Below are 57671 nucleotides of genomic sequence, written 5' to 3'. Positions count from 1 at the left end.
TTGTGAAGATCTTTTAATTTGTTGTTTAAAAAGTGGTACTACACTTCCACTCGTTCCTAAAACATTTCCACCACGAACACAAATGAATTTTGTTTTCTTCGTTTGTATATTCGCATGAACCATTAATTTTTCACCAATTGCTTTTGTCATCCCATACGTATTTGATGGATCGGCTGCTTTATCCGTTGAAACATATATAACTTTTTCAACTTGCATCTGTATAGAGGCTTCAATTACATTTTGCGTACCATGTATATTGGTTTTTATAGCTTCATAAGGATAATACTCACATACTGGAACATGTTTTAAAGCTGCAAGATGGAACACATAATGTACACCTTGGCAAGCATAGACTAGTTGATCTTTATCACGAATATCTCCAATAATAAATTTTAACCTATCATCATTTATATACTTTTGCTGCATTTCAAACTGAACCGTTTCATTTCTTGAAAAAATTCTAATTTCTTTCGGTGATTTTTCTAATAGTTGTTTTATAAGTTCATGCCCCCACGAACCTGTCCCACCAGTAATTAAAATTATTTTATTTAACATTCTTTTTCCTCCTACGAAACATCTCAATTTAAATAATATTTATTGAATTATTTTCAATTGATTCAAATCATAATCGTCGTTTGTTACATTTAATTGACAAAATAAAAAAACAGAAACTATTAAACATAGTTTCTGTTTTTCATTTCACCTCACAACAGTAAGATTTTTTATACTGTTTGCATGATAAATAAATTCCTTGTAAAAAAACACCGCTCATTTATTTCTTATACTCGTAATAAAATAAATAGAATGATTCATAGCCAATAATCATGTTTAAATTTATGAAAAAGGGAGGTAACGGAATGGACCGAAGCAATTCAAATCATACATATAACGGACCTTCCAAAGCACTGCCTCTCTCCCTATTCGACGTAAAAAATGAATTAAAACAAAAAAGCAAGCTTATTCCTTCTGACACCATGTATAAATTAACGAAAGAAGAACAACTCATCATCAACAAAATAAAAATACAAACAGAACAGCTAAATAAAAATAATGTTACAAGAACACGCGCATACTACCAATTTTACATTCAATATCCAGAAATACATTGGGCACTGCTTGGACATATGGTATCACGTAACGGCGGTTGGAATATGACTGATTTAAAGGGGGATTTATATACGAGAATTTTATCAGAGAAAGATCAATTCATATTTTTTTCTTTTTTAGAAAGAGGGAATTGGCTTATTTTCCAAGATGTATACCCTCAATTTTTACTTTACGAACAAAGTGTAAAGAGATCACAAAAGTTATTTCACCTTCTTTCTCACCTAAATGTTTCTACATTTATGGAAACGATGTGGAACCATTTTTGGAAAACAGGTAACAAAAAAACTTTAGCGATTGCAACTATTATTAATGAACAAAACTACTTAGAAAAAAGAGTGATTCAAAATGTACAATTTAAAAAGACTGTACTAAATAGTATTGGATTTAAACTCTTTGATTTCTTTCAGTTTAATCATATTCTTTTCCCATTCTACGAAAATGATAAGAAACAAAAAGTATTACTATTTGGTGATACAATGAAACATTTCACTTCCTTACATGAACGGATATTAATCGGAAAAAGATTGTACTCATTATTATTTCGAGATACACATGTTTTATCTCAAATAATAAGCTGGGCTCAACACCATCCACATACAGGATCAAGGAAAGATTACTGGCCCCATTTATTTTCAAGTGTAAATGAATCTTTTTCCCGTGAGTTTTATAAGCGCCGAATAAAGAAATGCCAGTTACGAAATGGCGCTTATCGCATATACAGCCCTGCACTCATCTATGCATGGCGAGATATGAAGCATGACGAAGTTGACAGTGAAGATTGGTTTACCGATTGGCAAGTTGTAAATTACTTAGTTGATAAGGAGGAAAATATAAATGGACAAATTACAGAAGACTACTGCAAAACACTCGAAAAAATTGAACTCGCCATTCTCGCAAAGAAAAATGTCCTCCTCCGAGAAGAAGAATGAGTTTCTAGCATTAGTAGTTACAATCTTTCTCTCTTCTATTATTGGAACTTGCTTAGATGCCTTTTTTGTTCATAAACAAATATATTCCTTTCCGGCTAGGCCCTTCTCATCCACATTTTCGGTTAATATAGCTTTTACATTGTTCGTACTGCCGATTTTAACAGTTATCTTTATACACATTTCAAAAAAATTATCTAAAGTTTCTAGAATTTTATTTATTATTTCAATCGGTATTTGTGCTAGCCTTTTTGAACAGGTTGCTGAAAGTTTAGGTTTATTTGTACATAGCGCGAATTGGAACCATACATATTCTTTATTTGGTTATATGATTTTTCATTCTTTTATTTGGAACGTATATAATTGGATAAAAAAATAAAGAGACCATTATAGGTCCCTTCTTAAGCATACTCTTCCGTTATTGCTACTGGTGCCAATGTTTGAAGGCTTTTAGAGCGTAAACGATAGGCAACGACTTTCTTCTTATATTGCTTAATGACATCAACATGTTCCTCATAGCTATATAGAGAAAATCTAATCTCTTTATTCCCTTTCTTCGTATCAATGACTATTGGTGTCCCTTCTCCTTGCGGCGGGAAATAATGTTTATCTAAAAACAAAGCCTCATTAAATTCATGAATAACTTGTAGTTTCATTTCTCCCTCTATATTTTTTCCATCTATCGATATAGAAGTATTTTCCGCCTCAAGCTTTTGATGCAATTCAAATCTACTAATAATTGATTCTACAACAGAAGTGGGCATACTAGAAACTAGCACTTTAAGAGCGCCAAAAATAAATAATGTAACTATAAACCATGTTGTCATTTTCATCATCTCCATTACATTTTAAAATATAAATTTCGTTCCATACGGTATGAATATACTAATGAGTATTCCAGTTACAATCATCGTCACCGAACCGATTGTCGCCTCTTTCTCGCCTTCCTTCACGAGACGGCTCACACCGATAATATGTGATGCACAGCCCATTCCAACTCCTTTTCCAATCGTACTTGTTATACTGAAAAACTTAAGTACTGTTGGTCCGATCATAGCGCCTGTTATTCCTGCAACAACTACAAAACTAGAAGTCATAGATGGAATACCACCAATTTGATCCGCTAATGATAGGGCAATAGGCATCGTTGCTAACTGTGGTAAAGTAGTTAATATAAGTTCCTTATCTATATTTAAAATTCCGCCAATCACTACATTCATACTCGTTACAGCCACTATACCTATCACTACTCCAATAAGTATCGATAAAAAATTTTTCATAAGTATCTTTCGCTCTTTAAATAGAGGTATGGCTAATGCTACAATTGCAGGGCTCAATAAGCTTGAAAGAATGTCTCCTCCATTTTCCCTATACTCATGATGAGAAATACCAAAAATGAAAAATAAACAAATCATAATTGCCGTAACTGTTAACACCGGTAACGTAAATGCAAACGTAAATTTTTCATATAGCTTTGTCGCCAAGAAATAAATTGCTACAGTAATAATAATTAAGACCATTTGAATCGTGCACCTTGTCGATTTTATTTTTTTGTTGTTATTAATAATTGACTTATATACCCTGAAACAATCAAAGTTACTACAGTACTTGCAACTACTAAAAGGAATATAATACTCCCCTTACTGAAAAGAAAAGACCCGTATTCCATCAGCCCTGTTGTCGAAGGGATTAAAAATAACGGTAAAAATACGATTAACTTTTCCGCACCTAACTCAAACCATTTTAACGGTAAAATGCGAGTGGAAAGGAGCAGGAACAGCATTAACATCCCTATTAAACTTCCTGGCATTGATAGATGGAATACTCCTTGAATCCACGTACCCACTAGGCTAAATACATATAGCACGCCTACTTGAAGTAAAAGCGTCACGTACTTCATTTCTTTCCCTCATTTCACTATCACACATCCATATTATGAAATCTCATGTAGCGTGTCGGCAAACCGTTTAATTCCAAGTTGAATTTGTTCTATATTCGCTCTACCAAACGTAAATCGTATATATTCATTTTTCGAACCTAAAACACTGCCCGGAACAAATGCGACACCATTCCGTATAGATTCACCTAATAAGTGATATTCATCAAACTTTCCTTTCACTTTACACCATACATGTATTCCACCCTCTGGCACGAAACATTCAACTCGGTCTCCCAATGTTCCTTCAAGCTCTGCAATTAATTCATCTCTTCTTTGCTTCAATTTTCCACGAAGTATCGTAATATGTGTATGAAAATCCTTTGATTCTAAAAATTGATTTGCTACCCACTGCGTAAATACACTATGGCCAAAATCAACTTGTTGCTTTGCATCTGCTAAACGCTCAATTACACGTGTAGGACCAATTATCCATCCAATACGTAATCCTGATGCAACAATTTTTGATAATGAACTTATATAAAGAACATTTCCATTTTGGTCCATTGATTTTAATGTCGGGTTCACTTCTCCATTAAAAGAAATTAAACTATACGGATCATCTTCTACAATTGGTATACCGAACTCAGAAGACAGTTCTAAAATTTTTTTACGTCTCGCTAATGAAAGCACAGTACCTGTTGGATTTTGATAATCTGGATTCAAAAATACCATACGAATGCGATGCTTTTTGTGCAAATCTATTAAGTCATCTGGATTCATTCCATGCTCATCAACAGGTAAATGAAATATGTTTAAACCGGCCGATTTAAACATTGGAAGCGAAAAACAATATGACGGATCTTCAATCGCAATCGCATCGCCAGGTTTTAATAAACATTGAACGATAAGATTAAGCGCCTGTTGTGCTCCTGACGTAATAAGAATAGAGCTTGAATCTGCTTCAATTTGTTTATATTGCTGAACATGTGCTGCAATTGTTTTTCTCAACATCTCATTTCCAAGTGGATGGTCATAGCCGAGGTTTTCCATAAATGTTTTCTCCGACAAAATTGTTCGAAATCTATCACTTGGAATTAATTCTGGTGACAGTTCACCACTTGCTAAATTAATTAAATCATCTTTTTGTGTTTCCGTTCGAATTTGTTGAACGAGTGGTACGTTAGGTAAGAACGATCCATCCTCCACGTACCTACCCCAGTTCGGTATTCGTTTATGTGAGACACCCCATATATCTGTATTGACCCGTGTTCCGCTTCCCTTTTGTCGTTCTACTACTCCAAGTGATTTTAATTCTTCATACGCAGCTACTATTGTACTCCGGTTCACCTGTAATTTCTTTGCTAACATACGCTCAGAAGGTAACTTACTATCAGAAGGAAATTCGCCTGAAGAAATGCCTCTTTCAATATAATCCGCAATTTGTTTATATACAGGTGTCTTATCTGCACGATTTGGTTTCCATTCCATATAGTTGCCCCCTCTCAAAACTAACTATATTTTACTCACTAATAACAGTATTGACTGTAATAATAGTATTAATTAATTAATTAATTACATGATTTAAAAATCTTTCTACTGTCATATTAAAGCTACTTGGCTTTTCTAAATAAGGTAAGTGTCCACTATTTTTAAACTCAATAAAAGTTGTATTTTTCAAACGGCTTTCAAACTCTCTTACATATTTCTCGGGGACAAAATCATCATTTTCCCCTCTTATAATTAAAGCGGAACATGTAATATTCGAAAGAAATGGTCTTTGATCATAATCTACTAATTCAGCAAATAACCTTTGAATATGCACCGGATTAATAAACTGTAAAGATTGATAAAATCCCCTGACAATTACTTCATTATTCGCTACTCCCATCGCCTTCAACAATGTATCCGCCCATTTTTTCCCGTTATCATGTAAGCTAAGCAAATCATATACTTCAAGCCGCTTCTTTCGATCCTCAGGCTCCAAATAGGGAAATGCATTTACAATAATTAAGCTAGAAACACATTCTGGATATTGGATAGCAAAATCAACACCTACTCTAGCCCCTTTTGAAAGTCCACAAATGACTACTTTTTGTAACTTTAAATAATTGCATAACTCATACAAAACATTTACATATTCTTTAAAGTTAATTTCTAGCCCTCCAGATTTTCCATGTCCTGGTAAATCAAGTGAGATCACTGTCCATTTCCCCTTAAAATATTGCCTTTGATATAACCAATTATTTGCGTTTCCTCCAAGCCCATGTAAAAACAATATGACTGGACCTGATCCTTCTATATTATAAAAAACCTTTCGATTCTTATATACAAAATACATATTCATCACCTTCAGCTGTAGCATCACTTATTTTTATCTTTGAATGAATATATCCAAAACGGTTCTCTTTCTAACCACTCGACTGTTTCCGGTACACCATCTTCATACTCTCTTTTTAGTTCTGTTACTTTAGTCGTAAACTGTGATGCATGTGCTTGCAATGCTTCTAGCTTTTTTGGAACATATTCTTTCACTTCATTTTTAAAATGTGGCGGACCTATTTCCACTTCATGATTATTTGAAAAAGCTACCGCATAAAACGTTGGTCTTTTATTTTCCTGAATAGTAGCTAAAGCCGCAGCCACCGCTTCTCCTGTTGCATCATGATCTGGATGAACTGCATATCCCGGATAAAAAGAAATGACCAATGAAGGATTCAATTCTTCTACACATTTTTGTATTACACGTCTTAACTCTCCAGGAATTTCAAATTCAAGGGTCTTATCACGATATCCCATCATACGTAAATCTTTAATACCTAAAATATTTGTAGCCCTCTTTAGTTCTTTCTCTCTTATAGCATATAATGATTCACGTGTTGCAAAAGGAGGATTTCCCATCGCTCTCCCCATTTCACCTAACGTTAAGCAAACATAAGTTAGAGGAACATTCCGCTGGACATAAGCTAAAATTGTACCCGCCACGCAATATGACTCATCATCTGGATGCGGAAAAACAATTAAAACGTGACGTTCATTTTTTATCAAAATCATCTTCCTCCATCATACACAATATTAACCTTTTTCTTTAAAAACTATTAAATCACTACTGCATACCACGTTACTCCAACAAGTAGTACGAAAAGAAGGATAATATAAATAGTTGATAAGTTTTTCACATTTCTCTTTGTAGACTTTCCGTAATTCTCCTCCACGTTTCTTGCAACTAGTACAGTCCCAAATAGCGATACAATTACAATAATAACGACTAGTGAAATTGCAAAACTCATTGTCTTTTCACCTCTCTAAGACCCATCTATTTTAATTAAAGAACTTACATAAAAACCTTCCTCTTTAAAACGTTGATAACATACTACCTTTCTTCTCTTATCATAATAGATGTTTGTAAAAAGCGGACCAACCACTTTCGTGTTTTTTTACTCATCCACTTTAAAAATAAAAAGAAGCGATATATTTTATCGCTTCTCACTCTCATCATCTTTATTCTTTTATTAATGACTTATTCGCTCTTATAACTTCTTGATACAATAATGGTGACCACTTTTCATTTATGTAGTCTTGAATTACCCAGCCTACTCTCGCAGGATTCTTTTGTTTTATATGGTTTGCAATTTCAGGATTTATATAAGAGGCATAGTAATATGGACTATTCCATGCTGTACCACCAGAAGACAAGCTTGTAAAATTTATATATAGATGATTTAAATCCTCACTATTGTTCATCGTTTCATTCATTGTATCTTTAATAGATTTTACTTTCTCATCATAACTCACTTTATATTTATCTTGTACTGTTACATTTACATTTTGATTTACAGTTGTGGTAAACGTCTCATTATCCGGCCAATAAAAATTATTATATCCTCCAGATTCATTACTACCACTATATCTTTTTAGTAGTACAATTTTCCCACGAGCATCTCCAAGTTTTATATTTCCTTCTGTTTTTAAAAAGATAGGATCAACAAAATAATTTTTTTCAAACGTACTACTAAATGAATCTTCTGCCCCTTTCATATCCTCATACTCTTTTTTTAAGGACATAATAATCGTTTCACTCGGATTATCTCTTAAAAATTGTTTCGCTTCGTTTATGAATTCATGCAGTGTTACATAAAGATATAATGGCCCATGATGAAGAACTATCGTATTATCATCTGTTAAACGTCCTCTTATATCAAAAATGCGAGCTCCATGGTCCATTTGATAGCGAAAATCATATTCTTGCGTCATTCCCCATACTTGCTTAATCGGATTTTGCAACTTGAACGTCCCACTATCGTGTGTTCCTGGAATTGAAATTCGTGCTAACGGGATATTATCAGGTATAGGTTGCATCCATTTCGACCAATTTTCAAGCTCATTAACAGAGCTAGCTGCAACTACTTGCTTATCATGTAAAGCAAATACAAATGTGATAAATATTGTACTACATATGAATAATTTCAAAATTAACTTCTTATTGCTCATTATTATCCCTCTCTTTTTCTGTTTTTATATCAAACTTATTGAATATAATATAAGCTAGTTCAGAAAAAATAAATAACATTTCATCAATATGAAATATTGCATAGAAGTAAAGTTAAAAAATCATTCACATATACTAAATTAGAAAAATTTAAAGGAACTTCATCTGAAGTTCCTTTTACTTATTTTATGTTCAATACGTATGAACCATCTTTATTCTCATATTTATAGACGTATAAATAATATTTACCTGGCTTTGCATTATAAGTTCCTTTAACTACATTGCCTTCATTTTCACCATATGCTACATAGTTATTTAAATCTGATTCATGATGAAGTACCCATGTCATTCCGATATTTTGTTCATTTAGTAAAGAAATATTAATATTTTCCGGCGAGTCAATTTGGAAAGTAAATACATCTACTCTATCACTATTATGTAGCGTTCCTTTCACCGGTGTATGAAAGTTAACTTTATTTGCCTGTCTAGGCTCATTATTTGGTTCATTTTCTGTTACTTGTAATTCATTCCCACCGTTTGGTTTTCTTTGTTCATAGCCTAAGTTTACTAGTATAGACTTCAAATCTGGTAAAACACCAATTTTATCTGCATATGGATCTTTAGATTTTGTTCCTGTGCTCTGGTTGCTTAATATTGCTCTTAGTTCACTAGGTCTATATGGTTGTCCTAAATTTTCTTTAGCAATGCTTTGTACTAAAGTCGCTGCCCCAGCAATAATTGGCGAAGCACTAGATGTTCCGCTAAAGCTTGAAGTATAAAGATTTACAGCACTTCTACTTTGTTCAGCTGTAGTTGTATCTACATTTTCTCCCCATCCGTACACATCAATACGGCTTCCATAATTCGAAAACCACATACGTTCATGAGGGAAAGATGAAGAGCCAGCGCCTACCATAATTGCACCCGAATCTTTAAAATCTTTACTATTACGATTTAAGACTTGCTTACCTTTTCTATCTTTGAACTGGTCTAAATCATTCCACCCATTTGCTCCAGCCTCTATAATTACAATCCCTTTATCTGTACCAGCACGAATTGCATCAAAGATATCTGGTTGTACTTCAACAGGTAAATATTTATCACCATATCCATCGAAAGATGCTTGCGCCTCTAACAATAAAACATCCCCAGCTTCTAACTGATTTACAGCGCTTAATATTGCATCAGCCGTATTATACTGTCCGTTATCTCTTATTTGAGAGATAACCTTTGCTTTCGCTTTTGGCGCAATCCCAATATTCCCGACTTCATTGTCCTCAGAGGATACAATTCCTAGTACAGACGTCCCATGACCGACATGCTGATCTATATTTCTTCCAGACATTAATTCAATATTTTGATGTAATAAATCCTCATGATTTAATAGCCATCCGTATTCCATATCAACAAAAGTGATACCATTTCCATTACCGCCTTGAATTTCCCAGGCGAAAGGCGCATTAATACCGTATGGGGCCGCTTCAAGATAACCTTGCTTTTTAAATCTAGGATTGTTACTAGGATTAAGAGCTACACTTGATGATTGCACTTCAGGTGGCATTATTTTCTCTTTTCTCTTCATATATGCATCTTCTATTAAAGAAGATGCCTTTAACTTATCTACTATTTCTTCTTCATACCCACTATTTTGATTTTGAAGAATATAGTAGTTTAATAAACTTGTAGATACATGATTAGGTGCTTTCACTTCAAGGTTTTGTATTTGTTCCGAGCTTACAGATGTGAATAAACGAGTAAATGTTACATCTGGATATTCTGTCAAAAGATCTTTTATTACTTTATCATTCGTTTGAGATTGTATTTGTTTTTCAATACCATCTTCATATGGCAAATCCAAATCCGCTTTAAATTTTACAATGATTTGCTTATCTGTTTCTTGTTCTATCCCTGATTTAATCTGCTGTTCTATAGAATCAGCATGTACACTATTGATAGTACCTCCTGTTCCTAAAAGTGCTGTAATGATTACAGTTGACGCACACATTTTTTGAAATATTTTCATTGCATTAATCCTCCTATTAATAATTAATTATTATATTAATCTATAATGATTTTATTTCTATAACGTATTCCCTTTCTACTAAATAGATTATAGTAATCAGAAATATGAACTTCAATGTATTTTCATATGCAATATTTCATATTCGGACTCTACACTACACGAATATGAAACTTATAGTGATTATTTATTTTATATGTGCTAATATACTTACATTAATATATTACGCATATATACATTTCAAACTACATTACTTAATAGTTTCACCTTAATTTTTTCTTAGGAGGATTTACAATGAAATTACTAAAACTAAAACATATAATCCCTTTATCTGCAGCTGCAATTACATTCGTATGTAGTCAAAGCACAGCTGAAGCTTCTACCATTCATACAGTAAAAAAGAACGATACACTTTGGGGCATTAGTAAACAATACGGAGTTTCAATACAATCCATTAAACAGGCTAATAATAAAGGAAACGATCAAACCTTTATTGGCGAACAGTTACATATTCCAGGGTCCGTGAAATCAAATGAAATCACTGTTCCTCAAAACGCCAAGCCAGCGAACATTTCTGGACAAATTATTTATCAAGTACAACCGGGAGATTCATTAGAAACGATAGCAAGGCGTTACAATGTCACTGTCCAATCTATAAAACAAATGAACAATACAGTCGGAAACAAGCTTTATACAGGACAACATTTAAAAATCAACTCAACCATTTCACAAAAAGAAAAAAACTTAATGGCACGCTTAGTTACTGCTGAAGCAGGTGGCGAATCGTATAAAGGAAAAGTAGCAGTAGCGAAAGTTATACTAAATCGTGTAAATGCAAAAGGTTTTCCAAATACAATAACAGGCGTTATTTATGAACCTATTAAATACGGATATGCATTTACTCCTGTTACAGATGGAAGAATTAATCAGCCTGCAAGCGCAGAAGCAAAAATGGCTGTAGAAGAGGCTATCTCCACAAATGGAGTACATTCTGACTGGCTTTATTTCTACAATCCAAAAACATCAACAGACAAGTGGATTACGACACGTCAAACAGTAGCAGTAATTGGTAACCATGTGTTTGCTAAATAAGATTTAAAATCATTAACAGACCTCTTCACTTAAAAGGTCTGTTTTTTTCTATGTAAGATGTTATTAATCATATGACATAGTTATTTTTCAAACTATTTTTTCTTTCAAATAAAAATTTTTGTATTTACTCCACCACTCGTAGAAATTAATAAAGCATCAAGTTCAAAAACTCCCACTTTATTAATAAAAGCTATTTCTTAACCTCATAAAATTGTTATACACTAGAAAAATAAAAAACAAACTATTCGTTAGCAGGTGGAAGAATATGTATGATGTTACGATTATCGGCGCTGGAGTAAGTAGCATTTTTATGGCTTATTCACTAGCTAAAAGTAACAAAAAAGTTTTAATTCTTGATAAAGGTAAAGCGCTAGAAGATCGCCATTGTCCTTTAGACGAAGGAAAAGTGTGTAATTGTACTACATGTGATAAATATTTCGGGTTTGGTGGTTTAGGCAAATCTGAAGGGAAATTTAATTATACAAACGGATTTGGCGGAGAACTTGAGAAAAAAGTCGGTAAAGAGGGTTTTATACAACTCATGGCTGAAGTAGATGAAATTCTATGTCAGTTTGGTGGAAGTTCGGTTTCAAAATATTCTACTGAAAATTCAAGTCTCACTAAGAGAGCTGAAGCGTGTGGTTTACAAATGCTAACAACAGAAGTAAGACATCTTGGTACTACACTTTCCAGTAACATTTTTCAGCAGCTCTATGAATTTTTACTGACGAAAATAAAGATCCAATTTCATATAGATGTACAACATATTCTGAAACAGGAAGATCATTTTACAATAGAGACAAATCAAGGAACAGTTCAAACTAAGCAACTAGTATTAGCAACTGGGCGCTCTGGAGCCGATTGGTTAAAAGAAATGTGCAGTTCCCTAAATATTTCTCAGGAGCAAACACGTGTAGATTTAGGAATTAGAGTAGAAATGAAAGAACATCAATTACGCTCTATATTAAAAGATACTTTTGAAACAAAACTTTCTTATCAAGGTGAGCATTTCATAGCAACTACTTACTGTATGAATCCAAAAGGACGCATCATTCGAAAGTACGAAGAAGGTTTAGTTATGCCTGACGGTCAAAATTTTCGAGAGCAAGGAACTGGCACTTCTAACTTAAATTTCACTTTATTTATTCCTCGCTATTTTCCAACTCTCAAAGAAGCAAATGTATACGCAAGTTCAATTATTCAAGGCATTAACCAAGGACGAGATCGGATTGTTATACAGCGCTTAGAGGACTTACTAAAGAAACAACCTACGGTGGAAAACAGCATGGAACATAATCGTATACAACCTACACTACAGGGAGATTATGGAGATTTGAATCAAGAAATTCCTCAATTATATATTGAAGGGCTAAAAGAATTTTTATTACGTTTAGAACAATTTATACAAGAGCCTATCGATCAACATACTTTACTATATGGAATTGATGGAAAGTTCTATGCTCCTACGATAAAAATTAATAATCATTTTGAAACTAGTGTACATGGGCTATTTTTAATTGGAGATTGTTCAGGCGTTACGCATTCATTATCTCAAGCAGCTGCAAGTGGTCTGTATGTTGGAAAGTACTTATCTGACATTTAATTTTTATCATTAAGATGTCAATCAAATATTTTCAATTTCAAAACACTTTACTTATATAGTAAAAGTATATTAATAAGTCCCCTACCCTTCACGGCTAATGATTAACAGACAAAAGATTTTGATTTTACAAAATACATATGTAATATAACTGTATATTTAAAACGATTGACATTCAATTCTAATAAATTGAATGTCAACCGTTTTAAAAGTCTCTATCCATTTTCACTTTTATTTGTTCGATATTTTGTAACATCATCATAGTGTTTAATATGGTAGGATGTCTATAAGTCAATTTCACTACAACTATGACTTGTTCTGCCCGTTTCTCAAAAAGAGTTATATTTATGCTACTACGCTTTAAAAAACCCCATTATATATATGAATACTTCAAATTATTCCCTTTAGAAAACAAAATCTAAATGGTTCATCACACTCTAATAGTTATAAAAACATAATATATAACTTTAGTTAAATAAATTATATAAAGAAGGTGTAAAAATGAAGAACAAAATAAATTTACAAATACAAAATATAAGTTTTGTTATAATAATGGGTTTAGCAGTATGGTTAAAAACATATCTTATTACGCGATTCAGTTTTGATTTAAAAATCGAGTCTTCGACGCAAGAGCTCATTTTGTTTATTAGCCCTCTAGCCGCATCATTAGCATTTGTTGGATTAGCATTATTTGCAACTGGTGAAAAGCGAAATTATATAGCGCTCTGTATTAATTTCTTATTAACAATCGTGCTTGTTGGAAATGTAATGTTCTATGATTTTTATAATGATTTCGTTACATTACCAGTACTTGGACAAACCTCAAACTTTGGCCAATTAGGCGGCAGTATTATAGAAATATTAAACTACAAAATTATACTCGCATTCGTAGACATTGTTTTCTTCTTTATTTTATTAAAAAAGAAATCATTGGTCTTTAAAACAGAACGTGTAACTCATTCTACGCGCTTGTTATACTTTCTTTTAACGATTGGTGTATTCTTTGCGAATCTACATCTTGCAGAAAAAGAGCGCCCTGAATTATTAACAAGATCATTCGACCGAGTCATGCTTGTCAAAAATTTAGGCTTATATACTCACCAAGTATATGACTTAACACTGCAAGTAAAAGCTGGGTCACAAAAAGCACTTGCTGATAGTAGTAAATTACAAGAAACTGAAAACTACGTAAAAGCAAATCAAAGCGAGCCAAACCCTAATATGTTTGGTGCAGCGAAAGGAAAAAACGTAATTGTCGTCACTCTTGAATCCTTGCAGACCTTCTTAATAGGCGCATCAGTGAACGGGCAAGAAGTTACACCATTCCTAAATGAATTCATAAATGAAAGTTATTACTTTGATAACTTTTTCCATCAAACTGGTCAAGGGAAAACATCTGATTCTGAATTTCTAATCGATACGTCGTTGTATCCATTAAATCGAGGAGCTGTATTCTTTACACACGGTAACAATGATTATACTGCAACTCCAGAAATTTTACGTCAGCAAGGTTATTTCACTTCTGTATTTCATGCGAATAACGCAACATTTTGGAATCGTAATATTATGTACTCCACTCTTGGTTATGACCGTTACTATAATGAACTTGATTACAAAATCACGCCAGAAACAAATTTAAATTGGGGATTAAAAGATATCGAATACTTTGATCAATCAGTAGATATATTAAAAACTGTTAATCAACCATTCTATGCTCGTTTCCTTACTTTAACAAACCATTATCCATTTACGTATGATGAAGATACAAAATTCATTGAACCATACAACTCTGGTAATGGCGTATTTGATCGTTACATCGTAACAGCACGTTACTTAGACGAATCCATAAAAAAATTTATTGAACGTCTAAAGGCCGAGGGGCTTTACGATAATTCTATTATTGTGTTATACGGTGATCATTATGGCATTTCCGAAAAACATAATCGTGCAATGGCACAGTTTTTAGAAAAAGATCAAATAACAGAATTTGATACTTTAAATTTACAACGTACACCTTTATATATTCATATTCCTGGACAAACAGAAGGTCAAACTATTTCAAAGCCTACGGGACAAATCGATATGAAACCTACTATTCTAAATTTATTAGGTGTTGATTCTACGAATGATATCCGTTTTGGCCATGATATGTTTTCAGATGAATATACTGGCTTTGTTGTTTTACGTGATGGTAGCTTCGTTACAGATAAGTATGCATACAAAAACAACACTTTCTACGACCGTATAACAGGTGAAATTGTAGATTTACCAAAAAAAGAAGCTCAAGCCCTCATTAAACGTGCACAAAATGAATTACGAATGTCTGACAAAATTATTGAAGGCGATTTATTACGTTTCTCAGAAAGTAATAAAATTAAAACTGGCGAAGTACAAACTAAAATTAAAGAAACAGAAAAATAATCTATATGAAAAAGGAGCAACTTATTACAGTTGCTCCTTTTTACTTTCTTATAACACATCAGATTTTTTATTCTACGCTTGTTTCTAAAACTACATCCGCAAAAGTATTATCATCACCTATATTTAAAATCACTTCACATTGACGCAATCTCAATTCAAAGAGCATGATAGAATCGTGATAGATTTCAGGATTTGATTTCATCTTATGTAATATCTCTTGTTTTTCTTGTATTTCTAAATGCGTGTTTTCTACAGCTTGCTTTAAGGAGTTAAATGGATTCCTAAAGAATATATTAATATCTCGCTCTTGTGTGTTTTCAAACAGCTCAAATTGCAAGAAAAATTTCTTCATAATAGAAGCCGTTACTTCAGTATAATCTTCATTTTCTACATACTGTTTGTATTTGTTATATAGCATAGATTTATTTTTAGGAAGAACTCCAAATAATTTACCAGCACTTTTCAGTAAAAATTGTGCTGGCGTAAATCGACGTAAAATATTTACTTCATCCATTTGTATTCTAGTCGTCATCCTGTCAGTATCTCTGCGCCAGTCATCAAGTACTTTAAAGTCACATTCTAACTGTATTCTATTTTCTCCAAATAGTGAATTAAGCCCTTCACTAAGTTCTTCTAAATATGTTTGACTTTGAAGAAGCTCATTATTAGAAGTTGCAATCCAATTTTGCATAGAAAGAGCCAGATTAGGTAACACAGTTTGTTCTAAATATTTATGCACTCTTTCATTCATTGCTTTATTTAGTTCCGTATCCATGTGCCCGAAATCACTTTCTTCACTAATTAAATTAGAACAGCTCTTTAATATCTTCGGAATATTTTCAGTAAGATCATTTGTAATTTCAGTCTTCATTGAACGATACGATTGTGTAATGAAATGAATTTTTTCCCTCTCAAATGTAGTAAGGTTATTAATGCTACCGTTTAGTTTCACTAGCATATCTTCATTCCAATTAATAGCATCCACCAGATTATTTTCTTTCTCAACACGTTTATCCAAAAGATATGTAATTGTTTTTCGAATGAAAAATAATAACTTTTCAGTACGTTCTGCATCGATATTTTTATGATTAAAGTTAAAATGAATAAACTCAGTTAAATCATTTAATTGTTGACTACTTGTATATAACGAGGAATAAGGGAAAATTCTCGCATACGGGAAATATGTGTTTATTCTCGTTGCCGTATCATGTAATACCCTTTTCACTTCTGCTTCACTGTAAATGTTATCGATTTTATTTAATAAGAAATGAATTTGTAAATTTGGCGTATGCTCTTGAATACTTAATAGAATGTCACGTTCTTTATCAGTAAAAGGTGAATCCGCATTCAATACGAACAGTAATTCGTCTACAGAATTTAAATATTCGAATATCTCATCTCTAGTGTCGTTATTCCTATTAAAGCCAGGTGTCACTACAAATGTAAGTTTATTTTCATTTAAAAATCTACATGGTAATTTAAATTCAACACACGCTCTATCTCTATATGTTTGATAGTGCTGAGACATCATATTATGGTAATCAGAGACATCTTCCGTTGTTGTAATTGCTGAGTCTGTTATAGCGTTTATTTCTATATGAGCATCATTTTTTAAAACTACTACATTTGAAATTGATTTTTCTAATATATTTTCTCCTAATATAGAGTTAATAAATGTAGTTTTTCCGTTCCCTGAAGTTCCCGTTACTAAAATACGATTTGTTCTTAAATCTGCGAGCTCGTCAACTAACCATTTAAATCGGTGACCTATTTCTATATTCTGCTTTTGTGCCCACTGTGTAATAGATTCAAAAAGGTGTAAGCTGTACTCTAAGCCATTTACATGATTAATAGAATGTGACAGTAAGTTTTCCGCATGTTCTATATTTGCTGAATCTATTTTGGAAGGGAAAATCTCATCCCATGCCAATACAGCTGCAGATGGAAATACAGCATAAGATGGATTGACTACCTTTAACCAATTTGCTAACAGATTTGGAATGATATCGTTTAATTGTCTAAGCGTATATTGACCTTGAATTAATGCAAAGTACGTTTCTTCGTAAAGAGCAGAAACTTTGTTCCATATATCGGACGAATGTATTTCAATATGTAAGAAAAATTCATTTATTGTGTTAAGCCACAATAAGTAATTTTTTTCATTTTTATAACTGTTCCAGAGTGATGAAACCATTTGCGTAAATTGTACTTGATCTACATTATTTAATGTAGCTAATGCATCATAAAAATAGTCTGGTGAAATATGTTTAGTAAACCCTTTATCGATATATCCTTTTAACACCTCAAACCAAGGATACGATTCTATGCGAATTAACTCATTCACAGCAAGCTCTACTGCACTATCAAAATCTTGCTGTTCCTCATAAAAGGAACGGGCAATTTTTGTGACATTCGGATAATCAGGATTTAAAGAAACTGCTTCTTTAATAACACCGAAAGCTGAGTCAAAATTATTTTGCTCAATGTAAAGAGAAAGTAATTGTAGTCTAATTTCGGTCATCAATATTTTATTATCAGTAGTAATAGAAGTATAAATATTTTCAGCAAATGATAACTGATTCAGTTCGAAATAAGCATCCGCAATATTTTTTTGTGCCCATGGTGCTAATTCATTACTAACCTTCTCCCATTTAAAAATAGCTGCTTCAAAATCTTGATGACGATAATAAAATTCACCTTGTGCAAAACGAATATAAGACCCATCAGAAATCTCATTTTTTTCTTCGTTTACATAAGCTTGTCCAAGTACGTCAAGAGTTGGTTTTGTTTCATTCTCCATTAGGAATGTTTCATAATACATCTTTTTTATTAATTGTTTTTCTAATCTCATCTTTTCCCCCACTACATCTTGAAAATACATTTTTAAGATATGTCAATACTTTTTGTATGTATGCTTTTTATCTTAACAAAGAATATCTTTTGGAAAATTTCATTTTCCTTTCATTTTTCAAGTTAGATTGAATTTTTATGAGAAAAGTTTCAGTTTTTTTTCAATTCCCTTTCAGTTATGAAACAGCATTAAATGTTCCTAATAACCTAATAACACTATAATATTCCACATTATATTATCAGGAAAACCCCATATAAACCATATTATAAAAACAATCTATATTGAATTTATATACATAATTCACTGTGCTGTCAAACAAAAAAACAACAATAGGAGCCAACAGCTATTCATACCATTTCTTTCTCAAATTGTTTTCCTTTAAAATGTTTCAGTAGTTATGTAATTAAATTCCATTAACCTATATAAATAACTAGTCCAAAAAATATCTATATGCATATCATGTTATAGTAAAGAATTTAGGAGATCCTAAAAGGAGGCATTTTCATGTTTGAAGATAAATCTAAAATAAATTACCCATATGAATTTACTGAAACTACAACAGTTCCTCTAAAGAACCCCATTGATAAAAAATTCAAGAACGGCACAGGTACACATAACTTCCCAATTAAGAAGCACTATAAAGAGCAAGTTCTATACACTGAAAAAATTAATAATAATAAAAATAAGTAATTGTATAGACCTTTATAACAATTAGCCAAATAAGAAGCAACATTTGGCCATGCATAGTTATTTAGTTAGTAATGATACAATTCATGCACATTTTAAAAAGTGCTGTATACAGCGCTTTTTTATACATAGATAAATTTAAGCTAACGCAACCAAGAAATAAACTGCAAAATTACTCCACCTTATTCTCGTTTAACTATTAAATCTACATATGAAAAGGGAGCAACAGTAAATGTTGCTCCCTTTTGAAATATAATTTATTCACTCTACATAACCCTCTTAAACATCTTCTCCAACTCATAAGTAGAATGATGCACAAGAATCGGTCTTCCGTGTGGGCATGTGTATGGGTTTGTTGTTGTACGTAATTCTTCCAGTAAGGCAAATATTTGATCGTTCGTTAAATATTGATTCGCTTTAATGGATGCTTTACAGCTCATCATGATGGCTGCTTCTTCACGTAACTTTTTAATATCCACTTTTTTTAGTTTAACAACTTGCTCCATCATTTCATCGATAATTTCTGTTTCTTGTCCTTTCGGGAACCATGTTGGATGCGAGCGGACGATAAAAGATTGATGGCCGAATTGTTCTAAAAATAGCCCGACTTTTTTTAGTTCTTCTAACTGTTCTTCGACACGTAAAAATTCAGTAAGAGATAGATCAATACGGTACGGTACAAGTAACTCTTGTACTTCTTGCGCTACCCTTCCTACTTTATCACGGAAGTATTCATAATTAATACGTTCCTGCGCGGCATGCTGGTCAATCATATATAAGCCTTTATCATTTTGAGCGAAAATATATGTTCCATGCATTTGTCCAATTGGATAAAGTGGTGGTAAGTCATTCCCGTTCATTTCAATCTCTTTTATTTCCCGAACTTCTTCTTCTAATTCCTCTAGTTCAAAATCCTCTTCATTACTGTCCCACGATTTCTCTTCTTGAATTGGTTCTTCGATTATCGGTTTAGTGGATGGTTGCCAACTTTGTTCTTCTCTTATGAGCGACTGTGGTGGTTGCCATTCTTGTTTCGGCGGTTGCCACAGTTGTGGTGGCTGTTTCACAGCCTGCGGTTCTTCTTGTTTTGCATCCATGCCAGTTGGTAAAACAATGTCCGGAATAGATGGTTCTTTCGGCTTCGCATGCTCAAACTGGAACTGTTCTTGCACACTTTCGTCTTTTTCTTTTTTCTTCGTTGTTACGCCTGCATCTGGAATGAGCTGTATTTTTTTAAATGCAGCTTGCAATGTTTCTTCGATCAGCTTTAGCAATTCTTGTTCTTTACTAAAACGAACCTCTAATTTCGCTGGATGTACGTTAACGTCAACAAGCATTGGATCCATTTCAATCGATAAGAAGCCGATTGGATACCGTCCGACTGGCAGTAATGTATGGTAACCTTGTTGAATGGCTTTCATTAATACGAAATTTCGTACGTAACGGCCATTTACGATTGTTGACATATAATTACGAGATGCTCTCGTTACTTCTGGTAATGTTACATAACCTTTAATCGTGAAGTCTAAAGATTCAGCTTCAATTGGAACAAGCTTCTTTGCAACTTGAATGCTATAAATCGATGCAAGTACTTGTCTTACATCACCATTTCCTGATGTATGAAGCAATTTCTTTTCATTATGAAATAGCTTTAATGATACTTCTGGATGTGACATTGCAATACGATACACGATATCTGTAATATTACCAAGCTCTGTATGAATGGTTTTCATATATTTAAGACGCGCTGGTGTATTAAAGAATAAGTTTTGTACTGTAATATCTGTTCCTTTTCGGCTCGCTGTTTTCTCCTGCTTTATAATGTCTCCACCTTTAATAATAAGGTGCGTACCAGGTGCATCACCTGTGCTAGTGATTAATTCTAATTCACTAACTGAGGCAATACTCGGCAATGCCTCACCGCGGAAACCGAGTGTTCTTATGCGAAACAGATCGTTTTCATCTTTAATTTTGCTCGTCGCATGTCGTTCAAAAGCGACGATACAATCTTCTTCTGCAATGCCATCTCCATTATCAATGATGCGAATTTTCGATAAACCAGCTTCTTCTAAGTGGATTTCAATAGATGTACTATTCGCATCGATAGAATTTTCCACAAGTTCTTTTACGACTGAGGCAGGGCGCTCTACTACTTCCCCTGCCGCAATTAAGTTAGAGAGTTGGTCATCGAGTTTGCGAATTTTCCCCATCTACTTACTCATCCTTTCTTTAACTTTTTCTGTAAGCGATACAGTTCATTCATCGCTTCTAAAGGTGTCATATCAAGTAAATCAATTTTTTTAATTTGCGCAAGTACTGCCGTTTCTTTTGCATCTAGAACTGGCTTGTCTTGTTTTTTCGAGGACTGTTCTCCACCAAAGAATGATAGTTGTGATTCTTCTTCATTCTCTACCTTCGTTTCTTCTATTTCTACTGGATCTTCTTTTACAACTATAGGTTCTGGAATTACTTCTTGCTCTTGCGCTTTCACTTCTACACGCTTTGGAATAATAATTTCTTCTTGTCCTTCTAATTGTGCTAACACTTCTTTCGCACGAGCAATTAAGCTATCTGGAAGCTCCGCAAGTTGCGCAACGTGAATTCCGTAACTTTTATCTGCTGCCCCGTCTTGAATTTTGTGAAGGAATACTACTTTTCCGTTCTCTTCAATAGCTGAAACGTGTACATTTTTCAATTGATCTAAACTTTCTTCTAACACCGTCAATTCATGATAATGCGTAGAGAATAACGTTTTTGCACCAATTTGGTCATGAATATGTTCAATGATTGCTTGTGCGAGTGCCATACCATCATACGTAGATGTACCGCGTCCAATTTCATCAAATAAAATTAAACTTCTTTCCGATGCGTTTGCAATTGCATTTTTCGCTTCTAACATTTCGACCATAAATGTACTTTGACCTGATATTAAATCATCCGCTGCACCAATTCTCGTAAAGATTTGATCAAATACAGGTAATACTGCTTCTGTTGCTGGTACGAAACAACCGATTTGCGACATAACCGTTACAAGTGCTAATTGTCTCATATACGTACTTTTACCAGACATGTTCGGCCCTGTAATTAAAAAGACATCCATATTCTCTGGCATAATACAATCATTCGGTACATACAATTTCCCGTTCAATACTTTTTCAACGACAGGATGACGACCATCTTTAATAAAGATTTCGCGCTTCGTTGTCAGTACAGGTTTTACAAACTGTTCTTCTTCACTCACTGTCGCAAAACTTTGCAGTACGTCTAATTCACTAATTACTTTCGCTAAATGTTGTAATTTCGGAATAAATACTTTTACTTCTTCACGAAGTGCTGTAAATAAATCGTATTCTAGCTGTACGATTTTTTCTTCAGCTTCCAAGATTAACGTTTCTTTTTCTTTCAGTTCATCTGTAATGAAACGTTCAGCATTAGCAAGCGTCTGTTTACGTTCATAGCGACCTTCTGGAAGTGCTGCAAGATTCGCTTTCGTTACTTCAATGTAGTAACCGAAAATACGGTTGTATCCGATTTTTAACGATTTAATTCCAGTAATATCACGTTCTCTTTTTTCAAGCTCAGCAATCCACGTTTTCCCGTTTTTACTCACGTAACGATATTGATCAAGCTTGTCATTATAACCATCTTTAATAATATCTCCATCTTTAATTGAAAGCGGTGGGTTTTCTTGAATACTTCTTCCTAGTAATTCTGTTAAGCTTTCACATGGATCTGCACCTTGAATTAATCTCGATGCATAAGCGTTATCTAACAAACTAATTGCTTCTAAAATAGCTGGCACTTGAAGTAATGAACGTCTTAATTGTAATAAGTCTCTTGCATTTACGTTACCAAATGCAACTTTTCCTGCTAAGCGTTCTAAATCATATACTTCTTTTAACTTTTCTTTTAAATCTTCACGTAAGAAGTAATCATTTACAAACGTTTCAACCATTTCTAAACGCTCTTCAATTCTTTCTTTCTGTATAAGTGGACGTTCCATCCACTGTTTTAACATACGACCACCCATAGCTGTTTTCGTCTTGTCCAATAACCATAATAGTGATCCTGTTTTTTCTTTCGTCCGAAGTGTTTCTGTCAGTTCTAAATTTCGCTTTGAATGTACATCAATTTTCATAAATTGATTCGTATAATAAATTTCTACTGGTTGCAAATGATCTAAAGAACGTTTTTGCGTTCTTATTACATAGTTAAATAAACGTCCAACTGCTTTAATTAATTTTGCTTGTGAAACCTTTTTCACAAGATGTTCTAATCCTTCCGGAATTGCCGTTGCATCTTCATACGAAATCGTCATTTTCAATGTTTCAGTTAACTTGTTTAGTTCATCTTTAGAAAAGGAAGAATCAACAACAATTTCTTTCGAACCAGTTGCATACACTTCTAATAAAATATCTTCTACTGAACCAGTCAGTAACGTTACTGTATTTTGTCCAGTCGTTAAGTCGTTACAAGCTAATGCATATGATCCATCTTCAAAATGTGTTAATGCGGCTAAGAAGTTGTTTTCTTTCTCATCAATTGTACGCCCTTCCATCATCGTTCCTGGCGTAATTAATTGTACTACTTCACGACGTACTACACCTTTAGCTGTTTTCGGATCTTCTACTTGCTCACAAACAGCTACTTTATATCCTTTTTCAACAAGTTGTTCAATATAGTTTTTAGCCGCATGATATGGTACACCGCACATCGGTATACGTTCACTACTACCGCCATCTCGGCTCGTTAATGTAATTTCAAGTTCATGGGCTGCTTTAACAGCATCCTCAAAGAACATTTCATAAAAATCGCCTAAGCGAAAAAATAAAAAGGCATCTTGATAATCTGCCTTAACCTTTAAATATTGCTGTATCATAGGCGTATATTGAGTCATACTTTTCCTCCATAATTCTTACATGATAATCTATTTTCATATATGTCGCATTTCACGGACACTCTTATCTCCTATTTCAGGAGTCTTTCTTCATTATAACATATTTCATAAAGAATCATGTTCATTCAGCGCCACTTATGTAAAGTAAAAAGCTAGGAAGAACTTCTCCCTAGCTTTCTATTACTCTTCTTCTGCATCAACGATAAAGTTCGGATCTAATTCTTCAAATTCATCATCAGCAATTTGGAAATCATCATCTGATTCTACGCAGCCTTCAGGATTTACACTTACACAAATTTTCGTTTCTCCAACTACTTCTGTTACAAATTCACGTTCTACAGTTACAACAATTTTATTACCATTTGGTGATACAAGTGCTTCTAAACAATTTGGCGGCTGAATAACACGAGCAATAATTTCTAAATCGTCACCAGAAAAGTTTTTATCACGATAACCAATACTTACTTCGTCCGTGTAGTTCACACGTTCTGTTACAACTTCAGTCTTTGTATTTCCATCAAATGAATACCAAGTGTTCACATCATAGAAACCTTCAATTTCCACATGTTTTCCATTCTTTCTTGCTTCGTACGAGTGGTTAATTACCCAGCACCCTAAAATACTTGTTGGCTCATTATTCGATTCACATGTATGCGTTGACTTTGTATACTTACGTCCTTTTCCAACCACTGCTTTTGTAATAATCTCTCTAAATTCGGACATTCGTAACCCTCCTCAATCACTATTCACTTAATCATATGCGTGACAATAGCGGAATGTGTCATTCTTTTTTCGAGAAGACCTTACGTTTAATCCACAAAAAAAGAGATGTCAATATGACATCTCTTTAACAACCACAATTTCCTTTTTTACTTTCTACCGCTGCGCCAGTTTCACCCTTTAGTACATCACCACCAGTTGAAATTAATATTTCATCTGTTACGTTGTTAGAAATTGTACTAGCAACTAACTGTAATAAGTCATTTACGTATGTTTGTGAAGATTTAAATTGTTGTACGACTGGAATACTGTCTAACTTATCTTGCAATGCATCAATTTCAGCTTCTACCTTTTTTAAAGCTTCCCATTTCCCGTAATGTTGCAAGTTTACTGCTTGTTTTTGCAGTGCTTTAATTTCATCGATTGCGCGCTTTACATTTTCATTTTTATGAATTTGCGCCTCTGCTTTCTTAAAAAAATCAACTTCTTCTGTTTCAGAAATCATTTTTGCTAATTCTTTCGCTTGTTCAACAATGTCATCTTTCGAATATACTTTCATCTATTATTTCACCTCAATCGGCTCTTCAACTAATTCCCCGTTAAGAGACCAAGTTTTTGCTTCCGTTATTTTTACTTTCACAAGCTGACCAATTAAAGATTTTGAAGCGACGAAGTTTACAAGTTTATTCGTACGAGTATAACCTGCAAGTACTTCCGGATTATTTTTACTTTCCCCATCAACTAACACTTCTACAATTTGACCTTTGTAACGACTATTCTTTTCAATTGCCAACGTATTTACTAGTGTATTTAAGCGTTGAAGACGTTCTTTCTTTACTTCCATCGGTACATTATCTTTCATTTTTGCAGCTGGTGTACCTTCGCGAGGAGAGTAAATGAATGTAAAGGCAGTATCAAACCCTACTTCACGATATAACGACATCGTTTCTTCAAATTGCTCATCTGTTTCATTTGGAAAACCAACGATAATATCTGTTGTTAATACTGCATCTGGAATTGCTTCTTTAATTTTTCTTACAAGTTCTAAATAATGCTCACGCGAATATTTACGTGCCATAATTTTCAACATATCCGTACTTCCAGATTGAACTGGTAAATGGATATGTTCTACTAGGTTGCCACCTTTTCCAAGCACTTCAATTAAGTGATCATCGAAATCACGTGGATGGCTCGTTGTAAAACGAATACGGGCAATATCAACTTTACGAAGTTCGTCCATTAAATCGCCAAGACCGTATTCTATATCTTCAAAGTCTTTACCATATGCATTTACGTTTTGACCAAGTAAAGTAATTTCTTTATAACCATTTGCAGCTAAATGACGAATCTCTTGGATAATATCTTCTGGACGTCTACTTCGCTCTTTTCCGCGTGTATACGGTACAATACAATACGTACAGAATTTATCACAGCCATACATAATATTTACCCAAGCTTTAATATCACCACGACGTACTTTCGGAAGGTTTTCAATTACGTCACCTTCTTTTGACCATACTTCAACTACCGTCTCTTTCGAGAACATCGCATCTTTTAGAATGTACGGTAATCTATGAATATTATGCGTTCCAAATACCATATCTACATGCTGATTTTTTTGCATAATTTTATTTACAACAGATTCCTCTTGAGACATACAACCACATACACCAATTAAAAGGTCTGGATTTCTTCGTTTGAGTGACTTTAAATGGCCTAGCTCACCAAACACCTTATTTTCAGCATTTTCACGAATTGCACAAGTGTTTAATAAAACTACATCTGCATCCTCAGTTGAAAAAGTTGGTTCATATCCAAGTGCGGTGAAAATACCTGCCATTACTTCCGTATCATGCTCATTCATTTGACAACCATATGTACGAATATAGAACTTTCTTCCTGTACCAAAATTGCGAAACTCTTCAGGTAAGCCAAAATCCCGTTCAATTTTAACTTCTTCTTTCCCACGCTTTTTCGCATCCTTTAAGGAAGGTGGTTGATATACATTTTCAAAGTATTTACTATAATCTTTCTCTTCTTTTTTCGTAGAGGAATTTGCTTGTTGACTTGCTAATCGTTGTTGCTCGTTCATCGGTAATCTCCTTTCACCCTTAACTATACATACTCTATAGTCCATTTTAATGCGCCTAGACTCACCTCAAAAATGGTTAGATAGCTTGAGAGATAACTTGTCCTTTGAAACTTGAGTAATCAATCTAATCATTCATAAGAATGAAGTCTTCCCCACGCAAATAGACATTCCCTTTTTATCATTTCTTGTTGTCCTACCAAAAAGCATATTGCTTTATCCCTATAAACATTACCATAGTATGATGTATTTCGCCAATTTTAACAATAAAGAGGCCCTTTATTATCTTACATTTCATAAGCAATGAACTTGCCATTTTCATACAACGATTTATATATTATTTTATCATTCTGAATTTTCTAAGTAAATAAGGCTACCCTATATTTTTGTACATAAAAAAAGGTTACCAAATCGGCAACCTCCTCTTCTTACATTACATAAATTCAGCAACAAGCTCATCAAACATTTTCTGATCCATATTTAAATCAGATTTCACTAAAGGCTCTTCACTATAGCCTTTAACAAGTTCTTGATATGATGGTTGCTTAGTATTTTGATAAATTAACCCTGTTACTAAACCGTTATTTTCCATTAAAGTTTGCATAGCCATCATGCGATTAGATGGATCATATCCCTCTACTGTGCTTAGTTTCGTTAAATTCTCTTTAAACCAATCGTAAGTATTTACTTTATTGTAAGTAACACATGGGCTAAATACGTTAATTAATGAAAATCCTTTATGGTTAATACCAGCTTCAATAATTTGTGTTAATTCTTTTAAATCACTCGAAAAGCTTTGCGCCACAAATGTCGCACCAGCTGTTAAGGCCATTTCCATTACATTTAGTGATGGTTCAATTGAACCTTGTGGTGTGCTTTTCGTTTTAAATCCAGCTTCACTACGTGGTGAAGTTTGCCCTTTTGTTAATCCGTAAATTTGGTTATCCATTACGATGTACGTAATGTCGATATTACGACGAATAGAATGGATTGTATGACCCATACCAATCGCAAACCCATCACCGTCACCACCTGAAGCGATAACTGTTAAATCACGATTTGCCATTTTCACACCTTGCGCAATTGGAAGGGCACGACCATGAATACTATGCACACCATATGAATTAATATAACCTGAAATACGGCCTGAACAGCCGATACCAGAAATAACAGCAAGTTCATCTGGATTTAGGCCAACGTTAGCTGCCGCACGTTGAATTGCAGCTTGCACTGAGAAGTCTCCGCAACCTGGGCACCAGTTTGGCTTTACACTGTTACGAAAGTCCTTAAATGTTGCCATTTAATACAACCCCTTTTTTGCATTCGTTGTAAATCTCTTTCGGCAAGAATGGGTTTCCATCATATTTTAAAAGACTAGAAATTTTCTCACCATTACCAAGATTCATTTTCATAATGTTAGCAAGCTGACCTGTTGCATTGTTTTCTACTACTACAACACGCTTCGCCTTTTTCACAAGTGGATCGATTTCAGCTGTTGGGAACGGGTGAATTAAACGCACATGAGCATGGTTTACTTTCATACCCTCTTGTTCTAAACGCGTCATTGCCTCTTCGATCGCACCACGAGTTGAGTTAAATCCAACAAGCAATACGTCTGCTTCTTCATGCTTAACATTTTTATAAACAGGGGTATTAAACTTCAAGTTCTCCATTTTACGGAAACGTTTGTCCATTTGATCTTTACGGTTTATTGCTGATTCCGATGGTTTTCCAGTTTCATCATGTTCTACACCTGTAACATGGTGAACACCATTTTTCATACCAGGTAAAACACGTGGTGAAACGCCGTCTTCTGTTACTTCATAACGCTTGAAGTATGCTTTATTTTCACGTTCTGGTAATTCTACTTCTAAATCAAGCTTACCACGACGAATTTCCACTTTATCTAATTTAAGTGGTTCTACTGTTTGTTTTCCTAAAGAAAGCTGTAAATCTGTTAAGAAAATAACAGGAACTTGATATTCTTCAGATAAGTTAAATGCTTCTACAATGTCATAGAAAGCTTCTTCAACTGTACTTGGCGCCATTACGATTTTTGGAATTTCACCATGCGTACCGTAAATCATCGCCATTAAGTCAGACTGTTCTTGCTTAGTTGGTAATCCTGTACTTGGGCCGCCACGTTGTGTATCAACAATTACTAATGGAGTTTCTGTAATACCTGCTAAACCGATTGCTTCCATCATTAATGAAAGACCTGGACCAGCAGATGCCGTTAATGTACGAACACCAGCATAGTTTGCACCGATTGCCATTGTACAAGCTGCGATTTCATCCTCAGTTTGGATTACTGTTCCGCCGACTTTCGGTAATTTTTTAATTAAGTATTCCATAATTTCTGATGCAGGTGTGATTGGGTATGCTGACATAAAACGAGCACCACCAGCTACCGCACCAAATGCGATTGCATCGTTTCCAATCATAAACATGCGTTTTTTACCATCAGCTTTTTCAAGCTGCATCATGTTTACTTTCTCACCTAGTAATTCTTTCATATATTGAGAGCCGCGTTTAATTGCGTCCATATTCTTTTGAACGACTTGCTCTCCTTTACGACCAAAGATTTCTTCAACAACATCTAAATAAGCTGTTTCATCTAATCCTAATACTGCACTTGATGCTCCAACAGCAACCATGTTTTTCATTAATGATGTGCCTAATTCTGAAGCAATATCTGTAAACGGTATCACATATAGATTTACATCTGTATTGTCAGGTATTGTTGGATTAAATTTCGCATCCGCAACTACAATTCCACCTGGACGTAGTTCGTGGAAATTAAAATCAATTGTTTCTTGGTCAAAAGCAATTAAAATATCTAAATCATCTGAGATCGCTCGTACTTCTGTTGTACTTACACGAATTTTATTATTTGTATGGCCGCCTTTTATACGTGATGAGAAGTGGCGGTAACCGTATAGGTAATATCCTAATCGGTTTAATGCAATACAGAAGATTTCTCCTGTACTTTCAATTCCTTCACCTTGTTGGCCTCCAACTTTCCATGAAAGTTGACTAATCATCTCCTACACCCCTTTTGGCTGCATTCATTGTAGTGTATTTTTTTACAGTAATAGTTTAGCATTTTTTATGCAAATAAACTACAACGGACGCAAATTATGCCTCTTCTGATTTCCCTGAATCTTTAGTATAAAGCTATTTTGTTTTTCATTCTAGTATTAGGTCTTAAAAAAAGCAATAAAATCAAATGAATTAATTTTAATTTTTCTGAATTTTAAACCAAAACTTAAAAACTCATATGTTCTACAAAATTATCATATAAAAATCGTTCTACAGTAGATGCAGCATAGTGTTTACAAAGCTCATTCATTACATTTTCATAATCTCGATAAACTGATACATTTACAACTGTTTCTAAAATCCCATCAAAATCTGAACCAAATCCTATATTGTACTCTCCACCTAATGAACAAATATATTCGATATGTCTTACTATATCTGTTATATTTGCTTCATTTTCATTCGTTAGAAACTGCGGTACAAAAGTAACACCGATCATGCCATTTTTCTTTATAAGAGCTTTAAGTTGTTCATCGTTTAAATTACGTGGGTGCTCGCAAAGTTTCATACAATTTGAGTGGGAAGCAATAGGATTTTTTGCAATCTCTATAACATCCCAAAAACTTCTTTCATTCAGATGAGACACATCAGTCCATACATGTAGCGCATTCAGTTCTTGTACAACCTGTTTACCAAAATTCGTTAAACCCGCCCCACGTGTCTCTAGCGCACCATCAGCTAAGAGATTGGCATAATTCCATGTTAGTCCAAAAGAACGTACTCCTAGGCGATACAACAACCGTAATTTCATTGCTTCTTTTCCAATTGCTTCGCATCCTTCTAGTGTTAATATCGCTCCAACCTCGTCCTGTTTTAACATGTTAATATCATCTTTTGTCTGAATAAACTTTACACCTGGTAGGGATAAAATTTCATTATAAAAAATATCTACCATTTGTAATGCTGCTTCAAATCGGTTTTCATATGCCACTGTTTCTGGTACATATATAGCAAAACATTGTATACTTCCTTTTCTTCTCTTTAACTGTTCAAATGTAATATGTAATTGTGAATCATCGTTAAAATTCCTTTTCCCTTGTGCACTCCATAACTGAAGAAGCACGTCACAATGAGCATCAAAAATTTTCATTTTCATTCCTCCATTATAAAAACAACCTGTTTGCATACTGCAAACAGGTTGTTTAAAACTTAACGAGGTTCTACAATTAATTTTATTGCTGTACGCTCTTCGCCATCAATCATAATATCTGTAAACGCTGGGATACAAATCAGGTCCAAACCACTAGGCGCTACAAATCCTCTTGCAATTGCTACTGCCTTTACCGCTTGGTTCAATGCACCTGCACCAATAGCTTGAATTTCTGCTGTTCCGCGTTCGCGAATAACACCTGCAAGTGCACCAGCTACAGAATTAGGGACCGACGTTGCTTTAACTTTTAATATTTCCATTCCGCGTTTCCTCCTCGTTTCTTTAAAAAGTATTAGCAATTATTTCACTTTAACTTATATTCACGAGGAATGGCGCGTATTCCTGCTAAATTTTCGTAATTTTTCTAAAAAATTAAAATATAATAACTTATCTAAAATTTAACGAGAATTTACTCAAAAAATGGTTGATCGTCATTAATTAAAATACGTTCAATTTTCTTTGCTTTTCCTGTATTTGGATCCACATCAATTAACACTGCACTTAATTGCGTTCTACCATTTGTTACTTCAAATCGTACTGGTAAGTTTGTTAAAAACTTCTTCAATACTGCTTCTCTGTCCATACCTAATATTCCGTCATATGGCCCTGTCATCCCAACATCTGTAATGTATGCTGTTCCGCTTGGTAAAATACGGTTATCTGCTGTAGGGACATGCGTATGCGTACCTACTACTGCTGTAGCACGCCCATCTACATACCAACCTAGCGCTTGTTTTTCACTTGTAGTCTCCGCATGGAAATCAACAAAGATAATATTCGTACGTTTTTTCGCAATATTAATTAATTCATCCACTTTACGGAATGGACAATCAATCGGAGGAAGGAAAGTACGTCCTTGTAAGTTAATAACTGCAACTTCTGTTCCATTACAGTTCACAAAGATAAGTCCTTTTCCTGGAGTTCCTTCTGGGAAGTTAGCTGGTCTTGCAAGATATTTTGCATCATCGATGAATTCAAATACTTCCCGATTATCCCAAGCGTGGTTTCCAAGTGTAACTGCTTGCGCCCCACATTCTAAAAAGTTTCGATATATTTTTTCTGTAATCCCACGGCCACCTGCTGCGTTTTCTCCATTAATGATTGTTACTGTAGGTGTATATTTTTTCTTTAATGCCGGTACGTATTGTTGAATCATACCTCTACCAGGAGATCCTACTACATCCCCAACAAATAATATTCTCATATGTCTTACCCTTTCTATGTACTGCATTTTTTATTGCTATAGCATCAAGTAAATTCCTTATAATATGTTTATTATAAGTTTGTTTCACTTTTATACTATATAACTAACTGTCTTTATTTTATCCAATTCCAACACAAAAAAATAAAGTGGTGTTTCACCACTTTATTTTGCGTATTCCACTGCACGTGTTTCACGAATAACAGTTACTTTAATATGTCCTGGGTAATCCAGTTCATTTTCAATACGTTTTCGGATATCACGAGCTAAACGATGAGCTTCTAAGTCATCGATTGTATCTGGTTTTACCAAAATACGAACTTCACGTCCTGCTTGAATTGCAAATGACTTTTCAACGCCTTCATAAGACTCTGAAATCTCTTCTAACTTTTCAAGACGACGAATATAGTTTTCAAGTGTTTCACTACGAGCTCCCGGTCTTGCAGCTGATAAAGCATCTGCTGCTGCAACTAAAACTGCAATGATAGAAGTTGGTTCTGTGTCACCATGGTGAGATGCGATACTGTTTATAACTACAGGATGCTCTTTATATTTCGTTGCAAGTTCAACACCAATTTCAACGTGACTTCCTTCTACTTCATGGTCAATCGCTTTTCCGATATCATGTAATAGACCTGCACGTCTTGCTAGTTTTTCATCCTCGCCAAGCTCTGCCGCCATAAGTCCAGTTAAATATGCAACTTCCATAGAGTGTTTTAAGACGTTTTGACCATAACTTGTACGGTATTTTAAACGACCTAAAATTTTAATTAAATCTGGATGTAATCCGTGAACACCCACTTCAAACGTTGTTTGCTCTCCGACTTCGCGAATATACTCGTCCACTTCACGTCTTGATTTTTCGACCATCTCTTCAATACGCGCTGGGTGAATACGTCCGTCCTGTACTAGTTTATCAAGAGCGATACGAGCTGTTTCACGACGAATTGGGTCGAATCCAGAAAGGATTACCGCCTCTGGTGTATCATCGATAATTAAGTCAATACCCGTTAACGTTTCTAACGTACGAATATTACGACCTTCACGCCCGATAATACGTCCCTTCATTTCGTCATTTGGAAGATTTACAACCGAAACGGTTGTTTCAGCAACATGATCAGCTGCACATCTTTGCATTGCAAGAGATAAAATCTCTTTTGCTTTCTTATCCGCTTCTTCTTTCGCGCGAACTTCACTTTCTTTTACCATAACAGCGATTTCATGAGAAACTTCACTTTCTACTTTACCAAGAATAATTGCTTTCGCTTGTTCGCGTGTCAGATTGGAAATGCGCTCTAATTCTGTTTGTTGCTTTTGAACTAACTCTCCCACTTTGCTTTCCAACTCTTCAATCTGTTGTTGTCTCGCTACAAGAGATTCCTCTTTCTTCTCTAACTGTTGCTCGCGTTTATCGAGCGTTTCGTCTTTACGATCAAGGTTCTCTTCTTTTTGCATTAAACGATTTTCTTGTTTTTGTAATTCGCTTCTACGGTCACGAATTTCTAATTCAGCTTCTGTACGAAGTGTATGAATTTCATCCTTTGCTTCTAAAAGCGCTTCTTTCTTAAGTGCTTCAGCATCACGATTCGCTTCGTCTAAAATACGTCTCGCTTCATTAGCCGCACCATTAATCTTCGCTTCAGCAATAGACTTTCGAACAAAAAAGCCAACAACTGCACCGACTGTTGCAAGCAAAATGGAGATGAGTATCCAAACTGTACTCGTCATGATTTCACCTCCCCTTGCTATGAATGAAAAAAGACTGTCGGCATGTACATTGAATTACAACATACAGCAAAGACCGTCGTCCCGCTTTTTTAAGGGACTTTCTTCATTTCACAATTAAAATGTCATATTATTATTTCGGTAAGATTTAAACCTTACTCCGAATATTACTTCTCTTCTTGAGAAGAGTATATTGTATATAAGAAAAAATATACATTCTCATTGTATCTATCGTAATTTTCATTGTCAAGCGTTGTCTACTTTTACTTTCTTTGCCTTCAGCCTTGAATGTGACCTAAATTTTAAAAGTAAGGAGCCTACTATACTGGAAAACCTTAGTAATTCCCATTTCTTTTACTTAAAATATTTAAATATCCCTCTTTACACAACGCATTTGAAGTAAAAAAATATTTTTTATCTATAGTATTATGCTCCTTAATAGTAGATAAAAAAATAAAAGACACGAGGCCGTGTCTTTTATTTTTTTAATCAAGAAGAGTTGAATCTTCTGCGCCCTCAGCACCAGAATCTTCACTAATTCCGTGATGCTCACGAATAAAGAAGGCAATTTCTTCTCTTAAATCTGTATTTTCTTTTAAGAACTGCTTCGAATTTTCACGACCTTGTCCTAGGCGTTCTTCATTATAAGAATACCAAGCACCGCTCTTTTGAACGATATCAAGCTCAGAAGCCATATCCAAGATTTCACCTTCTCTTGAAATACCTTCTCCGTACATAATATCAACTTCAGCAACACGGAATGGTGGTGCTACTTTATTTTTCACTACTTTTACTTTTGTTTTATTACCAACGATGTCGTTACCTTGCTTTAATTGCTCCGCACGACGCACTTCAAGACGAACAGTTGAATAGAATTTCAACGCACGACCACCTGGAGTTGTTTCTGGCACTATCTATAGATTTTCCATCTCTATAGTCTGGACTATCTCTTCATCTCTTTACAGAGAGCCTTGCACTTCCAGCAGTAGCCTATCATCTGCCGTACCCTACTCAGTTAACTAAAAGTCCTTTTCGGTAGTCTCTACACCTTCCCCATATCACTATGGAGCTTGGCACGGTATTACCCTAAATAATGGTGGGCTTCACCGTTAGCAACTATATGGATAGTTACACCCTTAGGCAATAAGGTTCACAAGGTTTTTTAACATGCTATCACTAGCAAGGGAAACCCATGGTAAACTCCTTAATCTTTTGTAAGACTTTTTCTTTATTTGCTAACTCTTCTTCATGTATAACAAGATATTTATAGCAGCCCTCTTCCATAAATAAAAGTTTTCTTTTATCTCGTTCTTTTATCTTTTTGAGTGAGTGTGCCCATTTCCCATGGACATCTAAACAATATTTTCTACCTAAGTAGAAATCAATAGACCACTTATCGATTCTTTTTTGCTTAATGAACGCCAGATCTAAACTTAACAACATCTGTTCAACCTGTTGTTCCAGTAAAGTATCATAATTTTTCTTTCTGACCTTTACATTAAGCTCTTTTCTCCTCTTAGCAACACATGTATCGGATACGCCATACTTAATAGCAATTTCAACATGTGATAAATATGGATTTTTCAATTCTTGTTCAACTTCTGCGGTTTTAGGCAAGTAAATCTTTCTATGTCTGGTTCTTTTAATTCCGAGTAACTTTAATATTTCACCTACTCGCCTTTCATCAAGATTAATTTCTTTACCTATATCTTTCAATTTTCTATCCGCATGTTTCACAATAAAATCCACTTGCCATTGTTCTATGTTTCGATAAGTTCTATTTCCAATTGTCACTGCCACTTTAATCTCTCCCTATAAGAAATCCCTTATAAAGACTTAGTCGAAGAAGACAAATAAAGACTCAAGTACATCACTTTGATTAAGCAACTTGTAGTTGATTTCCGAACATAACCCCAACTTTTTCACGAATTTGGTTAATAAAGATTGCAATTGTTTTTGATTTGTTGATTGCTCCTGAAAGCTTACGAAGTGCTTGTGACATTAAACGTGCTTGTAAACCTACGTGTGAGTCACCCATGTCGCCTTCAATCTCTGCTTTCGGTACAAGAGCTGCTACAGAGTCAATTACGATAATGTCAACCGCACCACTTCGTACAAGTGCTTCCGCGATTTCTAATCCTTGCTCCCCTGTATCAGGCTGTGATAATAGTAATTCATCTATGTTAACGCCTAATTTTTGTGCATATACAGGATCCATTGCGTGCTCCGCATCGATGAATGCTGCTTGTCCACCTTGACGTTGTACTTCTGCAATTGCATGTAATGAAACTGTCGTTTTACCTGAACTTTCAGGTCCGTAAATTTCGATAATACGGCCACGTGGATATCCGCCTACTCCTAGTGCCACATCAAGTGCTAAAGAACCACTAGAAACTGTAGAAACTCTACGCTCCGCTTGTTCTCCTAATTTCATAATTGAACCTTTACCGAATTGCTTCTCTATTTGTTTTAACGCCATATCTAACGCTGCTTGACGATCACTCATTCAAAATTCCTCCTTAACTGAATTGCTAATCTTATTATACCTATTTTCAATTCAATTTGCCAACAAAAATCGAACATTTATTCGATTTTTTTATTTTCTATCAAATAATATCTAAATTTAACCGTAAAAAAACTAGAAGAAACTTATATCTCTTCTAGCTTTTTATATAAATGATAAAATCCATATTTTGCTGTTCGTTCTCTAATTTGTTGACGACTTCCGCTTAAATTAAGAGGAAAGACTACAGTTGGTTCATCCTTAATAGAAAGCCCAACAAATACTGTTCCTGGTTCTTTCTGTTCTGAAGCATCTGGCCCTGCTACACCAGTGAAACTAATTCCGATATCCGCTTTTAGTACATCCTTAACATTTTCAGCAAGATAACGAGCACATTCTTTACTAACTGCACCATCAGTATGCAACACTTCTTCAGGCACACGTAAAACATGTTGCTTCACATCATTATGATAACAAATGACACCGCCTTTAAACACAGAAGAAACACCAGCGTTTTCAGTTACTTGATTTCCAAAAAGACCACCTGTTAAACTTTCTGCACACGCTAAAGTTAACCCTTTTCTCTTCAATAACTCGATTGCCTTATAATGCAAAAATTCTTGGTCATATCCGTAGAAAAATTCTCCTACTCTTTCTAAAATCAAATCTTCCACATGTTGAATTAGTTTCTCCGCTTCGCTAACATTTTGATGCTTAGCGGTTAAACGTAATGTCACTTCTCCATCATTTGCTAACGGGGCGATTGTTGGGTTTGTTTGTCCATCAATTAAATCTTGAACTTTCACCTCTAATTGGGACTCCCCAATACCGAAGAAACGAAGCACACGAGAATAAATGTTTTCTCCTGTTGTAAAATTACGTAAAAAAGGCTCTACGTAACTTACATACATTGGTTTCATTTCTTTTGGCGGCCCTGGTAATAAAATATAAACTTTTCCGTTCTTATTTACCCCCATACCCGGCGCCATACCGTGGTCATTTGCAAATACTGTTGCTCCATTTAAAACGAGCGCTTGCTTTTTATTATTCTCCGTAAATTCACGGCCTGTACGCTTAAAGTAATTACTTATTAAGGCTAATGCCTTTTCATCATACACAAGCTCTTCATCTAAACTAGCAGCTATCGTTTCTTTCGTTAAATCATCTTTTGTCGGTCCTAATCCACCTGTAAAAATAAGTATATCAGCACGTTCTTCCGCAGCTTCAATCGCCTTTTGCAATCGCTTATTATTATCACCAACAACAGTATGATAGTACACGTTAATTCCGATTGAAGCTAACTTTTCAGATAAAAACTGGGCATTTGTATTTGCAATTTGTCCAAGTAATAATTCAGTTCCAACCGCAATAATCTCAGCATTCATCCCAATTCCCCCATAAACTTCTATTTTGAGTTTACAAAAGCAGCTCTATTTTTCCAGAAATAATCCCATCCTGAAATAACAGTAAAGATTAATGCAATCCATATGAAGATATCCGCAACTGGAATATGGATTAAATTTAAAGGTACATCGTGTAATAAATATGCTGCAATCGCAATAATTTGTGTCCATGTCTTAATTTTTCCTAGCTGGTTTGCTGCAACTACTTCCCCTGTTCCAGCAAGTACAAGACGTAAACCAGTTACCGCAAACTCACGACTGATAATTACAATAACAATCCAAGCCGGTACATATTGCATCTCTACCAATGTAATAAGTGCTGCCGAAACAAGTAATTTATCAGCTAACGGGTCAAGAAACTTCCCTAAATTCGTTACAAGATTATATTTTCTTGCGTAATGTCCATCAATCCAATCTGTAGCTGAAGCAATGATAAAGATAAGTGCCCCCACTAAATGTTGAATCGGTAAATCAACATCACCAATTTTGTATGAACCCCAATCAAAGGGTGCTAACATAATTACCATAAAAATTGGAATTAAGAAGATTCTAGATATTGTAATTTTATTTGGTAAATTCACAGCTATTCCTCCATCATATCAAAAACATTTGTTCATCGAAAAAAAGTCATCGAAGCGATGACTGTTATTGTGCAGGTTGCTCTATCCCTTGGTTTTTTATCACCAATCTTTGGTGAAGTTCTTTTTCTGGATCCAATGGATAAGCGACCACTTGGCCATTCAGTTTAACTTCAACATTCGTTGCATTTCCAATATTAAGTCGCACTTCTTTTAATGTTGATACATCACGTTTTTCTATTTGGCCCTCTTGTACTGTAGCGTTTAGAATCACATTCCCAGCATCATCTTTAACATCTACATAACTCGCACCTTTACCCGATAATTCCAGTTCTAATGTTTTATTATTATGAATTTCCAAAGTAGATACCTTTCCAGTTGTTCCAACTACTTTCACTTCTTGCTGTCCAGTTGGTTGTGCTGGTTGCTCCTCTTTCTTTGGTTCTTCTTTCTTTGGTTCCTCTTTTTTTGGCTCTTCCGCTTTCACTTCATCTTTCTTCGTATCTAACGGAGAATCTTTCGCTTTTTGAACTTCAATTTTCTCACTTTGAGCGCTCGGAACTTTTTCATCATCTTTTCCAGTTAACGCTTGAAACACAAACCAGATTACCACTCCAACTGCGATTACTAACAGCGCAACTAAGATTTTCGGCATGTGATCTGCAATTGGCCATGATGAAGATTTTTGCATTGTTTCTTGTGTTTTTTGTCCCGTTGATACTTGTGGAACTTCACGCTTTTCAGATTGTGGTATCGTACTCTGATGTTCTACGAGCAGTTCCTCTCCATTTAATCCAACCGCATCTGCGTATTGTTTAATGAATGCACGCGCATAAAAAGCTCCTGGCAATACATCATAATTGCCTTCTTCAATTGCCACTAAATGGCGTTTTTGAATTTTTGTAATCTCATGCAGCTGATCAATAGACAAGCCTTTCGCTTCTCTTGCTTCTTTCAGCTTTTGTCCCAATTCCGTCACTACTAACACCTCAATATTTCTTTAAAAGTCAAACATAGAGAAATTTTTTTGCGTACCTTGCTCAATTTCATCTACTAAATTATATTGAATTTCTTCATCATAATCGTTACGCAACTCGATAATATAATCAAAATCATCCAATGTGTATTCTGACTGACTCACAAATACATCAGGATGTTCCACAACTTTCGTTGCAGGCAATCTCATAATTTCACGAACGAGCTGCCAATGTCTTTCGTTAGCACGCTTCGTTGACACAATTCCATCTAGGATGAAAATATTGTCATCGCTATACTCATCTTCAATTAATTGACTACGAACAGTTTGCTTAATAAGAGTAGATGATACAAATAACCACCTTTTATTTGCACAAACACTTGCAGCAACAATGGATTCTGTTTTTCCGACACGAGGCATTCCGCGTATCCCAATTAGTTTATGGCCTTCTTTTTTCATAATTTCTGCCATAAAATCTACAAGTAAGCCTAATTCATCACGCACAAATCGAAATGTTTTCTTATCATCTGCATCTCGTTGTATGTACCTACCATGCCTAACCGCTAGCTTATCTCTTAGCTTGGGCGGACGATATTTCGTTACCGTTATGTTATCCATCGTATTTAAAATTGATTCAAGTCTAGAGATTTGCTCTTGATTATCACACATAAGAAGTAACCCACGTCGTGCATTATCTACACCATTAATTGTGACAATATTAATGCCGAGCATACCGATTAACGAAGAAACGTCACCAAGCAAGCCAGGTCGGTTTTTATGTATTTCATATTCAAAATACCATTCAATCATCCAAGATCACTCCCCTTGCTTACTTTACACCTACGTACTATATTATATGATTTCACCTTAATAGGGAAGCTAAATGTATAATCTACCCTGTGTAATTATTATACAAAAAAAGTAGAGAGGAGAATCTCCTCTCTACTTTTACTTATGTTGTACGAACTTAACCATTAAATTTGCAATTGTATGTTGCTCCTGTTCATCAGCAACTTTCCAAAGCTCAGCTAATAATTTCTCTTGGTCATTGCGTCCTTCTACTTCATTAGCAAGATAGTCGCCAACACGAAACGCCATATCTGATACCGCACCGCCATCTAAACCTTTGTCTTGCGCTTGCTCTAAACGTTCTCCTAAAAAGCTCTTCCACTGATCAAAATTATCTAATACTGACATAATTAAGCACCTCACTATTGAGTAATAAAATCATCCTTAATTTGTGCAACTATTCATTTTTTATGTAAGAATTTTTTAGCAGTGCCAACCGCCATTCACTCCGATAATTTGTCCAGTTATGTAAGACGCTCCTGGTGATACGAGGAATGAAACTGTTTTCGCTACTTCTTCTGGTAATCCTATTCTACCTAATGGTATATCTTCAGCAATTCCCATTTTATCTTCTTCAGAAAAAACACTTAACATTTCCGTTTCAATTGCTCCTGGTGCTACTGCATTCACACGTAATCCACTTAAAGAAACTTCTTTCGCTAAAGCTTTCACATATGAATTTTGTGCCCCTTTTACCATTGAATAAAGCACTTCACAAGAAGCCCCTATTTGTCCCCATATAGATGAAACAATTACAATATTACCACTTCTTCTCCCGATCATAGGCGGAAGTGCCATAGAAAGTAATTTATATACGTTCTTCACTTGAAGTTCTACCATATAATCCAATTCATCGTTTGTTACATCTGTTACTAGTCCAAAAATACTCTTCCCAGCTGCGTATACAATAACATCAATAGGATGTTCAATTTGTCCCCACAATTGCTCTGCTCCATCACTAGAAGCTAAATTCGCTTGAACAGGGATAACTTCTCCCCATGCCTTCTGCAATTCCAATACCTTTTCTTCACTGTTATTGTAATGAACATAAACTGTATATCCATCTTGAATTAATTGTTTCGAAATAGCAGAGCCAATTCCTCCGCTCCCTCCAGTTACTAACGCATACTTTTTCATAAAGTCCCTCTCTTATCTCTACAAGTTCAATTTTCACATAACTAAATAATACCCTCATCTTACAATTTTTCAATGATAAGATGAGGGTATCTTTTTAATTTTATTTTTTCGGTAACACCTGACAAATACTCATTTTGTCTTCTGATAACAATAATTTCGCTACTTCTTGTAAGTCTTGAACGGTTAGTCCTTCTAATACAGTCAATGCGTCAAATAGGCTAGATTCATTAAACGCGTATCGTGTAAATTGATTTGCAATATATTCTGGTGAATTCAACGAGCGTAAAAAACCACCAATTTTCTTTTTCTTCACTCGTTCTAATGCCGCCGCATCTAATTGATCATAATCTGTTTTTAATAAAATATCTTTTAAACGATTTGCTAATTCATCAGGTTGTTTCGTATCACCGCCAACCATTGCAAAACCGAAGTTATTTTCTTCTGTATAGTCATACGAGAATGAATCATCAATAAGCCCTTCATTATATAAAGTTTCGTAATGAACAGAACTTTTTCCAAATAAATAATCTAAGAGTAACGTAAGCGCAATTTCTTGTTTTAAAAGCGCTTGCCCCTTTTCCTTTAAATTAGTCGCTTTAATACCAACTAAACATTTCGGTGTTTGCACAGGCATTGAAATAATTTTTTTCTTTTCATTTACCTCATTTGGTTCTTCTTCAAATGAACGCACAATTTCTGGCTGGTTTTTATAATCTTTTTTCGCTTGATTTTCACGTACTAAATCCATTGTTTTCTCTGGATCAATTGCACCCACAACAAACAATAACATATTGCTCGGATGATAAAATGTTTCATAACATTCATACAATAAATCTTTCGTAATTTTACTAATAGATTCGATTGTCCCTGCAATATCAATTTTAATTGGGTGTTTTACAAACAAGCTATCAATTAACCCGAAGTACAAACGCCAATCTGGGTTATCTTGATACATTTGAATTTCTTGCCCAATTATCCCCTTCTCCTTTTCAACCGTTTTTTCAGAGAAATAAGGCTCTTGCACGAAGTTTAGCAATGTATTTAAATTTTGTTCTACGTTTGAAGTACATGAAAAAAGGTAAGCTGTTCGTGTAAAGGATGTAAAAGCATTTGCCGATGCTCCTTGTTTACTAAACAATTGGAAAGCATCGTGATCTTCTTTTTCAAATAATTTATGCTCAAGAAAATGTGCAATTCCATCAGGCACACGAATCATTTCTTCTTTCCCTAATGGTACAAATGTATTATCTACAGAACCATATTTCGTCGTAAACGTCGCAAATGTTTTATTAAATCCTTGTTTCGGTAAAACATATACATCTAATCCATTAGGAAGTTTTTCATAATAGAGTGTTTCTTTTAATTGCTCATAAACAATTTTCTCCATTTACTCTCCCTCCGTTCCTTGTAAAAAGTAAATTGTATCTAGTTCAATATTTTTAGCAACTTTTACAATTTCTTCTTTCGTCACACTTTCTATACCTGTAAGCCATTCTTCAACTGGACGTGTACGATCTGAAATAATACCATGATATAGCATTTCTACAAAGCCACGTGGTGTATCAATTGCCTCTAATATTTGATTTTGGATGACACTTTTTGTTTGATGTATTTCTTCTTCAGAAAACTCTCCGTTTTGCATCGCAAGCATTTGTTCTTTAATAATCTCAACTGCTTTTTCATAATTTTTCGCTTCGATTCCTGACATAACAAATAATAAACCTTTATGACTTTCAAAGCGCGATGCTGCATAGTACGCTAAACTATTTTTTTCACGCACATTTACGAATAACTTCGAATGAGAAAAGCCACCAAACAATCCATTGAACAATTGCAATGCAAAATAATCTTCATCTTTATATGTGACAAATGTACGATAACCGATGTGTAATTTACTTTGTTTTAATTCTTGTTTTTCAACAACTTCTTTTTCTTCATTGTTTCGTCTATGAAGGAGTACATTTCTTTCTCTCACTGGACGAGTTGAAATAGAAAAATACTTACTTACAAGATCAACGGCGTTTTCTGAAATATCACCAATAATATATAGATCCATTTCATCTTCCGCTAACACCTTTTGATAATACTGATACAAACTTTCATTTGTAATAGACATAACACTCTCTTTTTTTCCATTTGCACTTAAACGATACGGTTCTACTTTGCACATTTCTTCAATTAAACGCTCGTTTGCATAACGCATTTTATCATCATAAGTAGCTTCAATTCTCTGTAACAGTGCTCTTTTTTCACTTTCTACGATAGAAGATAGGAAACCGTTCCCCTCCGTTGCTGGATGTAACACAATATCTGACAACATAGAAAGCGCTTTTTCAAATAACGGTGGTGCATCATGTAAATAAACTTCATTTGCAATGTCTACATAAATGGAGATAATATGGTCTTCCCCTTTTTTACTTACATCTACCGCTAAAGAAGATCCGTATAATTCTTCTAAATATTGACGAAGACGAATTACAGAAGGTAATTTTTCTGTCGCACTTTGCAATACGTATGGCAATAGGGCACGCTCTGTCACCGTCTCCTCATTTAAAGGCGCTTTAAAACGAAATACAAAGGTATTCGTTTTATATTTATCAGTCGGAATAATATGTACGCGCAAACCACCTAACTCATGTAGTTGTTGTTCCATTAGTTTCATTTATAGCCCTCCTTTACGTATATAGGAATATTCCTCTTCAATATACAGTTTTTAGAAATAAAAAATCAACTTTTCTCCCTTATTATGCTTACATATGATTCTTTCTAAAAACTTTAATATGTAAGGAACATAGTAAAATTCCGTATTAAATATATTCTATGTAAAAAAGCCCACACTAATGTGCGAGCTTTTTTATACTTATAAAATACTTATCGTTTTCCTTTTTCATAAGGAGTTCCTAATGCTTTAGGAGCTTCAGAACGACCTACAAAACCGACAAGCGCTAATATTGTGAATACATATGGTAATATCGTTAATAAAACACTTGGAATTTGGTCTAATACAGGGATTGTTCCGCCCGTTACACTTAAAGATTGCGCAAAACCAAAGAATAGAGCTGCACCTAGTGCGCCTAGTGGATTCCACTTTCCAAAAATCATAGCAGCTAAAGCTAAGAAACCTTGTCCTGTAATAGTTGCCCCTGAGAAGTTATTAGAAATTGACATTGCAAAAATCGCTCCACCAATTCCAGCAAACACTCCTGAAATACAGACTCCAATATAGCGCATTTTATATACGTTAATCCCCATCGTATCCGCTGCCATTGGGTGTTCACCAACAGCACGTAGACGAAGACCGAACGGTGTTTTATAAATAACATACCAAACAACGAATGCTAAAATAATGGCAATATATGACGTTATTGGTACGTTCGAGAAAAATATTTTCCCTAAAACCGGAATATCCGAAAGGCCTGGAATATCAATCTTTTCAATACGATACTGAATAAAGTCAGTCTGCCCTTTATCAAAAATCTTCTTAATTGCAAATACTGTTAAACCAAGAGATAAGAAGTTAATGGCTACACCACTTACAACTTGATCTGCTCGGAATGTAATAGAAGCTACCGCATGAAGTAATGCAAATAATCCACTACCAATTGCCGCAAATAGTAACGCAATCCACGGAGTCATCGTTCCCCAAGTATCACCCATTAATAAGTTTGTAACGACTCCAATAAATGCACCAAATAGCATTAGTCCTTCTAATCCGATATTTACAACACCCGATCGTTCACTAAATACACCACCTAGTGCCGTGAAAATGATAGGTGCCGATGTATATAACGTACCCGTCACAAGAATGGCTAATATATCTAAAAAGCTCATTTATTTCCCCTCCTTGCTCATGCGTGTAAGCGCCCATCTTAACACATAACTACATGCAACAAAGAAGATGATACATGCAATAATTACATTAATAAGCTCTGACGGTACATCTGCCTCAAAGTTCATTTGAGGGGAAGCACTTTTCAAACCACCAAATAATAAAGCTGAAAGGATTATACCAAACGGATTATTCCCTCCAAGTAATGCTACGGCAATCCCATCAAATCCTACTCCTGTAAACGAAGACATCGCTGTCATACTCTGGAATGTCCCTAATCCTTCCATCGCTCCACCAATCCCCGCAAATGCACCAGCAATTGTCATGGAGAATACTACATTACGAGAAACTTTCATACCTGCATATTGAGAAGCATGCTGATTAAATCCTACTGACTTTAATTCGTAACCTAAAGTTGTTCGATCTAATAAGAACCACATTAAAATAGCGATTAAAATTGCTACAATAATTCCCCAGTGTAGACGTGAACCATCAGTAATAGAAGCAAGCCAGTCTGAAGATAGTGACGCACTCTCTTTAATATCATACGTTTTGTCATTACCCGCATGTAAGAAACGCTTAATGATGTCATACGTTACATACAACGCGATATAGTTCATCATAATAGTTACAATAACTTCATTCACTTGAAACTTCCCTTTTAAATATCCCGGAATGAAGCCCCAAATTCCGCCCACCAATGCTGCAAATAAAATAGATAATGGAATATGAAGGAAAGCTGGTAGTGAGACTGCATAACCGAACCAAACCGCTGCAAGCCAACCAACTAACAATTGACCCTCTACCCCGATATTAAATAAACCTGTACGAAATGCAAACGCCACCGATAAGCCAGCAAGAATAAGCGGTATCATTGTACGAAGCGTTTCACCAATCGCACTTGCGCTGCCGAACATTCCTGTCCAAAGTGCACTATAACCAACAATTGGATCATAGCCACTAACTAGCATTACAATCGCTCCTACAAGTAAGCCGAAAATAACGGATAGTACTGGGACTAAAATATTTATCGTTCGTTCTGTTAAAAGCTTTTTAGCCATTTGTACCCACCTGCTCCTTCTTTGTTCCTCCAGCCATTAACAATCCAAGCTGTTGCTCATTCGTTTCTTTCGCATCAACTATTGCTACAATTTCCCCTTCATAAATAACAGCAATTCGATCGCTAACATTTAAGATTTCATCTAACTCTAATGATAAAAGTAATACACCTTTTCCTTTATCCCTTTGCTCTATTAATCTCTTATGAATAAATTCAATTGCTCCTACATCTAAACCACGTGTTGGCTGTGCCGCAATTAATAAATCTGGATTTCGGTCTACTTCACGTGCAATAATTGCTTTTTGTTGATTCCCCCCAGATAGAGCGCGTGCTAACGTTTGCTCACTAGGTGTACGCACATCAAACTGTTCAATAAGAGCCTTTGCTTTTTCTGTAATTTTGCTGAAATTTAAAATCCCTTTCTTTGAAAATGGATTTTTATAATACGTTTGCAGAACTATATTATCTCTAACAGAAAAATCAAGAACGAGTCCGTGTTTATGACGATCTTCTGGAATATGACCAATTCCTTCTTCTGTTATTCTTCTAACAGGCCAATTTGTTATTTCTTTTCCTTTAATTGCAATAGAACCTGACTCAACTTTTCGTAAACCAGTAATTGCTTCTATTAATTCACTTTGTCCGTTTCCATCAATCCCTGCAATCCCAACAATTTCCCCCGCACGAACAGTTAAGTCAAGGCCTTTTACAGCAGGTAGTTGACGTGCATCGTGAACAACAAGGTTTGCAATTGAAAGTACCTCTTCTTTTGGCTTCGCGTCTATTTTTTCTGTTTTAAAATTCACTTGACGTCCGACCATTAATTCTGCAAGTTTATTTTCATCCGTATTTGCAACGTCAACCGTTCCAATCCCTTTTCCTTTACGAATAATCGTACAACGATCGCAAACTTCCATAATTTCTTTCAACTTATGTGTAATAAGAACAATAGATTTTCCTTCTTGCACAAGCTTTTTCATAATTTGAATTAGCTCATGAATTTCTTGCGGTGTTAACACAGCTGTTGGTTCATCAAATATCAAAATTTCTGCACCGCGGTAAAGAGTTTTCAAAATCTCAACACGCTGCTGCATACCAACTGAAATATCCTGTATTTTCGCATATGGATCTACAGATAAACCGTATTGTTCAGACAGTTTTTGAATTTCTTTAGCAGCTTCCTCAACAGCAATTTTCCCTTTTTTCTTCGGTTCATTTCCGAGAATAATATTCTCTGTAACTGTAAAATTATGAACAAGCATAAAGTGTTGATGGACCATTCCAATACCAAGGTCATTTGCTATATTCGGATTTGTGATTTTTACAGGTTTACCTTTAATTTTAATTTCACCCTGCTCTGGTTGGTACAAACCAAATAGTACATTCATTAATGTGGATTTCCCTGCACCATTTTCTCCAAGTAAAGCATGTATCTCACCCTGCTTTACTTGCAGCGTAATATCATCATTCGCTACAATGCCTGGGAATACTTTCGTAATGTTATTCATCTCAATTACGTATTCCATTGTGTTCCTCCTTTTAACAGGGAACATTCCCTATTACACTATTAACTTATTAAGCTATTCGGAAGTTTTATACATACAAAGGTTAGTTCTATGAACTAACCTTTGCTATTTCTCTATTTATTTTTTTAGAGAAGCTTCGTATTCTTTATACTCTTTATCTGTAGCTGGCACTTTAATTTCACCGGCTGTAATTTTCTTTTCAAGCTCTTCTACTTTTGTTAAAATTTCAGGGTTAACTTTTTTCACGTTATCAGTTGTTTTTGAAATACCAATACCGTCATCTTTTAAGCCAAACTCTTCAATTTTTCCACCTTTTAAATTCCCATCTTTTGCTTCTTTAGCTACTTTTTCTACTGCTACATCAACACGTTTAATCATTGAAGTTAATGTTACATTTTCAGGCATACCTTCTTGATGTTGGTCACGGTCAACACCGATTACCCAAACATTTTCACCTTTTTTCTTACGGTTTTTCGCTTCTGTGAACACACCGTTACCTGTACCACCAGCAGCATGATAAATTACGTCTACGCCTTGACCATACATTGCTGAAGCAAGAACTGTACCTTTTTCAGGCTTATCGAATGCTTCTGCATATTCAGATACGATTTCAATGTTTGGATTTACTGCCTTTGCACCAGCTTTAAATCCATTTTCAAATTTACTAATTAAATCACTTTTCATTCCACCAACAAATCCTACTTTATTCGATTTTGTTGACATAGCTGCTACCGCACCTACAAGGAATGATCCTTCATGATCTTTAAACGTAATGCTCGTTACGTTCGGTGCATCTACAACAGTATCTACGATTGCAAATTGTTGTTTTGAAGATTCTTTTGCTACTTCTTTAATTGCACCTTCTAATTTATAACCAATTCCGAATGTTAAATCATATTTATCTTTTGAGAATTTTTTTAAATTCGGAATATAATCAGCTTCTTTTTCAGACTGAAGGTAACGATAATTTGTCTTTTCTTTTAAACCATTATCTTTACCAAACTTTTGTAACCCTTCCCAAGAAGATTGGTTAAATGACTTATCATCAACGCCCCCAACATCCGTTACAAGACCAACCTTGAAATCTTTATTGTCTTTCGTGTCTTTCTTGTCACTGCTCGCCTTATCCGAGTTACCACATGCACCTAAAACTGTACTTGCTGCTAAAGTTAATGATAATAAAAGGCCTGCTTTTTTCTTCATACTAGAAACCCCTCCAAAAATGATATATATTTATTTATTCTTACGCTGCTGTTCCTTACTTCTTGCTGTCACCTCCCTAAAAAGGAATTTACCTACATACGCTTTCTTAATACGTGGAAGCTAAATTTATCAGCTCTAAAGTAATTGATAGAATATAAGATTGGCTCATCATTTTGATCATAGTGCATTTGTTTTAATACAAGCAGTGCTGTTTCAGGCTCACATTCTAAAATTGGTGAGATTTTAGGGTGATAGCCAATTGGCTCAATGTGAGCAACCGCATATGTTATGCGCTTATGCGTGTTATTATGTATCACCGTTAATAATGATTCCTCATTGTAACCCGATAAGTCTGGCAATATTTCTTTTGCAAGTTTATCGATACAATACACAACAGGTTCCCCATCTGCTGTACGCACGCGTTCAATCATCACTGCATTAAAACCATCTTCACTATTAAACTTCTCTTTTTCCTCTTCTGTTAAAGTTGTAGTAGATGATGATAAAAAGATTGTTCCTGGTGTTTTCCCCACACTAGAAATCATATCTGTAATACTAGAAAGTTGTTCTATTCCAGAAGAAAATAATGGCTTTGCATTTACAAATGTCCCTACACCATGTCTACGAATGACAACATTTTCTTCTTCTAAAATACGCAACGCTTCCCTTAAAGTCGCTCTACTTACGCCAAGTTCTTTCGCTAAATCAAACTCTGATGGTAACTTTTGTCGTTCTTTATAAGCGCCATCTTTAATTTTTTCTTTGATGTGATCAATCACCCGTAGATATAGGTGACGACTATCAGATTTTACTGACATAAGACTCCCCCGCATTTCAATTATTCGACCTCTGATGTAAGACTTCTTTTCTCTTTTTTCAACTTACAACATAGTACAAATGACTAAACACCAAAATAAATGTAATTGTCGAATAAATAATAATAATTTTTTAAAATAAAATTTTCACTCTTTATTGCATAAAAAAAACTTTGCACCATAAACATTCCTCATTTCGAGAAAAAGTTCGGCACAAAGATCCTTTACATCCTTTGTTACACACTTTTCCCCTCATAGTCTAGCAATTCATGGTTGCCAGGTAGAAACTTATGGACCTTATCTCCAAGATTATATGAGGCAGTGATTCTTTTCGAAGTAATCTTACCACTTGCTCTCATACGTGTCAACAAAATCTAACATTTTTCTGCATTAAATATCGAACATTTACATAAAACATACTCAAAGTATTCGTATTCTAAAGGGCACCCCTAAATGTAAGCCCTTTCTTTATCACTGAGTATAGTATATAACAAAAACACTATATAAAAAAGCCTAATTGTAAAAACAATTAGGCTTTTTTTAAGAACTTTTTTCTTGTACATCATTAATGAGTACTTCCCTCGGTTTACTCCCTTCATACGGACCTACTACACCATTCATTTCCATTGCATCAATTAGGCGAGCAGCTCGCGTATAACCTACTCTAAACCTACGTTGTAACATAGAAACAGATGCTGTTTGCATTTCCACTACAAGTTGAACCGCTTCATCATATAATTCATCTTCTACTTCCTGCTTCGTATCAGGAACATCTTGCGGAATCATATCTTCTTGATATTGTGCTTTTTGCTGTCCAATAACATATTCTACAACTCTCTCAACTTCATCATCTGATAGAAATGCGCCTTGTACACGTACAGGTTTCGATGCACCAATTGGTATAAACAGCATGTCTCCACGACCTAGTAGCTTCTCTGCACCACCACCGTCAAGAATTGTACGAGAATCTGTTTGAGAAGATACAGCGAATGCAATACGTGATGGAATATTTGCTTTAATAACACCCGTAATAACGTCAACTGACGGACGTTGCGTTGCAATAATTAAATGAATACCAGCAGCACGAGCCATTTGCGCTAGACGCATAATTGCATCCTCTACATCAGACGAAGCAACCATCATTAAATCTGCTAACTCGTCCACAATTACTACAATATAAGGTAATTCGGGTTGTTTCGCTTCTGATTGACTATTATGCTCTTTTATATAATCGTTGTATCCTTCAATGTTACGTGTACCACTATGAGCAAACAATTCATAACGACGTTCCATTTCACTCACAACTTTTTTCAATGCTTGCGATGCTTTTTTCGGATCAGTTACAACTGGCGTTAACAAATGAGGCACACCGTTATATACATTTAGCTCTACCATTTTCGGGTCAATCATCATTAATTTTACTTCATGTGGTTTTGCACGCATTAAAATACTAACAATAATACCGTTAATACATACACTTTTCCCGCTACCTGTCGCACCAGCTACGAGTAAATGAGGCATTTTATTTAGACGGGCTAATACAGCTTCACCTGTAATATCTCGGCCAAGACCAATTAACAACTTCTCTTCCGGATGATTATTAGCCTTAGAGTCAAGAACTTCCCTCAGCGTTACCATCGAAACCTCTGAGTTTGGAACTTCGATCCCTACAGCTGATTTCCCGGGAATTGGCGCTTCAATACGAATGTCCTTTGCAGCTAAAGCAAGGGCTAAATCATCACTTAAACTGACAATTTTACTTACCTTTACCCCCATATCAGGATACACTTCATATTTTGTAACTGCAGGACCTCTATGCACTTTTGTTACTTTCGCTTTCACTCCAAAACTTTGGAATGTACGTTCTAATTTACGAGCATTCTCATAAATTTCCGCATTTTCATTTGTAACTTGCTTATTCTTTGGAAATTTTAATATATCAAGTGAAGGAAGCTTGTAATCTTTATTTTCTACATTTGAAAATTGCATAGGAGGTGCTTGCGCTTCACTCTCTAACGATTCAACAATTTTTTCTCCACGCTTTTTCTTTGGTTCTTCAATTGGCGGAGTCTCTTCAATAAACGGTGAAGTGATCAACTCTTCTTGCTCTACTTCGATTCGTTTATCCTCTTCTTCATTTACAGGATAATTCTCAGTGAAATTCGAAATAATCGGAGGATCAATTGAGATTTCTTCCATCGGCTCAATAATTTCTTCTTGTTCTGCAGCACGTTTGCTTCTTGTGCTTCTTGTTGTTTTTTTCTTTTCTGTTTGTTCAGCCGTTCTTTTGGCTCTCCAATCTTTATAATCCCCTTGCATCACTTGAAACTGACTTCTAAGAATTCTACCAACTGGAGCTAACACTTCTCCAATATGCTTATTTGTTATACAAAGTATACCGAGAATAACTAGAATAATACCAATGATATAAGCTCCTACTTCGTCAAATAAGAAGTAACATGTTGCGAACATAAGCGCACCAAACATACCACCACCTAAATGAACGCTATCTGGCCCCTTTTTCATTTCAAGAAAGAAGTTATCTTTCGTACTCACAATAACAGAAGTATTTTGCACTGCTCCATCTTTTGTAAGAAGGTTAAATAATGTAATATGACTAAACATTAATATCGCCAATACAATTAAATAAAATCCAATTAATCGTTTATTTAAAAGGTTCGGCCATCCGCGTTTTATAACAAAGGAAACCGATAAAGCTATTACACCTAACACACCAATTATGTACCACTCACCAAAGAAGAAGCGAAAAAATAACACAAACGATTTCCCTACAACGCCTAGCTGTAAAATCGTAATGATTGAAAGTGCAAAAAGAGTTAAACCGACGATTTCATAATACAAAGTTGGCTTTATCGTACGTCTTGCCTTTGCCTTCGTCCCTCTTTGCTTTTGTTTTGCCATTTCTTCACCTCGTGTTCTACATATAAGTAAAGCTCCCTTCAAAATGCTCTATTTATATGTCTGTTTTCTCTATTTTTCAGGTCTTTATATCTTCTATTTTTACACTTCTTGTAAAATGCTAAATAAACAGAAGAAAGCAGCCTACTCATGGCTGCTCAACCGTCTTGTTTTTTATATTATACCATAGCTTCTAAACAAAATCCTTCTTTTTGCTAAAAGGTTATTTTCTGACCGGGCTCAAACTCTAAATAGTGAAGTGGGTCCGTACTTAGCACACGTACAATAGAATAACATCCATGTTCCTCTTCAGAAACCATTAATTCCACACCATTTATATTTACAACTTTTTGACTTTCACATTGTGAATAATCGACCGGATACACAAGTTGCTCTGGCATAATTGTATATAAAATCATTGTAGCATTGTCCCTTCTGTACTATTTTCCGCACGAACATCTATTAATTCGTTTAATTTTCGAATCGCATTTCCAATACCGCCGACATCATCTATAAGACCGTACTTTACTGCATCCCCACCAATTACATTCGTCCCAATATCTCGCGTTAAATTTCCTTTCGCAAACATAAGCTCTTTAAAACGATCTTCTGTTACTTTCGAGTGCTTCGTCACAAAACGAATGACTCTTTCTTGCATCTTATCCAAATACTCAAATGTTTGTGGCACACCTATGACAAGACCTGTTAAACGAATTGGATGAATTGTCATCGTCGCAGTTTCCGCAATAAACGAATAGTCAGTAGAAACAGCAATCGGTACACCGATGGAATGTCCCCCACCTAAAACTAGAGATACTGTTGGTTTTGAAAGTGAAGCTACCATTTCAGAAATTGCTAGCCCAGCTTCAACGTCACCTCCAACTGTATTTAATATTAAAAGCAAACCTTCAATTTTCGGATTTTGTTCAATCGCAACAATTTGCGGAATGATATGCTCATATTTTGTTGTTTTATTTTGCGGTGGTAATTGAACATGACCTTCCACTTGTCCGATAATCGTTAAACAATGAATACGTGATTCATTCATCTGTGGTACATTTGTCTGTCCAAGCTGTTGAATTTTTTCAACTATTGAAGCCTCTTTTCCAGCTTCTTTTTCTTCATTTGTATATCGATCACGTTCTGTCATTTCGCATCCCCTTTCACTCGTATATAACTATTATTTCTTAAGTTATAAATTTCATTCGATAGGGTTAAAAAGAAAAAAGATCACCCATAAGGGTGATCTTTTTATACTTCCATAATAATCGGTAAAATCATAGGTTTTCTCTTTGTCTCTTCGTACAAGAACTGTCCTAATAATTCACGAATATTTTGTTTTAACATTGACCATTCAATTGAATATTCTTTAATTGACTGCTCAACAATCATACGTACAATCTCTGTAGATCGTTCAATTAACGCTTCTGATTCACGAACATATACGAAACCACGTGAAATGATTTCTGGGCCAGAGATAATTTTCTTTTCATCTTTACCAAGCGTTACAACAACTACTAGTATTCCATCTTGAGATAACATCTTTCTATCTCGAAGAACGATATTACCAACGTCACCTACACCTAATCCATCAATTAAAACATTACCAGCTTGTACTTTACCGACTAAGTTTGCTTCATCGTCACCAAAAGCAATTACATCGCCTTTTTCTACGATAAAGATATTTTCTCTTGTAATACCTACATCTTCAGCTAAATATGCATGTGCTTTTTGCATACGGAACTCACCATGTACGGGTACAAAGTACTTTGGTTTCATTAAATTTAACATTAATTTTAATTCTTCTTGGCTACCGTGACCTGACACGTGAACTTTTCGTTCGCCGTAATAAACAACTTCAGCTCCAGCTCTAAATAACAAATCAATAATTTTTGATACAGATATTTCATTACCCGGAATTGGCGAAGCAGCAATGATAACAGTATCACCTTTACGAATTGAAATTTGTTTATGTGCTTGTTTTGCCATTCTAGATAGAGCAGCCATCGGTTCACCTTGACTACCTGTCGTTAAAATAGCTACCTTTTTCTCTGGGAAGTTGTCTACTTCTTGTAATGAAATAACCATACCTTCTGGAACATTTAAATAACCAAGACGTCTTGCAATGTCTACTACTTTCACCATACTACGTCCTACTACCGCTACTTTTCGCCCTGTTTCAGCAGCTGCATCAAATACTTGTTGAATACGATGTACATTCGATGCAAATGAAGCAACGATAATACGACCTTCTGCACCGTAGAACACTTTAGAGATTTCTACACCAACTTCTTTTTCTGAACCTGTATAGCCTGGGCGCTCTGCGTTTGTACTATCAGATAATAAGCAAAGTACGCCTTCATTTCCGATTTGCGCCATTTTCCCAAGGTCTGCTCCACTATTTCCAATTGGAGTTTGATCGAATTTAAAGTCTCCCGTATATACGACTGCACCTTTTGATGTATGGAAACAAACGCCAACAGAATCCGGAATACTATGTGTCGTTCCGAAGAATGACACCGTTGTAGTGTTAAATTCTACTGTTGAATTTGAATCGATTGTTTTTAGGTCTACACGGCCTAACATGCCCGCTTCACCAAGTTTTTCTTGTATAAGTCCTACTGTTAATTTCGTTGCATAGACTGGAATAGATAATTTACGAAGTACATACACAATTCCACCAATATGATCTTCATGACCGTGAGTAATAAATAAACCTTTTACTCGCTCTTGATTTTCCACTAAATATGTAATATCAGGAATAACGATATCAATTCCAAACATTTCATCTCCCGGGAACATTAACCCTGCATCTACGATAAAGATTTCAGAATCAATTTCAACACAGTACATGTTTTTCCCGATTTCACCTACTCCACCAAGAGCAAATACTTTAACAGACTCATTCTCTTTTCTCTTCATGTTGTTGCCTGGTTTAAAAATCTTGCAAACACTGATTTCACTAAAATTGCAGAGACACCAGGGGAAACTCTACAACCACCATATTTTCACCGTCCAAGACGAATGTCCTTACCGTTATGCGATATCATGTCCTTGTTTATTTTTTAAACCAGGTTTCACCTCTCTTTCATTATATAAATCAAATATCTTATTCGATATGATATGAAAATTTAATTAAATTATAATTTTTCCCAATTTTGCTAAGCATACCCGTACTAAGCTACTTAGCCATATTATACCTGATACAAGAAATAGAACACAAGTTAAATCGTGTGAAAGAAAGAGTAAAAGAACGGAATGACAACAAAAGTATCGAACGTATTTCCTTTATATTTACTCCGATTTTATACTCCATATTATTTTTAAGAACTAGCCATACATACGCTAAATTCATTTCATAATAGGAAGTTTCAAGATTTATTTTTCTAAAATCCAACAAAAACACTTACAAAATGGAGTTTTTTTATGAATTACGTCACATTTGAGGGAATTTCTCTAAAAACAGACACCGTAGTTTATTACGTTTATGCCATAATATCTATCATTTTTTGACTCAGTTAAAGGGGTACGATTATTTTCTTATACACATAATGAAGAAGCGATTAATATTCTTATAAGAACACATATAAGTGAGAAAAAGAGGAAAAGATTTGCATATAATAAAAAATGACCTAGTTCTACACTAGGTCATTTTTTATTAACGAGGGATAGATTGCATTACAGATTGTAACGTTACTCTTTCTTCTTCTGTTAATGGAAGAAGTGGTAAACGTACAGAACCTACATCTAATCCAACCATTTGTAACGCTGTTTTTACTGGAGTTGGACTTGGCGCCATAAATAATGAATCAGTTACTCTTACAAGTAATTGATGTAATTTTTGTGCCTTCTTAAATTCTCCTGCTTGAAATGCTGTAATCATTTCTTGCATTTCGTTTCCGATAACATGAGAGGCTACCGAAACGATACCTTTCGCTCCAACTGCCATAGCTGGTAACGTTAAACCGTCATCACCGCTGTATACCGCAAAGTCGTCCGCTGTTTTTTCAATGATTTCTGTCATTGTTAACACATCGCCGCCGGCATCTTTAATAGCAACAATGTTTTCTATTTCTGATAAACGAACAACTGTATCAACGGAGATTTGTACAATAGATCGTCCTGGAACGTTATATAGCATAACCGGAAGCGGCGTGCTTTCAGCAATTGCTTTAAAATGCTGATACATTCCTTCTTGACTCGGTTTGTTATAATACGGTGCTACTAGCATTACTGCATCCACACCAACTTCTGTTGCCTTTTTAGTTAAGTCAATAGAAGCATGCGTATTATTGCTACCTGTTCCAGCGATTACGGGCACTCTTTTATCGACAACAGATACGACATGGCGATATAACGCTACTTTCTCTTCTGAAGTTAATGTAGGAGATTCTCCTGTCGTTCCTCCTACCACGATTGCTGTTGTACCGTTATCAATTAAATAATTTACCAATTTCGTTGTCTTTGCAAAATCGATATTCCCGTTTATATCAAACGGTGTTACCATCGCGGTTGCAATTGTCCCAAAATCTATCATGGTCTCACTCCTTATTGTTCCAGTTGCTTTTCTTTTGAAAGCTCAAACGCACTATGTAATGCATTTACAGCCTCCACTAAATCAATTTCTTTTACAAGAACCCAAATTGTTGTATGACTATCTGCCGATTGCAGGATTTGAATACCTTTTTCCGCTAAAGCTGTAACGATTTTTGCAGTAACCCCTGGGATGCCTGCCATTCCAGCTCCAACGATAGATACTTTCGCACAATGTTCTGTCACAATTGGCTCATATCCAAGTTGTTTTAGCACTTCGACAGCACGAGCTGATACATTATCATTTACTGTGTAAGCTACACCAGTAGGAGAAATGTTAATTAAATCAACACTAATGCCTTCGTTTGCCATTTCTTTAAATACATG

Annotated in this window: 48 protein-coding genes, 2 pseudogenes and 1 riboswitch (1 of these 51 running past the window's edge); of the genes and pseudogenes, 6 read left to right on the top strand and 44 right to left on the bottom strand. The window is 34.9% G+C overall.

The window, feature by feature from the left end; translation table 11 throughout:
* Positions 1-555, bottom strand: the 5' portion of a protein-coding gene (locus DN404_RS18500) for a UDP-N-acetylglucosamine 4,6-dehydratase family protein (RefSeq protein ID WP_016123264.1). 432 nt of this gene lie to the left of the window's left edge; the window shows 555 of its 987 coding nt (coding positions 1-555); its start codon is at positions 553-555; the stop codon falls past the left edge of the window.
* 302 nt (positions 556-857) lie between these two features.
* On the opposite strand from DN404_RS18500, the gene DN404_RS18495 reads away from it, so the two are divergent.
* Both DN404_RS18495 and DN404_RS18490 read left to right on the top strand, forming a co-directional pair.
* Positions 858-2036, top strand: coding sequence for a DUF2515 domain-containing protein (locus tag DN404_RS18495; RefSeq protein ID WP_149215318.1), 1179 nt, complete (start codon positions 858-860; stop codon positions 2034-2036).
* Positions 2011-2412: a CBO0543 family protein gene (locus tag DN404_RS18490; protein ID WP_033692454.1), complete on the top strand. Its 402-nt coding sequence runs from the start codon at positions 2011-2013 to the stop codon at positions 2410-2412. Before DN404_RS18495 ends, DN404_RS18490 begins: the two co-directional genes overlap by 26 nt.
* A 22-nt stretch (positions 2413-2434) precedes the next feature.
* Here DN404_RS18490 and DN404_RS18485 read toward each other — a convergent pair whose 3' ends face one another.
* From DN404_RS18485 to DN404_RS18445, 9 genes are all read right to left on the bottom strand, one after another.
* The gene (locus tag DN404_RS18485; protein WP_016123265.1) at positions 2435-2860 is read right to left on the bottom strand and encodes a YfmQ family protein; all 426 of its coding nucleotides are present in this window, start codon (positions 2858-2860) and stop codon (positions 2435-2437) included.
* A gap of 21 nt (positions 2861-2881) precedes the next feature.
* Positions 2882-3553: an LrgB family protein gene (locus DN404_RS18480; protein ID WP_006922209.1), complete on the bottom strand. Its 672-nt coding sequence runs from the start codon at positions 3551-3553 to the stop codon at positions 2882-2884.
* Between the two features lie 23 nt (positions 3554-3576).
* Positions 3577-3933, bottom strand: a complete 357-nt coding sequence (locus DN404_RS18475; protein ID WP_000878492.1) for a CidA/LrgA family holin-like protein — start codon at positions 3931-3933, stop codon at positions 3577-3579.
* Between the two features lie 33 nt (positions 3934-3966).
* The gene (pdxR, locus tag DN404_RS18470) at positions 3967-5400 is read right to left on the bottom strand and encodes a MocR-like pyridoxine biosynthesis transcription factor PdxR (protein ID WP_139848863.1); all 1434 of its coding nucleotides are present in this window, start codon (positions 5398-5400) and stop codon (positions 3967-3969) included.
* A gap of 76 nt (positions 5401-5476) precedes the next feature.
* Positions 5477-6250 carry an alpha/beta fold hydrolase gene (locus tag DN404_RS18465; protein WP_042867390.1) on the bottom strand — a complete coding sequence of 258 codons (774 nt, stop codon included), beginning with the start codon at positions 6248-6250 and terminating at the stop codon, positions 5477-5479.
* A 23-nt stretch (positions 6251-6273) separates the two neighbouring features.
* Entirely contained in the window at positions 6274-6954 is a 681-nt protein-coding gene (bshB2, locus tag DN404_RS18460) for a bacillithiol biosynthesis deacetylase BshB2 (protein ID WP_042867561.1), read from the bottom strand.
* 53 nt (positions 6955-7007) lie between these two features.
* Positions 7008-7199 carry a hypothetical protein gene (locus DN404_RS18455; RefSeq protein ID WP_000006467.1) on the bottom strand — a complete coding sequence of 64 codons (192 nt, stop codon included), beginning with the start codon at positions 7197-7199 and terminating at the stop codon, positions 7008-7010.
* A gap of 211 nt (positions 7200-7410) precedes the next feature.
* Complete coding sequence (gene plcA, locus DN404_RS18450) at positions 7411-8400, bottom strand: phosphatidylinositol diacylglycerol-lyase (protein WP_000066288.1); 990 nt, start codon at positions 8398-8400, stop codon at positions 7411-7413.
* Between the two features lie 179 nt (positions 8401-8579).
* On the bottom strand, positions 8580-10421 hold the full coding sequence (locus DN404_RS18445; RefSeq protein WP_149215317.1) for a S8 family peptidase: 1842 nt from the start codon (positions 10419-10421) through the stop codon (positions 8580-8582).
* Positions 10422-10712: 291 nt separating this feature from the next.
* On the opposite strand from DN404_RS18445, the gene DN404_RS18440 reads away from it, so the two are divergent.
* From DN404_RS18440 to DN404_RS18425, 3 genes are all read left to right on the top strand, one after another.
* Positions 10713-11510, top strand: coding sequence for a cell wall hydrolase (locus DN404_RS18440; RefSeq protein WP_016123271.1), 798 nt, complete (start codon positions 10713-10715; stop codon positions 11508-11510).
* Between the two features lie 265 nt (positions 11511-11775).
* On the top strand, positions 11776-13113 hold the full coding sequence (locus DN404_RS18435) for an NAD(P)/FAD-dependent oxidoreductase (protein WP_000272403.1): 1338 nt from the start codon (positions 11776-11778) through the stop codon (positions 13111-13113).
* 498 nt (positions 13114-13611) lie between these two features.
* On the top strand, positions 13612-15531 hold the full coding sequence (locus DN404_RS18425) for an LTA synthase family protein (protein ID WP_006922163.1): 1920 nt from the start codon (positions 13612-13614) through the stop codon (positions 15529-15531).
* A 67-nt stretch (positions 15532-15598) separates the two neighbouring features.
* Here the strand turns inward: DN404_RS18425 and DN404_RS18420 are convergent, their stop codons facing one another.
* Entirely contained in the window at positions 15599-18382 is a 2784-nt protein-coding gene (locus DN404_RS18420; RefSeq protein WP_044307320.1) for a dynamin family protein, read from the bottom strand.
* Positions 18383-18886: 504 nt separating this feature from the next.
* Between DN404_RS18420 and DN404_RS18415 the strand changes: the two genes are divergently transcribed.
* Positions 18887-19072 (top strand): hypothetical protein, encoded by a 186-nt coding sequence (locus DN404_RS18415; RefSeq protein ID WP_000461138.1) that lies wholly within the window; start codon positions 18887-18889, stop codon positions 19070-19072.
* 263 nt (positions 19073-19335) lie between these two features.
* Here DN404_RS18415 and mutL read toward each other — a convergent pair whose 3' ends face one another.
* The 33 genes and pseudogenes from mutL to DN404_RS18245 form a co-directional block, all read right to left on the bottom strand.
* Positions 19336-21279 carry a DNA mismatch repair endonuclease MutL gene (gene mutL, locus DN404_RS18410; RefSeq protein ID WP_000516455.1) on the bottom strand — a complete coding sequence of 648 codons (1944 nt, stop codon included), beginning with the start codon at positions 21277-21279 and terminating at the stop codon, positions 19336-19338.
* Between the two features lie 8 nt (positions 21280-21287).
* Complete coding sequence (mutS, locus tag DN404_RS18405) at positions 21288-23966, bottom strand: DNA mismatch repair protein MutS (RefSeq protein ID WP_149215316.1); 2679 nt, start codon at positions 23964-23966, stop codon at positions 21288-21290.
* A gap of 180 nt (positions 23967-24146) precedes the next feature.
* On the bottom strand, positions 24147-24689 hold the full coding sequence (cotE, locus tag DN404_RS18400; protein WP_001288799.1) for an outer spore coat protein CotE: 543 nt from the start codon (positions 24687-24689) through the stop codon (positions 24147-24149).
* Positions 24690-24813: 124 nt separating this feature from the next.
* Positions 24814-25245 carry a YlbF/YmcA family competence regulator gene (locus DN404_RS18395; RefSeq protein ID WP_000870461.1) on the bottom strand — a complete coding sequence of 144 codons (432 nt, stop codon included), beginning with the start codon at positions 25243-25245 and terminating at the stop codon, positions 24814-24816.
* A 3-nt stretch (positions 25246-25248) separates the two neighbouring features.
* Complete coding sequence (gene miaB, locus DN404_RS18390) at positions 25249-26778, bottom strand: tRNA (N6-isopentenyl adenosine(37)-C2)-methylthiotransferase MiaB (RefSeq protein WP_001005378.1); 1530 nt, start codon at positions 26776-26778, stop codon at positions 25249-25251.
* 430 nt (positions 26779-27208) lie between these two features.
* Positions 27209-28075, bottom strand: coding sequence for a 2-oxoacid:ferredoxin oxidoreductase subunit beta (locus DN404_RS18385; RefSeq protein WP_000190155.1), 867 nt, complete (start codon positions 28073-28075; stop codon positions 27209-27211).
* Entirely contained in the window at positions 28062-29819 is a 1758-nt protein-coding gene (locus DN404_RS18380) for a 2-oxoacid:acceptor oxidoreductase subunit alpha (RefSeq protein WP_000625418.1), read from the bottom strand. The genes DN404_RS18385 and DN404_RS18380 overlap by 14 nt, the downstream gene beginning before the upstream one ends.
* Before the next feature lie 224 nt (positions 29820-30043).
* On the bottom strand, positions 30044-30967 hold the full coding sequence (locus DN404_RS18375) for a dipeptidase (protein WP_000688045.1): 924 nt from the start codon (positions 30965-30967) through the stop codon (positions 30044-30046).
* 59 nt (positions 30968-31026) lie between these two features.
* A complete protein-coding gene (gene spoVS, locus DN404_RS18370; RefSeq protein WP_000404341.1) occupies positions 31027-31287 on the bottom strand; it encodes a stage V sporulation protein SpoVS in 261 nt (86 codons plus the stop codon).
* A gap of 149 nt (positions 31288-31436) precedes the next feature.
* The gene (locus DN404_RS18365; protein ID WP_001221095.1) at positions 31437-32231 is read right to left on the bottom strand and encodes a TIGR00282 family metallophosphoesterase; all 795 of its coding nucleotides are present in this window, start codon (positions 32229-32231) and stop codon (positions 31437-31439) included.
* Positions 32232-32393: 162 nt separating this feature from the next.
* Entirely contained in the window at positions 32394-33956 is a 1563-nt protein-coding gene (gene rny / locus DN404_RS18360; RefSeq protein WP_000204911.1) for a ribonuclease Y, read from the bottom strand.
* A gap of 482 nt (positions 33957-34438) precedes the next feature.
* A pseudogene (locus DN404_RS18355) lies at positions 34439-34861 on the bottom strand (recombinase RecA family protein); the annotation flags it as partial.
* A 268-nt stretch (positions 34862-35129) separates the two neighbouring features.
* Positions 35130-35753, bottom strand: a complete 624-nt coding sequence (locus tag DN404_RS18350) for a PDDEXK family nuclease (RefSeq protein ID WP_000301532.1) — start codon at positions 35751-35753, stop codon at positions 35130-35132.
* A 97-nt stretch (positions 35754-35850) separates the two neighbouring features.
* Positions 35851-36459, bottom strand: a pseudogene (gene recA / locus DN404_RS18345) (recombinase RecA); the annotation flags it as partial.
* A gap of 143 nt (positions 36460-36602) precedes the next feature.
* Positions 36603-37841, bottom strand: coding sequence for a competence/damage-inducible protein CinA (gene cinA, locus DN404_RS18340; protein WP_000990688.1), 1239 nt, complete (start codon positions 37839-37841; stop codon positions 36603-36605).
* A gap of 20 nt (positions 37842-37861) precedes the next feature.
* Positions 37862-38440, bottom strand: a complete 579-nt coding sequence (gene pgsA / locus DN404_RS18335) for a CDP-diacylglycerol--glycerol-3-phosphate 3-phosphatidyltransferase (RefSeq protein WP_001052967.1) — start codon at positions 38438-38440, stop codon at positions 37862-37864.
* Positions 38441-38504: 64 nt separating this feature from the next.
* Positions 38505-39416 carry a helix-turn-helix domain-containing protein gene (locus tag DN404_RS18330; RefSeq protein ID WP_000137461.1) on the bottom strand — a complete coding sequence of 304 codons (912 nt, stop codon included), beginning with the start codon at positions 39414-39416 and terminating at the stop codon, positions 38505-38507.
* 21 nt (positions 39417-39437) lie between these two features.
* Positions 39438-40223: a DUF3388 domain-containing protein gene (locus tag DN404_RS18325; RefSeq protein WP_149215315.1), complete on the bottom strand. Its 786-nt coding sequence runs from the start codon at positions 40221-40223 to the stop codon at positions 39438-39440.
* Positions 40224-40361: 138 nt separating this feature from the next.
* Positions 40362-40610 (bottom strand): DUF3243 domain-containing protein, encoded by a 249-nt coding sequence (locus DN404_RS18320; RefSeq protein ID WP_000114450.1) that lies wholly within the window; start codon positions 40608-40610, stop codon positions 40362-40364.
* Positions 40611-40685: 75 nt separating this feature from the next.
* Positions 40686-41399 (bottom strand): elongation factor P 5-aminopentanone reductase, encoded by a 714-nt coding sequence (ymfI, locus tag DN404_RS18315; RefSeq protein WP_000759604.1) that lies wholly within the window; start codon positions 41397-41399, stop codon positions 40686-40688.
* 100 nt (positions 41400-41499) lie between these two features.
* Entirely contained in the window at positions 41500-42786 is a 1287-nt protein-coding gene (yfmH, locus tag DN404_RS18310; RefSeq protein WP_000411976.1) for an EF-P 5-aminopentanol modification-associated protein YfmH, read from the bottom strand.
* Positions 42787-44061, bottom strand: a complete 1275-nt coding sequence (gene yfmF, locus DN404_RS18305; protein WP_000772418.1) for an EF-P 5-aminopentanol modification-associated protein YfmF — start codon at positions 44059-44061, stop codon at positions 42787-42789.
* A 209-nt stretch (positions 44062-44270) separates the two neighbouring features.
* Positions 44271-45230, bottom strand: coding sequence for an ABC transporter permease (locus DN404_RS18300; protein WP_000008857.1), 960 nt, complete (start codon positions 45228-45230; stop codon positions 44271-44273).
* Positions 45231-46289, bottom strand: coding sequence for an ABC transporter permease (locus DN404_RS18295; RefSeq protein ID WP_001085254.1), 1059 nt, complete (start codon positions 46287-46289; stop codon positions 45231-45233).
* On the bottom strand, positions 46282-47814 hold the full coding sequence (locus tag DN404_RS18290) for an ABC transporter ATP-binding protein (RefSeq protein WP_000456914.1): 1533 nt from the start codon (positions 47812-47814) through the stop codon (positions 46282-46284). The genes DN404_RS18295 and DN404_RS18290 overlap by 8 nt, the downstream gene beginning before the upstream one ends.
* A 117-nt stretch (positions 47815-47931) precedes the next feature.
* Complete coding sequence (locus DN404_RS18285; RefSeq protein WP_000725771.1) at positions 47932-49017, bottom strand: BMP family lipoprotein; 1086 nt, start codon at positions 49015-49017, stop codon at positions 47932-47934.
* Between the two features lie 92 nt (positions 49018-49109).
* Positions 49110-49835, bottom strand: coding sequence for a GntR family transcriptional regulator (locus DN404_RS18280; RefSeq protein ID WP_000114182.1), 726 nt, complete (start codon positions 49833-49835; stop codon positions 49110-49112).
* 232 nt (positions 49836-50067) lie between these two features.
* Positions 50068-50169: riboswitch (purine riboswitch) on the bottom strand.
* Positions 50170-50372: 203 nt separating this feature from the next.
* Positions 50373-52754, bottom strand: a complete 2382-nt coding sequence (locus DN404_RS18270; RefSeq protein WP_001118782.1) for a DNA translocase FtsK — start codon at positions 52752-52754, stop codon at positions 50373-50375.
* 212 nt (positions 52755-52966) lie between these two features.
* Complete coding sequence (locus tag DN404_RS18265) at positions 52967-53170, bottom strand: YlzJ-like family protein (protein WP_000605036.1); 204 nt, start codon at positions 53168-53170, stop codon at positions 52967-52969.
* On the bottom strand, positions 53167-53901 hold the full coding sequence (gene tepA, locus DN404_RS18260) for a translocation-enhancing protein TepA (RefSeq protein ID WP_149215314.1): 735 nt from the start codon (positions 53899-53901) through the stop codon (positions 53167-53169). The genes DN404_RS18265 and tepA overlap by 4 nt, the downstream gene beginning before the upstream one ends.
* Before the next feature lie 101 nt (positions 53902-54002).
* Positions 54003-55673: a ribonuclease J gene (locus DN404_RS18255; RefSeq protein ID WP_000823097.1), complete on the bottom strand. Its 1671-nt coding sequence runs from the start codon at positions 55671-55673 to the stop codon at positions 54003-54005.
* Between the two features lie 736 nt (positions 55674-56409).
* A complete protein-coding gene (dapA, locus tag DN404_RS18250) occupies positions 56410-57288 on the bottom strand; it encodes a 4-hydroxy-tetrahydrodipicolinate synthase (RefSeq protein ID WP_000564763.1) in 879 nt (292 codons plus the stop codon).
* A gap of 11 nt (positions 57289-57299) precedes the next feature.
* Positions 57300-57671, bottom strand: a 372-nt coding sequence (locus DN404_RS18245) for an ACT domain-containing protein (RefSeq protein WP_149215313.1), incomplete at its 5' end; no start/stop codon positions are given.

Source organism: Bacillus sp. TE8-1 (genome assembly GCF_008368855.1).
Taxonomy (GTDB): Bacteria; Bacillota; Bacilli; order Bacillales; family Bacillaceae_G; genus Bacillus_A; species Bacillus_A cereus.
The sequence above is the reverse complement of the archived record's forward strand: the minus strand, read 5'-3'. Positions and strand labels throughout refer to the sequence as shown.

Excerpts from the sequence above, each read along its gene's own strand:
- DN404_RS18455 (WP_000006467.1), bottom strand. The coding sequence starts at position 7,199 with ATGAGTTTTGCAATTTCACTAGTCGTTATTATTGTAATTGTATCGCTA.
- mutL (WP_000516455.1), bottom strand. The coding sequence starts at position 21,279 with ATGGGGAAAATTCGCAAACTCGATGACCAACTCTCTAACTTAATTGCG.
- DN404_RS18435 (WP_000272403.1), top strand. The coding sequence starts at position 11,776 with ATGTATGATGTTACGATTATCGGCGCTGGAGTAAGTAGCATTTTTATG.
- DN404_RS18440 (WP_016123271.1), top strand. The coding sequence starts at position 10,713 with ATGAAATTACTAAAACTAAAACATATAATCCCTTTATCTGCAGCTGCA.
- DN404_RS18280 (WP_000114182.1), bottom strand. The coding sequence starts at position 49,835 with ATGTCAGTAAAATCTGATAGTCGTCACCTATATCTACGGGTGATTGAT.
- ymfI (WP_000759604.1), bottom strand. The coding sequence starts at position 41,399 with ATGAAAAAGTATGCGTTAGTAACTGGAGGGAGCGGAGGAATTGGCTCT.
- DN404_RS18495 (WP_149215318.1), top strand. The coding sequence starts at position 858 with ATGGACCGAAGCAATTCAAATCATACATATAACGGACCTTCCAAAGCA.
- DN404_RS18325 (WP_149215315.1), bottom strand. The coding sequence starts at position 40,223 with ATGATTGAATGGTATTTTGAATATGAAATACATAAAAACCGACCTGGC.
- tepA (WP_149215314.1), bottom strand. The coding sequence starts at position 53,901 with ATGACAGAACGTGATCGATATACAAATGAAGAAAAAGAAGCTGGAAAA.
- DN404_RS18270 (WP_001118782.1), bottom strand. The coding sequence starts at position 52,754 with ATGGCAAAACAAAAGCAAAGAGGGACGAAGGCAAAGGCAAGACGTACG.
- cinA (WP_000990688.1), bottom strand. The coding sequence starts at position 37,841 with ATGAATGCTGAGATTATTGCGGTTGGAACTGAATTATTACTTGGACAA.
- yfmF (WP_000772418.1), bottom strand. The coding sequence starts at position 44,061 with ATGAAACTAATGGAACAACAACTACATGAGTTAGGTGGTTTGCGCGTA.
- DN404_RS18490 (WP_033692454.1), top strand. The coding sequence starts at position 2,011 with ATGTCCTCCTCCGAGAAGAAGAATGAGTTTCTAGCATTAGTAGTTACA.
- DN404_RS18425 (WP_006922163.1), top strand. The coding sequence starts at position 13,612 with ATGAAGAACAAAATAAATTTACAAATACAAAATATAAGTTTTGTTATA.
- DN404_RS18285 (WP_000725771.1), bottom strand. The coding sequence starts at position 49,017 with ATGAAGAAAAAAGCAGGCCTTTTATTATCATTAACTTTAGCAGCAAGT.
- dapA (WP_000564763.1), bottom strand. The coding sequence starts at position 57,288 with ATGATAGATTTTGGGACAATTGCAACCGCGATGGTAACACCGTTTGAT.
- DN404_RS18485 (WP_016123265.1), bottom strand. The coding sequence starts at position 2,860 with ATGACAACATGGTTTATAGTTACATTATTTATTTTTGGCGCTCTTAAA.
- cotE (WP_001288799.1), bottom strand. The coding sequence starts at position 24,689 with ATGTCCGAATTTAGAGAGATTATTACAAAAGCAGTGGTTGGAAAAGGA.
- DN404_RS18475 (WP_000878492.1), bottom strand. The coding sequence starts at position 3,933 with ATGAAGTACGTGACGCTTTTACTTCAAGTAGGCGTGCTATATGTATTT.
- DN404_RS18320 (WP_000114450.1), bottom strand. The coding sequence starts at position 40,610 with ATGTCAGTATTAGATAATTTTGATCAGTGGAAGAGCTTTTTAGGAGAA.
- DN404_RS18255 (WP_000823097.1), bottom strand. The coding sequence starts at position 55,673 with ATGAAGAGAAAAGAGAATGAGTCTGTTAAAGTATTTGCTCTTGGTGGA.
- yfmH (WP_000411976.1), bottom strand. The coding sequence starts at position 42,786 with ATGGAGAAAATTGTTTATGAGCAATTAAAAGAAACACTCTATTATGAA.
- DN404_RS18420 (WP_044307320.1), bottom strand. The coding sequence starts at position 18,382 with ATGAGATTAGAAAAACAATTAATAAAAAAGATGTATTATGAAACATTC.
- DN404_RS18480 (WP_006922209.1), bottom strand. The coding sequence starts at position 3,553 with ATGGTCTTAATTATTATTACTGTAGCAATTTATTTCTTGGCGACAAAG.
- mutS (WP_149215316.1), bottom strand. The coding sequence starts at position 23,966 with ATGACTCAATATACGCCTATGATACAGCAATATTTAAAGGTTAAGGCA.
- DN404_RS18380 (WP_000625418.1), bottom strand. The coding sequence starts at position 29,819 with ATGATTAGTCAACTTTCATGGAAAGTTGGAGGCCAACAAGGTGAAGGA.
- DN404_RS18365 (WP_001221095.1), bottom strand. The coding sequence starts at position 32,231 with ATGAGAATATTATTTGTTGGGGATGTAGTAGGATCTCCTGGTAGAGGT.
- DN404_RS18445 (WP_149215317.1), bottom strand. The coding sequence starts at position 10,421 with ATGAAAATATTTCAAAAAATGTGTGCGTCAACTGTAATCATTACAGCA.
- pdxR (WP_139848863.1), bottom strand. The coding sequence starts at position 5,400 with ATGGAATGGAAACCAAATCGTGCAGATAAGACACCTGTATATAAACAA.
- DN404_RS18375 (WP_000688045.1), bottom strand. The coding sequence starts at position 30,967 with ATGAAAATTTTTGATGCTCATTGTGACGTGCTTCTTCAGTTATGGAGT.
- DN404_RS18265 (WP_000605036.1), bottom strand. The coding sequence starts at position 53,170 with ATGATTTTATATACAATTATGCCAGAGCAACTTGTGTATCCGGTCGAT.
- plcA (WP_000066288.1), bottom strand. The coding sequence starts at position 8,400 with ATGAGCAATAAGAAGTTAATTTTGAAATTATTCATATGTAGTACAATA.
- DN404_RS18290 (WP_000456914.1), bottom strand. The coding sequence starts at position 47,814 with ATGGAATACGTAATTGAGATGAATAACATTACGAAAGTATTCCCAGGC.
- DN404_RS18465 (WP_042867390.1), bottom strand. The coding sequence starts at position 6,250 with ATGTATTTTGTATATAAGAATCGAAAGGTTTTTTATAATATAGAAGGA.
- DN404_RS18415 (WP_000461138.1), top strand. The coding sequence starts at position 18,887 with ATGTTTGAAGATAAATCTAAAATAAATTACCCATATGAATTTACTGAA.
- DN404_RS18395 (WP_000870461.1), bottom strand. The coding sequence starts at position 25,245 with ATGAAAGTATATTCGAAAGATGACATTGTTGAACAAGCGAAAGAATTA.
- miaB (WP_001005378.1), bottom strand. The coding sequence starts at position 26,778 with ATGAACGAGCAACAACGATTAGCAAGTCAACAAGCAAATTCCTCTACG.
- DN404_RS18300 (WP_000008857.1), bottom strand. The coding sequence starts at position 45,230 with ATGAGCTTTTTAGATATATTAGCCATTCTTGTGACGGGTACGTTATAT.
- rny (WP_000204911.1), bottom strand. The coding sequence starts at position 33,956 with ATGACGAGTACAGTTTGGATACTCATCTCCATTTTGCTTGCAACAGTC.
- DN404_RS18295 (WP_001085254.1), bottom strand. The coding sequence starts at position 46,289 with ATGGCTAAAAAGCTTTTAACAGAACGAACGATAAATATTTTAGTCCCA.
- spoVS (WP_000404341.1), bottom strand. The coding sequence starts at position 31,287 with ATGGAAATATTAAAAGTTAAAGCAACGTCGGTCCCTAATTCTGTAGCT.
- DN404_RS18385 (WP_000190155.1), bottom strand. The coding sequence starts at position 28,075 with ATGGCAACATTTAAGGACTTTCGTAACAGTGTAAAGCCAAACTGGTGC.